Source organism: Terriglobus sp. TAA 43, assembly GCF_000800015.1.
In the GTDB taxonomy this organism is placed as follows: Bacteria; Acidobacteriota; Terriglobia; order Terriglobales; family Acidobacteriaceae; genus Terriglobus.
Genome location: NZ_JUGR01000004.1, coordinates 115344 through 173014 on the forward strand (window position 1 = coordinate 115344; position 57671 = coordinate 173014).

The 57671-nt window shown below is 57.9% G+C and carries 55 protein-coding genes (2 of these 55 cut by a window edge); 22 read left to right on the forward strand and 33 right to left on the reverse strand.

Annotated elements, in window-relative coordinates:
* Together M504_RS19810 and M504_RS19815 are read left to right on the forward strand one after the other, a co-directional pair.
* On the forward strand, positions 1 to 323 hold the 3' portion of the coding sequence (locus tag M504_RS19810) for a hypothetical protein (protein ID WP_232296381.1). Its footprint begins 523 nt before the window's first position; the window shows 323 of its 846 coding nt (coding positions 524-846); the start codon falls outside the window, past its left edge; the stop codon is at positions 321 to 323.
* A gap of 66 nt (positions 324 to 389) precedes the next feature.
* On the forward strand, positions 390 to 1115 hold the full coding sequence (locus M504_RS19815) for an energy transducer TonB (RefSeq protein ID WP_047497686.1): 726 nt from the start codon (positions 390 to 392) through the stop codon (positions 1113 to 1115).
* A gap of 72 nt (positions 1116 to 1187) precedes the next feature.
* Here the strand turns inward: M504_RS19815 and M504_RS19820 are convergent, their stop codons facing one another.
* The 4 genes from M504_RS19820 to M504_RS19835 form a co-directional block, all read right to left on the reverse strand.
* On the reverse strand, positions 1188 to 1766 hold the full coding sequence (locus M504_RS19820; RefSeq protein ID WP_047497690.1) for a hypothetical protein: 579 nt from the start codon (positions 1764 to 1766) through the stop codon (positions 1188 to 1190).
* 5 nt (positions 1767 to 1771) lie between these two features.
* Entirely contained in the window at positions 1772 to 3541 is a 1770-nt protein-coding gene (gene polX / locus M504_RS19825; RefSeq protein WP_047497693.1) for a DNA polymerase/3'-5' exonuclease PolX, read from the reverse strand.
* A gap of 108 nt (positions 3542 to 3649) precedes the next feature.
* Positions 3650 to 3865 carry a cold shock domain-containing protein gene (locus tag M504_RS19830; protein ID WP_047497695.1) on the reverse strand — a complete coding sequence of 72 codons (216 nt, stop codon included), beginning with the start codon at positions 3863 to 3865 and terminating at the stop codon, positions 3650 to 3652.
* A 172-nt stretch (positions 3866 to 4037) separates the two neighbouring features.
* Positions 4038 to 4763 carry an NUDIX hydrolase gene (locus M504_RS19835; RefSeq protein ID WP_369792924.1) on the reverse strand — a complete coding sequence of 242 codons (726 nt, stop codon included), beginning with the start codon at positions 4761 to 4763 and terminating at the stop codon, positions 4038 to 4040.
* 57 nt (positions 4764 to 4820) lie between these two features.
* On the opposite strand from M504_RS19835, the gene bshC reads away from it, so the two are divergent.
* Genes bshC through M504_RS19850 form a run of 3 tightly spaced genes read left to right on the forward strand, consistent with a single transcriptional unit; the run spans position 4821 to position 8225 of the window.
* A complete protein-coding gene (gene bshC, locus M504_RS19840) occupies positions 4821 to 6437 on the forward strand; it encodes a bacillithiol biosynthesis cysteine-adding enzyme BshC (protein ID WP_047497698.1) in 1617 nt (538 codons plus the stop codon).
* Positions 6438 to 6474: 37 nt separating this feature from the next.
* Positions 6475 to 6792 carry a hypothetical protein gene (locus M504_RS19845; protein WP_047497702.1) on the forward strand — a complete coding sequence of 106 codons (318 nt, stop codon included), beginning with the start codon at positions 6475 to 6477 and terminating at the stop codon, positions 6790 to 6792.
* Positions 6793 to 6818: 26 nt separating this feature from the next.
* Entirely contained in the window at positions 6819 to 8225 is a 1407-nt protein-coding gene (locus M504_RS19850; protein WP_052201103.1) for a glycoside hydrolase family 28 protein, read from the forward strand.
* Between the two features lie 4 nt (positions 8226 to 8229).
* Here the strand turns inward: M504_RS19850 and M504_RS19855 are convergent, their stop codons facing one another.
* From M504_RS19855 to M504_RS19865, 3 genes are read right to left on the reverse strand one after another with little or no spacing between them, the layout of a single operon-like run.
* Positions 8230 to 8595 carry a metal-sulfur cluster assembly factor gene (locus M504_RS19855; protein WP_047498044.1) on the reverse strand — a complete coding sequence of 122 codons (366 nt, stop codon included), beginning with the start codon at positions 8593 to 8595 and terminating at the stop codon, positions 8230 to 8232.
* 4 nt (positions 8596 to 8599) lie between these two features.
* Positions 8600 to 9511, reverse strand: a complete 912-nt coding sequence (locus M504_RS19860; protein WP_047498047.1) for a polyprenyl synthetase family protein — start codon at positions 9509 to 9511, stop codon at positions 8600 to 8602.
* Positions 9512 to 9536: 25 nt separating this feature from the next.
* Positions 9537 to 11357, reverse strand: a complete 1821-nt coding sequence (locus M504_RS19865) for a hypothetical protein (protein ID WP_156994068.1) — start codon at positions 11355 to 11357, stop codon at positions 9537 to 9539.
* Between the two features lie 152 nt (positions 11358 to 11509).
* Between M504_RS19865 and M504_RS19870 the strand changes: the two genes are divergently transcribed.
* A complete protein-coding gene (locus M504_RS19870; RefSeq protein WP_047497707.1) occupies positions 11510 to 13108 on the forward strand; it encodes a Na+/H+ antiporter in 1599 nt (532 codons plus the stop codon).
* Positions 13109 to 13117: 9 nt separating this feature from the next.
* On the opposite strand, the gene M504_RS19875 is transcribed toward M504_RS19870, so the two are convergent.
* The 4 genes from M504_RS19875 to M504_RS19890 form a co-directional block, all read right to left on the reverse strand.
* Positions 13118 to 14107 (reverse strand): DHH family phosphoesterase, encoded by a 990-nt coding sequence (locus tag M504_RS19875; protein ID WP_047497710.1) that lies wholly within the window; start codon positions 14105 to 14107, stop codon positions 13118 to 13120.
* A complete protein-coding gene (locus M504_RS19880; RefSeq protein ID WP_047497712.1) occupies positions 14104 to 15027 on the reverse strand; it encodes a ketopantoate reductase family protein in 924 nt (307 codons plus the stop codon). Before M504_RS19880 ends, M504_RS19875 begins: the two co-directional genes overlap by 4 nt.
* Before the next feature lie 5 nt (positions 15028 to 15032).
* A complete protein-coding gene (gene rseP / locus M504_RS19885) occupies positions 15033 to 16475 on the reverse strand; it encodes an RIP metalloprotease RseP (protein WP_232296382.1) in 1443 nt (480 codons plus the stop codon).
* Between the two features lie 90 nt (positions 16476 to 16565).
* Positions 16566 to 17738, reverse strand: a complete 1173-nt coding sequence (locus M504_RS19890; protein ID WP_047497714.1) for a 1-deoxy-D-xylulose-5-phosphate reductoisomerase — start codon at positions 17736 to 17738, stop codon at positions 16566 to 16568.
* Positions 17739 to 17800: 62 nt separating this feature from the next.
* Here M504_RS19890 and M504_RS19895 point away from each other — a divergent pair, with 62 nt between their 5' ends.
* A complete protein-coding gene (locus M504_RS19895) occupies positions 17801 to 18265 on the forward strand; it encodes a hypothetical protein (RefSeq protein ID WP_047497717.1) in 465 nt (154 codons plus the stop codon).
* Between the two features lie 162 nt (positions 18266 to 18427).
* Positions 18428 to 18718 carry an HU family DNA-binding protein gene (locus M504_RS19900; RefSeq protein ID WP_047497720.1) on the forward strand — a complete coding sequence of 97 codons (291 nt, stop codon included), beginning with the start codon at positions 18428 to 18430 and terminating at the stop codon, positions 18716 to 18718.
* On the opposite strand, the gene M504_RS19905 is transcribed toward M504_RS19900, so the two are convergent.
* Both M504_RS19905 and pncA read right to left on the reverse strand, forming a co-directional pair.
* Positions 18715 to 19146, reverse strand: coding sequence for a thioesterase family protein (locus M504_RS19905; protein WP_047497722.1), 432 nt, complete (start codon positions 19144 to 19146; stop codon positions 18715 to 18717). The genes M504_RS19900 and M504_RS19905 overlap by 4 nt on opposite strands.
* Positions 19147 to 19155: 9 nt before the next feature.
* A complete protein-coding gene (pncA, locus tag M504_RS19910) occupies positions 19156 to 19797 on the reverse strand; it encodes a bifunctional nicotinamidase/pyrazinamidase (protein ID WP_198137723.1) in 642 nt (213 codons plus the stop codon).
* Positions 19798 to 20053: 256 nt separating this feature from the next.
* On the opposite strand from pncA, the gene M504_RS19915 reads away from it, so the two are divergent.
* From M504_RS19915 to M504_RS19940, 6 genes are all read left to right on the forward strand, one after another.
* The gene (locus tag M504_RS19915) at positions 20054 to 20596 is read left to right on the forward strand and encodes a helix-turn-helix domain-containing protein (protein ID WP_047497728.1); all 543 of its coding nucleotides are present in this window, start codon (positions 20054 to 20056) and stop codon (positions 20594 to 20596) included.
* A gap of 120 nt (positions 20597 to 20716) precedes the next feature.
* Complete coding sequence (locus tag M504_RS19920; RefSeq protein ID WP_047497730.1) at positions 20717 to 21610, forward strand: isoprenyl transferase; 894 nt, start codon at positions 20717 to 20719, stop codon at positions 21608 to 21610.
* A gap of 3 nt (positions 21611 to 21613) precedes the next feature.
* Positions 21614 to 21955 carry a hypothetical protein gene (locus M504_RS19925; protein WP_047497733.1) on the forward strand — a complete coding sequence of 114 codons (342 nt, stop codon included), beginning with the start codon at positions 21614 to 21616 and terminating at the stop codon, positions 21953 to 21955.
* A 24-nt stretch (positions 21956 to 21979) separates the two neighbouring features.
* On the forward strand, positions 21980 to 22834 hold the full coding sequence (locus tag M504_RS19930; protein WP_047497736.1) for a phosphatidate cytidylyltransferase: 855 nt from the start codon (positions 21980 to 21982) through the stop codon (positions 22832 to 22834).
* 81 nt (positions 22835 to 22915) lie between these two features.
* Entirely contained in the window at positions 22916 to 23830 is a 915-nt protein-coding gene (locus M504_RS19935) for a proline dehydrogenase family protein (RefSeq protein WP_047497740.1), read from the forward strand.
* A gap of 78 nt (positions 23831 to 23908) precedes the next feature.
* Positions 23909 to 24754, forward strand: coding sequence for a hypothetical protein (locus tag M504_RS19940; RefSeq protein ID WP_084214574.1), 846 nt, complete (start codon positions 23909 to 23911; stop codon positions 24752 to 24754).
* A 75-nt stretch (positions 24755 to 24829) separates the two neighbouring features.
* On the opposite strand, the gene M504_RS19945 is transcribed toward M504_RS19940, so the two are convergent.
* The 14 genes from M504_RS19945 to rimO all read right to left on the reverse strand — a co-directional run bounded on the left by M504_RS19945 (position 24830) and on the right by rimO (position 39596).
* A complete protein-coding gene (locus tag M504_RS19945; RefSeq protein WP_052201106.1) occupies positions 24830 to 25627 on the reverse strand; it encodes a glycosyltransferase family 2 protein in 798 nt (265 codons plus the stop codon).
* 27 nt (positions 25628 to 25654) lie between these two features.
* Positions 25655 to 28834 carry a TonB-dependent receptor gene (locus tag M504_RS19950; protein ID WP_084214575.1) on the reverse strand — a complete coding sequence of 1060 codons (3180 nt, stop codon included), beginning with the start codon at positions 28832 to 28834 and terminating at the stop codon, positions 25655 to 25657.
* 50 nt (positions 28835 to 28884) lie between these two features.
* Positions 28885 to 29694 (reverse strand): SDR family NAD(P)-dependent oxidoreductase, encoded by an 810-nt coding sequence (locus M504_RS19955; protein WP_232296383.1) that lies wholly within the window; start codon positions 29692 to 29694, stop codon positions 28885 to 28887.
* Between the two features lie 71 nt (positions 29695 to 29765).
* Complete coding sequence (locus M504_RS19960; protein ID WP_052201107.1) at positions 29766 to 31367, reverse strand: OmpA family protein; 1602 nt, start codon at positions 31365 to 31367, stop codon at positions 29766 to 29768.
* A gap of 210 nt (positions 31368 to 31577) precedes the next feature.
* On the reverse strand, positions 31578 to 32570 hold the full coding sequence (locus M504_RS19965; protein ID WP_047497747.1) for an NAD(P)H-dependent glycerol-3-phosphate dehydrogenase: 993 nt from the start codon (positions 32568 to 32570) through the stop codon (positions 31578 to 31580).
* Positions 32567 to 33202 (reverse strand): glycerol-3-phosphate 1-O-acyltransferase PlsY, encoded by a 636-nt coding sequence (plsY, locus tag M504_RS19970; protein ID WP_047497750.1) that lies wholly within the window; start codon positions 33200 to 33202, stop codon positions 32567 to 32569. Before plsY ends, M504_RS19965 begins: the two co-directional genes overlap by 4 nt.
* A 339-nt stretch (positions 33203 to 33541) precedes the next feature.
* Positions 33542 to 34813: a competence/damage-inducible protein A gene (locus tag M504_RS19975; protein ID WP_369792925.1), complete on the reverse strand. Its 1272-nt coding sequence runs from the start codon at positions 34811 to 34813 to the stop codon at positions 33542 to 33544.
* A gap of 1 nt (position 34814) precedes the next feature.
* The gene (locus tag M504_RS19980; RefSeq protein WP_047497753.1) at positions 34815 to 35858 is read right to left on the reverse strand and encodes an IPT/TIG domain-containing protein; all 1044 of its coding nucleotides are present in this window, start codon (positions 35856 to 35858) and stop codon (positions 34815 to 34817) included.
* Between the two features lie 42 nt (positions 35859 to 35900).
* A complete protein-coding gene (locus M504_RS19985; protein WP_232296393.1) occupies positions 35901 to 36470 on the reverse strand; it encodes a phosphatidylglycerophosphatase A in 570 nt (189 codons plus the stop codon).
* A gap of 11 nt (positions 36471 to 36481) precedes the next feature.
* Positions 36482 to 36697, reverse strand: coding sequence for a DNA gyrase inhibitor YacG (locus M504_RS19990; protein ID WP_047497755.1), 216 nt, complete (start codon positions 36695 to 36697; stop codon positions 36482 to 36484).
* A 22-nt stretch (positions 36698 to 36719) separates the two neighbouring features.
* Entirely contained in the window at positions 36720 to 37148 is a 429-nt protein-coding gene (locus M504_RS19995) for a hypothetical protein (protein ID WP_047497758.1), read from the reverse strand.
* Positions 37149 to 37311: 163 nt separating this feature from the next.
* Positions 37312 to 37662, reverse strand: coding sequence for a GyrI-like domain-containing protein (locus M504_RS20000; RefSeq protein WP_156994072.1), 351 nt, complete (start codon positions 37660 to 37662; stop codon positions 37312 to 37314).
* Complete coding sequence (locus M504_RS20005) at positions 37652 to 37918, reverse strand: hypothetical protein (protein ID WP_047497762.1); 267 nt, start codon at positions 37916 to 37918, stop codon at positions 37652 to 37654. The genes M504_RS20000 and M504_RS20005 overlap by 11 nt, the downstream gene beginning before the upstream one ends.
* A gap of 10 nt (positions 37919 to 37928) precedes the next feature.
* Complete coding sequence (gene rimO, locus M504_RS20010; RefSeq protein ID WP_156994086.1) at positions 37929 to 39596, reverse strand: 30S ribosomal protein S12 methylthiotransferase RimO; 1668 nt, start codon at positions 39594 to 39596, stop codon at positions 37929 to 37931.
* Between the two features lie 510 nt (positions 39597 to 40106).
* Between rimO and M504_RS20015 the strand changes: the two genes are divergently transcribed.
* From M504_RS20015 to M504_RS20025, 3 genes are all read left to right on the forward strand, one after another.
* Complete coding sequence (locus tag M504_RS20015) at positions 40107 to 40526, forward strand: hypothetical protein (protein ID WP_047497764.1); 420 nt, start codon at positions 40107 to 40109, stop codon at positions 40524 to 40526.
* A gap of 118 nt (positions 40527 to 40644) precedes the next feature.
* Entirely contained in the window at positions 40645 to 42288 is a 1644-nt protein-coding gene (locus M504_RS20020) for a M28 family peptidase (protein WP_047497767.1), read from the forward strand.
* 128 nt (positions 42289 to 42416) lie between these two features.
* Entirely contained in the window at positions 42417 to 43139 is a 723-nt protein-coding gene (locus M504_RS20025; protein WP_232296384.1) for a Stp1/IreP family PP2C-type Ser/Thr phosphatase, read from the forward strand.
* Positions 43140 to 43283: 144 nt separating this feature from the next.
* On the opposite strand, the gene M504_RS20030 is transcribed toward M504_RS20025, so the two are convergent.
* From M504_RS20030 to M504_RS20040, 3 genes are all read right to left on the reverse strand, one after another.
* Positions 43284 to 44540, reverse strand: coding sequence for a NupC/NupG family nucleoside CNT transporter (locus tag M504_RS20030; protein WP_047497773.1), 1257 nt, complete (start codon positions 44538 to 44540; stop codon positions 43284 to 43286).
* Positions 44541 to 44631: 91 nt separating this feature from the next.
* Complete coding sequence (locus M504_RS20035) at positions 44632 to 45384, reverse strand: SDR family oxidoreductase (protein ID WP_047497776.1); 753 nt, start codon at positions 45382 to 45384, stop codon at positions 44632 to 44634.
* 210 nt (positions 45385 to 45594) lie between these two features.
* Positions 45595 to 46329: an SDR family NAD(P)-dependent oxidoreductase gene (locus M504_RS20040; protein WP_047497779.1), complete on the reverse strand. Its 735-nt coding sequence runs from the start codon at positions 46327 to 46329 to the stop codon at positions 45595 to 45597.
* Between the two features lie 121 nt (positions 46330 to 46450).
* On the opposite strand from M504_RS20040, the gene M504_RS20045 reads away from it, so the two are divergent.
* The 3 genes from M504_RS20045 to M504_RS20055 all read left to right on the forward strand — a co-directional run bounded on the left by M504_RS20045 (position 46451) and on the right by M504_RS20055 (position 49038).
* Entirely contained in the window at positions 46451 to 47446 is a 996-nt protein-coding gene (locus M504_RS20045; protein WP_198137727.1) for an AraC family transcriptional regulator, read from the forward strand.
* Positions 47447 to 47618: 172 nt separating this feature from the next.
* Positions 47619 to 48425, forward strand: a complete 807-nt coding sequence (locus M504_RS20050; protein ID WP_052201110.1) for a UDP-2,3-diacylglucosamine diphosphatase — start codon at positions 47619 to 47621, stop codon at positions 48423 to 48425.
* Positions 48322 to 49038: a glycosyltransferase gene (locus M504_RS20055; protein ID WP_232296385.1), complete on the forward strand. Its 717-nt coding sequence runs from the start codon at positions 48322 to 48324 to the stop codon at positions 49036 to 49038. Before M504_RS20050 ends, M504_RS20055 begins: the two co-directional genes overlap by 104 nt.
* Here the strand turns inward: M504_RS20055 and M504_RS20060 are convergent.
* Positions 49035 to 50369, reverse strand: a complete 1335-nt coding sequence (locus tag M504_RS20060; RefSeq protein ID WP_047497787.1) for a thymidine phosphorylase — start codon at positions 50367 to 50369, stop codon at positions 49035 to 49037. The genes M504_RS20055 and M504_RS20060 overlap by 4 nt on opposite strands.
* A gap of 2 nt (positions 50370 to 50371) precedes the next feature.
* Positions 50372 to 50827: a cytidine deaminase gene (locus M504_RS20065; RefSeq protein ID WP_047497790.1), complete on the reverse strand. Its 456-nt coding sequence runs from the start codon at positions 50825 to 50827 to the stop codon at positions 50372 to 50374.
* An 85-nt stretch (positions 50828 to 50912) separates the two neighbouring features.
* Between M504_RS20065 and M504_RS20070 the strand changes: the two genes are divergently transcribed.
* Positions 50913 to 55718 carry a DEAD/DEAH box helicase gene (locus M504_RS20070; RefSeq protein ID WP_052201131.1) on the forward strand — a complete coding sequence of 1602 codons (4806 nt, stop codon included), beginning with the start codon at positions 50913 to 50915 and terminating at the stop codon, positions 55716 to 55718.
* Between the two features lie 522 nt (positions 55719 to 56240).
* On the forward strand, positions 56241 to 57146 hold the full coding sequence (locus tag M504_RS20075; protein WP_047497793.1) for an Fpg/Nei family DNA glycosylase: 906 nt from the start codon (positions 56241 to 56243) through the stop codon (positions 57144 to 57146).
* 1 nt (position 57147) lies between these two features.
* On the opposite strand, the gene M504_RS20080 is transcribed toward M504_RS20075, so the two are convergent.
* Positions 57148 to 57671: the 3' portion of an HAD family phosphatase gene (locus M504_RS20080; RefSeq protein ID WP_052201112.1), read on the reverse strand. Its footprint extends 94 nt past the window's final position; the window shows 524 of its 618 coding nt (coding positions 95-618); its start codon lies beyond the right edge, outside the window; it ends in the stop codon at positions 57148 to 57150.

The window sequence follows — 57671 nt, forward strand, 5'->3', positions numbered from 1 at the left end:
GCCTGATCGCGAAAAACCACGATGAGCTGGAAGACCTGAAGCACAAGGGCGACCGCACTTACTACGAGTTCACGCTGCAGAAGGGCGCACAGCCCACGCTGCTTTCGTCTGTGAAATTGCAGGTGAAGAAGGTGGATCAGAAGAAGGGCAAGTTCACGCTGAACGTCAGCTCTGACGATCGCAACATTGAAAAGAAAGACAAGACGATCTACGAGCCGGTGCAGTTCTACAGCGGCAAGAATCCGGCGCTGTTTGAGATCGTGGTGAACAACGTAGGGAAGAACCAGGTGACAGGATATTTATCTGTCCCGAAGGGGCAATAGCTGTAACAAAACGATTCGCGGCGGTGTCTACAGTCCCAGCATTCTCTCTCGCAGATGGGACTGCTTATGTTCGAGATGTCGATCGTCGAATCGTCGGGCGCGCTGAAGTCAAAGTCCAGCCGCTTTGTGTGGATCACCGCCACGTTCAACGCAATGGTTGTCGGTGCCATGATCCTGGTTCCACTTCTGTATCCGGAGGCGTTGCCACGGACATCGCTGATGTCCGCTGTGACAGCGCCTCCGCCACCTCCCCACCCTGCACCTGTTCAGCAAGCCACGCAACAACGCGCAGTGAAGCCCGTGGCTGCAATGAACATATTCACCGCTCCAAGAACGATCCCGAGCACGATTGATCGCACGCATGATGATGCGCCGCCTGCGACAGGGATCAATGATGGAATGTTGATCGCCGGAGCTACTGGTATCGGTCCTGGCACCGTTGACGGGTTGGGAGTTGCTCCTCCTCCACCAGTTGTCACTGTGGTGAAGCCGAAGGCGACTGCTCCTGTGCCCATCTCCAGTGGAGTGGTTGCTGGCAACAGGCTTTCGGGAAATCAACCTGTCTATCCAGCGATTGCGAAGGCCGCAGGTGTATTGGGGGCAGTGGTGTTGCGTGCCATCATCTCGAAGACCGGAGAGATTCAACGACTCACCGTACTCTCGGGCCACGAGATGCTTCGCAACAGTGCAGTGGCTGCGGTGCAGACGTGGCGGTATCGGCCTTACCTGTTGAATGGCGAACCAACCGACGTGGAGACGACCATCACAGTGAATTTCTCGCTCGGCGGATAACGAGTCTCATTCAGGATTCGCAGATGTTGCGGAGGGATCAAACAGTCCTTCCGCAACATACCGCTGTGCCACTTACTTAGGCAGTTTCACCTTTACTGTTTCCTGGTGATAGAAGGCGATGCTGACATCGGCGCCCTTGCGCTTGTCCCATACGGCCTGCGGCACGTTGTACGCGAAGATGACGTAGCCATGGCCGGTGGCGCCGGGAGCAATGCTGCTTTCGCGCAGTAACGGCGAGGGTGCAACAGCATCCACCTTTGGCTGCATGTCCGGGAACATGGCGGCGAGGCGTGGCAGGTCTGTCTTCTCCAGCGCGTTTGCGGTCATGATCGTGCCGTCTTCCATGGTGAGTGTGCCGTCAATGCTCTTCAGGAAGAGTGGGACTTCGGTGTTGTCCTTCAATGCGATGTCAGCGATGACGTAGGTGACCACGTCGGTCTGGTTCTCACCGACAAGCATGCCGCCACCGCGCGCATATTTCGCCGTGTACTCAAACGTCTGCAGCGGCCCTGCGGTGGCTGTGACCTCAGGATGCAGGTACACCTTTGCAAACCATGCCCCCGCTGCTGCAAGGATTGCCAGCGCAATCAGAATGGGTACCAGCATGCCACGCTGTTGCTTATCGCCGCCGTCCAGCTTCATCTCTGCCATGTTTTCTATGCTCTCACCTGCGTTGGACGGGGACGAAGCGCTTTAAGAAACGCGTCGGCGTCAAGTGTATTCAAAACGTCGTCTTTCGTAAGCCATGCACGACGAAGTTGTGTGATGCCGAAGCGCATCTTGTCTAGGTCTTCCAGTGAATGCGCGTCAGTGTTCACGCTGATCTTGCAGCCCAGCGATTTCGTTTTACGCAGGTTGAGATCGCTGAGGTCAGCACGCGCGGGAGCCGCGTTGTGTTCCACCGCAACGCCCAGTTCTGCACATCGACGAAGCACCTTGTCCATGTCGAATGGATACGGATCACGCTTCAACACTTTGCGTCCGGTGGGATGACCCAGGATGTGCAGATATGGATTCTCAATGGCGCTCAGCAGACGCTCGGTCTGTTCCTCTGCAGGCAGATTGAACGCGGAGTGAATGCTGCCAATGACCACATCCATCTGCGCGAGCGTTTCGTCTTCCAGGTCCAGCGAGCCGTCCTGCAGGATGTCCACCTCAATGCCTGCGAAGACGCGGATGCGGCCTTCCATCTCTGCATCCACGGCATGGATAGCGCGGATGTGATCGCGTGCGCGAGCATCGTCCAGGCCGTTCGTCATGGCCAGGTTCTTCGAGTGGTCCGTGATCGCGATGTACTTCAACCCGCGCAGCAGTGCACCTTCTGCCATCTCGCGGATGGTGAATGTGCCATCGGTGGCGACGGTGTGCATGTGGACGTCGCCGCGAATGTCATCCAGCGTGATGAGTTGCGGCAATGTGTTGGCTTCTGCCATCTCCAGTTCGCCGCAGTTTTCGCGCAGTTCTGGTGGTATCCACTGCATGCCCATTGCTGCGTAGATCTCTTCCTCGGTGGCGGCAGCAACGATGGCGCTCTCACCCTCCTGAGGATTCATGCGTGCCAACGCATATTCGCTCAACGTGTAGCCGCGCTTCAGTGCTTTCTGGCGCAGCAACACGTTGTGCATCTTGGAGCCGGTGAAGTACTGCAACGCCGCGCCGTAGCTTGCGCGTGGCAGCAACCGCACATCCACCTGCAGTTGATTGCGCAGCGTGAAGCTAACCTTGTTCTGACCGCGTGCAAGCAGCGTATCAATCAACGGCAGTGATGCAACATGCTCTACAGCAGCACTGACAACATCCGGTTCACACGCAGGGCCGGTGACAAGAAGATCAAGGTCGCCAACAGATTCCTTACCGCGTCGTAAAGAGCCTGCGGGTGTGATGGTTTCAATGCCGGGAAATTCGCGAATGAGTTTGCTGATGGTCTCAGCGATCTCTGCTGCATTGTCGATCCGATAGCGACCGCTGTTCTTCTTAGCGTCTTCAATGCCTTTGAGCAGCTTGTCCACCTGCTTCTGTCCGAAGCGGGGAAGCTTTGCCAGTTGGCCTGCTTTGGCGGCTGTCTCAAGCTCATCGATGTTGGAGATCTCAAGTGCGCTCCACATCAGCGCAACGGTCTTTGGCCCCATGCCGGGCAGGCGAAGAAGCTCCAGCATGGATGGCTTGTATTTCTTCAGCAGTTCGTCGCGCATGGGCATGGAACCAGTGCGAACCAGGTCCACAATGTTCGCGGCCATGCCTTTGCCGATGCCGCCAATGGCAAGCAACTGTTTGGGATCGTCAACAAGCGTGACAAGTGGGGTGGTTTGCTGTTCGACAGCTTCGGCTGCGCGACGATAGCTGCGCACGCGAAAAGCATCGGCTGCGTCAATCTCCAGCAGCGCCGCGGTTTCTTCCAGCAGGCGCGCCATGGTGATGTTGTCCATACGGACATGAGACTACATCGACGCAAGCTAAGTTGTGAGTCTTCGTTACGCGGAGAGGAGTTTGGGCGGGTTGAGGCCCGCCCTTTTCGATTCGCCGTGAACGAAGCGTTAGGCTGCCGTCAGAATGACTGCGTCGGCCTGCGGTCCTTTGGAGCCTTGAATCACGTCGAACTCCACCGGGTCGCCTTCCTTCAGGCTCTTATAGCCATCCAACTGGATCGCGCTGTAGTGCACGAAAACATCCGCGCCACCGTCATCGCGTCCCAGAAAGCCATAGCCCTTTGCATTGTTGAACCACTTTACTGTGCCCTTGTACTGTGCCACTCGTGCTCACCACTTGCGCAACCATCACGGCCTACGTGCTCGCTGGATTATCCTTCGCGAGGATGGTGCTTGATAGACGCGCTGAAGAAGATTTCGGAGCACGGTGAGGTGATTTTTTCCGAAAAATTACACTCTTCGATGCCATGTCATTTCATGACATCGAAGACTGCGTTTACTTACCGGAAAGATCGCGCAACCGCTGCGCATAGCTCAGTGCACCAACGATGGTTTTGCCATCGTGAATCTCACCTGCGGCACACATCCTTACCAGCTCCGAAAGCGGCAGAAGGCGAACCTCAATCTTTTCATCGTCCTCAGGCTGAGCCGTGCCAGCGACGATTCCAGTGGCCAGATAGATCTCCATCCACTCCGCAACGAAGCCGGGGCTGGCGTAATAGCGGACCAGCTTTGTCCACTTCTTCGCGCGGTAGCCGGTCTCTTCAATTAGTTCGCGCTTGGCGGCTGCCAGGGTCTTTTCGCCGGGTTCCACGCGTCCGGCAGGAAGCTCAAGCAGGTACTGGTCAGCCGCGTGGCGGAACTGGCGCTCGATCACCACGAGGGGATCGGCGGGGTTGGTGCTTTCATCAACCGCTAACACAACCACCGAACCGGAGTGCCGAACGACATCGCGGATGGCTTCCACGCCATTCGGTTCGCGCACTTTTTCGGTGAATACGCTGAAGACTTTGCCCTGATATGCCTTTTTTGAGGACAGGATTTGTGCCTTGCCCTTTGGCACTCGGGGTGCCTTGATGGGCAGCTTCGGCATCTCTGCAGAGGCCACGACACCCTTCTTCGCTTTTGGGCTGGAAAGCTTGGTGAGTTTTTTCTTTGCGGGGGCGGTGGGTGCGATACGCTTGGCCATAGCAATCAACGTATCAAAACCTGCATCCAACACGTGGTACGTGCCATCCTATAGCGGACCCCGTTCAATCGCGGAAGCAGTGACCTGTTTATGAGTCTTGAGTGTTACCCGATCACCGTTCTTCCGCATCTGTCGCGGCTCTTCGTGGATTACACGGAGCTGCGCACGGCTGCGCCGGATGCCCCAGTGCGCCGTTTTTATGCGGCCAGCCCGTTTGATGACCGCTGGATGCAGGGGCGGTCAGGACGTCTGCAACCGGAACGTAATGTTCTGGTGGATGCGCTGACGGAACAGGCCAAGGGGTTTGGTTGTAGTGACACTACGTTTGAAAATCTGGAAAAACTTCGTAACGGCGCAAGGGTGGTTGTCACCGGTCAGCAGGTAGGCCTGCTTGGCGGCCCGCTGCTCACGTTGATGAAGGCCGCCACGGCGATTCGCAAGGCTCAGGTGGCCAGCGAGCGCGGTGTGCCGCATGTGCCCATCTTCTGGATGGCCACCGAAGATCATGACCTGGATGAAGTGAACCAGGTTGCGCTGCTGGCAAGGCACAGTGTAGAGACATTGCATTCCACGTTCCCGCAGCATCGCCAGCAGCCAGTGGGTGACCTGGTGCTGGGGCCTCAGATTGAGGCTGTAGTGGAGAAGGCGGAAGAACTACTCGCCTATGCGCCCATCACGGAGCTTTTGCGCAGCAGCTATACGCCGCAGGACACGCTCGCTTCCGCGTTCGCCAAATTCATCGCGGGCGTTTTTGCCGAGTTTGGATTGATTGTCATTGACGCCAGTACGCGCGCGTTCCATCAGATGGGTGCGCCGGTAATGCGTGCCGCCATTGAAGATGCAGATACACTTCAGGCTGCCGTGGTGCAGCGCAATCACGATCTGGCCGCTGCGGGCTATGGCGCGCAGGTGCTGGTGCATGACGACAGCACGCTGTTATTTGTCGTTGGTGAGGATGGCAACCGCGTTGCCCTGAAGCTCGCTGCGGGAAGCAACGAGTGGAAGGCCGGATCGCGTGTTTATACCGCGGAAGAACTGCTGGCAATCCTCGATACCGAGCCGGAACGCATCAGCCCGAATGCTCTGCTGCGGCCAGTGTTTCAGGATGCAATTCTGCCCACATCGGCCTACATCGGTGGCCCCGCGGAGATTGCATATTTTGCACAGCTGCAGCCGCTGTATGACGCGATTCTGGGAGTGCCAACGCCGATCCTGCCGCGTCTTTCCGGAACACTCGTCACCGCGCCGATTCGAACAGTGATGGATCAGCATGAGGTTGCATTCCGGGATGCGTTGACGACGGCCGATGCGCTTTCGCAGCGGCTGGCGGCACGGGCCATGCCCATTGAAGGCAAGCGCAAGATCGCTGGCGCAGGCAATGCTCTGGACGCCGAGTTGAAGGAAGTGGAGCAGTGGATGAGCGCGATGGACAGCAACCTGGGCCACAGCGCTTCCATTGCGGCGAACAAGATGCGTTACCAGATGAACCGTTTGCGGCGATTGGCTGCGAACTGGCAACTGGAGCGCGAAACCTTCCTGCGCAAACATGCTGAGGCGATGACGCTGAATCTGCATCCGAACGGGCATGTGCAGGAACGTCTGCTGGCGGGCGTGCAGTTCCTTGCTTTGAGTTCGGTGGATCTAGCTCGGATGCTCGTGGAGAACGCCGAGCAGGATTGTCCGGGCCACCGCGTCTTCGACATCTAAGCCGCTGTCCGCGCAGAGGGCGTAGAATCCTCTGCGTATGGCGAAGAAGCAGACGAAGGAAATCGGATTTGAAGTGATGTGCCCGGACTGTGGCGCGATGCTGCGCATTGATCCCGTGACGCAGACCATCATTGCTCACACACCCGCCCCGCGAAAGCGCACGTTTGAAGATCTGGGCTCGGCCGCAAAGGCTGCTCGCGAGAACGATGCGCGTCGCGACAACATCTTTGCGCAGTCCGTGGAAGCGCAGAAGAATCGCGACAGCATCCTGAATGCAAAGTTTGAAGAGGCTTTCCGCAAGGCGAAAGAGACGCCGGATACGGGCAAGCCCTTCCGTGAGTTTGATCTGGACTAGTTCAGCAAAACAGGGAACAGGTTGCGATGGTTAGGAAAGTAAACTTCTTGCTTCGCGGTCTGTTGCCGCTGGCGCTTCTTGTACCCGCTTCACTGCATGCGGCCACGCTTCGCGTGAACGATTTCGGTGCAAAGGGCGACGGCACTGCGGATGATACGAAGGCCATTCAAAGCGCGCTGGATAAGGCTGCGGGACATAACGATACGGTGACGTTTGCGCCGGGCACGTATCGCATGGGCTCCATCTTTGTGAAGAACAACACGCACCTTGAGATTCCGAAGGGCGTTACGCTGATCGGCATTCAATCACTGAGTGCGTATCCGCAGATGCCGACGCGCGTTGCGGGCATTGAGATGACATGGCCTGCTGCGCTGGTGAATGTCTACAAGCAACAACATGTACAGATCAGCGGCGAAGGCACGATTGACGGCGACGGAAGCTATTGGTGGAAGAGCTACTGGGACCTGCGCGCCACGTATGAGCCGAAGGGCCTGCGCTGGGCCAGCGATTACGATGCGAAACGGCCTCGCCTGATCCAGGTGTTTGATTCGTCAGACGTGAAACTGGGCGGCGGCTTGCAACTGCATCGCTCCGGCTTCTGGACAGTCCACATCTGTTACTCACACGATGTCACGGTGGACGGTGTGACAATCCGCAACAACATCGGTGACAAGGGGCCTTCTACCGACGGCATCGATATCGACAGCTCGCACGACATTCTGGTGCAGCACGCAGACATTGATGTGAATGACGATGCGCTGTGCCTAAAAGCGGGGCGCGACAGCGATGGTCTGCGTGTGAATCGACCCACATATAACGTGGTGATTCGCGATTCAGTGATTCGTTCTGGTGCTGCTGCGGTGACATTTGGTAGTGAGACGTCTGGTGGCTTTCGCAACGTGGAAGCCTACAACCTGACCGCAGAGAAGAATGTAAGCAACGGCGTGCTGATTAAGAGCGCACGCGTGCGCGGTGGCTTCGGCGAAAACCTGCGTGTGCATGATCTGCATCTGGACGGTGTGAAGACGCCAATCAAGGTAACGCTGAACTGGAACCCCGCATACAGCTACGCCACGTTGCCGAAGGACGCCGACCCAAAGACCGTGCCGCCGTACTGGATTCCGTTAACAACGCTCGTGCCACCAGAGAAAGGCTTACCGCACTTCCACGATGTCCACATCTGGAACATCGACGCGAAGAATGCCATCACAGCAATCGATATGTCCGCATATCCCAATGCGACACTGGATAACTTTGTGATCGATCATGTGACGATTGCCGCGAAATCAGCGGGGAGTATTGCGAACACACGCAATCTAAAACTGAACGATATCCAATTGAAGATTGAGGACGGCAGTGTGTTGAAGTTCGCGGATAACGCAGAGCTTCAAGGGCAGGACAAGGTGCAATACGGCGTCGCGCCGAAGCACTAGATCGCTACAGCGTGATGCGAACGAGACCTTGTTTTGCAGGACGATCAAGACCAAGCTGCTGGCGTGCCGCAGTCGTCATGCGCTCAGCAGACCATGCAGGTTCCCAAACAACTTCAACCGTTGAGCGACTGACTTCGCGCATACCGGCAAGGCGGTTGTGGATCTGACCCAGCATCAAGGCTTCACGTTCATCATTCGGAGCACGCATCGTTAAGTCGATGTGCACAAGGTAGCGCGGCTCATAGCCCGGTGCATCTTCATCGCGCGTGATCTGGATGCTGTAGACGAGCCCGAGATCGACGATGTTCACCTGCAACTCGGTGTCAAAACATACACGGAGCGCCTCGCGGACATCGTCTTCGGTAAGCATGGGATTAGTGTGTGCGCTCAACCAGAGCGCGGGCCACGGCCTTCAAGCGTTCTGCATGGGCACCAAAGCGATCGAGTTCCGCGAGCGCATCGCGCAGCAGTTCTGCAGCGGTGGCGCGGCTGCTCTCAATGCCGAACACAGCGGGCCACGTGGCCTTGTCGGTCGCCGTGTCCTTGCCTGCGGTCTTGCCCAGCTCTTCGCTACTCTGCGTCATGTCGAGTACGTCATCGACGATCTGAAATGCGAGTCCCGCCTTCTGCCCAAAGCGACGGAGGCTGGCGACTTCATCCGCAGAAGCTCCGCCGATCAGTCCACCGGCAACGATGGAGACGGTGATCAGCGCGCCGGTTTTGGAGCGATGAATCGCTTCCACTCGCTCGGCAGTGGGCTTGGTGCCTTCGCCTTCAATGTCCCACACCTGGCCGCCGATCATGCCGGGAGCCAACCCGTCGTAGCCAACGCCGGTACCAGTGGCGATGGCGATTTCCTTCACGATCTCAATCTTTGCGAGCGCGTCTCCGGGCAGCTTGGCAAGTGTCTCGTACGCCAGCGTCTGCAGCGCATCGCCTGCAAGGATGGCCATCGCTTCGCCATAGACCACGTGGCACGTGGGCTTGCCGCGGCGCAGGTCATCGTTGTCCAGCGCGGGCAGATCATCGTGGATCAGCGAGTACGTATGCAGCATTTCAACGGCTGCACCTACGTCGGCCGCGCCGTCCGGCAGCGTGCCTTTAATCATGCGTGCGGATTCCAGCGCCAGCAACGGGCGCAGGCGCTTGCCACCCGCAAAAACGCTGTGGCGCATGGCGCGATGGATGTTGTGCGGCTGCACATCCGGGCCGGGCAGCAGGCGTTCCAACGCTGCGTCGGTCTGGGCCAGGCCTTCCTGAACGAGTTGCGAAAAATCTACAGACATGTGTGGATGAGCGATCTCTTTGATTCTACCGGAGAAGGTCGCTGTGCGAAGATTCATCGCGCTTTGCCGCGATGATTAGGAAACCTAACCCCATCAAAGACAGCGCGCCTCCCGCCCACTGATCCCACGGCTTGCGATAGCGCGCTTCCACACGATGGAGCCCAACGCTGTGCAGAGGTACAGCAAGAAGCCCGTCCGGGCGCTGCGGTAAGGCGTTTTGCTCCACACCGTCCAGCAACACATGCCAGCCGTAAAAGGGACGCAGGCGAACGATCAATACATCGTTGGCGTGAGTCGCGTTCGGTGTGAAGATGAGATCGTCAGAATGCGGAATCTGCTCCGCTGGCAGCGGCGTCCCTTTCGGAAACGAACCGTTGCCGCTCGCCGGTTGATTGCGCACATCCTGAGCGATCCACGCAGCAGGAAGCTTGATCTTCAGTACATCATTGTCATCGTGCACGGGAGTGTATTCGTCCGTCTGCTCAAAGCCATCGCCACGGTGAAAGAACATCCATTGCGGTGCAAGCCCTTCTTCGTCATCGCAACCCTGACGGAAGATGGGATTGGCAAGACCGTAGGCGGCGGCGAGGGTCAGCACTAAACCTGCCACCACCCATATCGTATTGGTCTTCCGTGTGACTGCGTGAGATGCAGTGATCCGCTTCACCATCAACGTCACCACGACCACGGAAACCGCGCCCTGCATGGCAAGAAAACGCCAAGGGAATTGCAGAAAGTTCAGTTGCGGGGCGTGATGCCAAACGGGGCCAGAGAGTGGCGTCTGCAGCACAAGAACAATCACGCTGTAGATCATCAGCACAGGCACAACGATGCGCCACGCATCGTGTTGCTTCAGGGATGCGTCGCGGTCGTGCATGCCAGCGAAGGCCCGCACATGTTTGCGCTGCAGCATCCAAGTTACGCCGCCACACACTAGCGCTGCTGCCACCAGCACAACTGCAATGGTGGAGGAGTGAAGCAGGACGCCGTTGTGAAACTCATCCTTCGAGTATGCGAAAAGATAGTTCGCCTCAGGGCTGGCGGCAGGCGTTAGCGCTGCGTTCAGCGTGATGAATTTGCGTTCCATGGCGAAAGGGAAAAGGTAAAACGCATCAAGCAGAACGCCCAGCAGAAACCCTACGGTCACTCGACCGAAGTAGGGCCATGCTGAGTGGCGGTCTTTGCGCAGCAGGTAAAGCCAGCGGATGCCGCCAATGAGCAGCATCGTGTAACAACCCACAACGGCGGCGGGCGCATTGCTAATCCATAGCAGAGCAATTGCCACGGCTATGCGCCATGCCGTTACACGCTCGCGGAGAAGCCCGATCAACAGCAGCGGCATCCATGCGGCAGCCATCAATTCTGCATAAGCGGTGCGCTCGTAAGCGCAGAACAGCATGTAAGGGTTTACCAGATAAAGGCAGCCTCCCAGGACGGCCAGGCCCGGTGACACCCATCGCCGCAACAGGCGATGCATGGTGACGCCGCAGAGGAAGAAAATGAGCGCGGTAAAGCTGAAGACGATTCCGCTCCACGGCAAAATCAATGTGAGTAGCGCGCCGGTCATCCATGACAGTGGCGGATAGAAGAGTAGGCGTGGTTCACCAGCATCCCATGCCGCGTGGAAGGCCCACACGGGCTTCACGATGCCGCCTTTCCACTGTGTGCTTGCTTCCATCCAACTGCGCAGGTGGAAGTCGAAGTCGTGGCCGCAGGAGTAGCCGCGCGTCAGCAGAGGAAGAGCAGCCAATACTGCCGCAAACGCAAGGACGACCCACGCAAGCACGTCCGCTCGCGTGACGAAGTGCTTGTGGCCTCTCGCCTGCGTTTTCGCTCTATCCAACATGGTGATCTTTACGAGTCTAGCTTTGTAGAAAGAGTTTGTTCCGGCCAATCGGGATTTTCGTGTGGCTTCCAGGTTCCGTGTTCATGGAACAACCCGGATATCTCTACCTGCCCCCATTCATAAAGTGGCGTTGCGGATGGCACACTAGAAGGGTGAATCTTCATGTCCTGCAATCGCTCCTGTTGGGGCTGCTGATTGCGATTGCACTGATCGCAGGAGTGGCACGGCGGCTTTCTGTCTCTTATCCCATCGTGCTGGTGATGGCGGGGCTGCTTGCGTCGTTCCTGCCGGTGGTGCCGGACATCCCACTATCGCCGAGCCTGGTGTTTCTGGTGTTCCTGCCGCCGTTGCTGTTTGCGGCCGCGTGGCAGACGTCGTGGACCGAGTTCAAATACAACATCATCTCCATCAGTTCGCTGGCTGTGGGGCTGGTCTTCTTCACGGCTACCGGCGTAGCGATAGCGGCCCATTATTTTCTGCCGGAGTTCGACTGGCGGATCGGGTTCCTGCTGGGCGCAGTGGTATCGCCAACAGACGCGGTGGCGGCAACATCGATTGCACGCAAGATCGGCATGCCCAAGCGCATTGTGGACATTCTGGAGGGCGAGAGCCTGCTGAACGACGCCACGGGCCTGTTGGCGTTGGAGTTCGGCGTGGACATGCTCCTGCGCGGCACCGCGCCCACGCTTTCAGAAGGGCTGCTTCGTCTGCTGTGGTTGTTTGCGGGCGGTGTAGGCGCGGGCCTGCTGTGCGGCAAAGTGGTGGTGTGGTTTGAGAGTTACATCGATGACGGCCCGGTAGAGATTGCCGTGTCATTTATCGTGGCCTATGGCTCGTATCTGACGGGTGAGGCCGTGCACGCATCCGGTGTGATTGCCGTGGTCGTATGCGGCCTTTTCATGAGCCGCAAAAGCGCGACATTTTTTTCACCCGGTGTACGGCTGCAGATCACAGCAGTTTGGGACGCTGCTGAGTTCCTGCTGAATGGCATGGTCTTCCTGCTGCTCGGCATGCAGATACAGCCAGTGCTGAATGGCATCCGCGGTCTCACCCGCACACAGGCTGTTCTCTACGGATTGAGCTTTGCAGCGGTACTGATCGCATTGCGATTGCTGTGGTGCTTCCCCATGGCGCACCTGACATATAGGCTCCGTCACCGTTTCCAACATCAGCCTGATCCCAAGCCCTCGGCACGAAGCATCTTTGTGATTGGTTGGACCGGTATGCGCGGCGTAGTGGCTTTGGCCGCTGCAAACTCGCTGCCCTATCAACTGGCAGATGGGCGTCCCTTTCACCAGCGCAACATGATCATCTTTCTCACGTTCTGCGTGATCCTGGTGACGCTGGTTCTGCAAGGGCTTTCGTTGCCGGCGCTCTTGCGTGTCTTACGACTGAAGAATCTCCCCACCAGCGAATGCGATGAGGGAGAGGCACGGCGCATCCTGATCCGCAGCGCGGTAAGCTACCTGACTTCAGCACGCGAGGGTGATGATGCTTCGCTGCACCATGCCTACGATGACCTGTTGCATCAGTATGAACATCGGCTGGAATCCATTCAGGACTGCGGGCCCGGTGTGCCAGCGCAGGATCTCCATGCACGTTCCATGCAGACAATTCTTGCCGAGACGTATCGCACAGAGCGGCAGGAGCTGATCGCCCTCCGCGATCAGGGCCGTGTGGATGAGAGTGTCTATCGCACCCTGGAACGTGAGCTGGATCTGGATGAAAGTCGGCTGCAGAGTTCTACGTAGAACTCTGCGTTAATCCGTAGGCAAAATATTGCTCTGGTTTAGTGCCTTCAATTCTTCCGTGACCTCCGCAGCAATGCGGCGTGCTTCATCCACGCGATCCACGGGAACGCTTATCGCACCCACGCGTGGATGTCCGCCACCACCGTAGCATTCGCAGATGGCCGCAATGTTCGCGAGTTTGTCTGCGGACACTGTCGTCCACGGATTGGTGCCAACAGAAATCTTGGTGCGGAAGCTGGACTTCGATAGTCCCACCACGTACACACCCCGGGGTAGCAGGTAGTACGGGATGAATTTGTTGTAGCCCTCGGTGGGCTGATCCGTAATGTCGAAGGTGATCACGCCCTTGTCGCTGGCCGCGCGTGAACGCAACAGCGTGATGTCGCGATGGTGCTTCTCCAGCCGCGGTTGGACTTCTTCCTGTACGAAGTTTTCCTGCAGCGTATCCACCAGAGGCTGCGATGTAAGCAGCGGGATCAGCCGCGGAATGAACGTGGGATCGCTGGTGCCTTCAATCGCCATCATCAACTTCATCGCAGGTGCGGCCAGGCCCACAGCGGCATCGGCCGACTCAAACTTGGCACCGTCGATGATGTCCGCCCACAGCAGTAGGTCTTCCAGACCCTTCGTACTGAAGCCAAACTTCTCGCGCGCAATATCTGCAATAAAACCCGTGCAGGAGATACGCGTGGGATCGAAGAACTTCTTGCCAGACTTGTCGTGCAGGAAATCTTCGCGATCGGTTTCCGTCAGGAAGGCGCTCTGGTGATGATCGAACCACCATGTGAGCTTGGGCGAATCGTAGTACTTGAAGTCGACGATAGCGTTTTCATCGCCGCTGAAGTCTGCGGGATCGAACTGTGCGCCGGCTTTGTGGGCAAGACCTTTGTAGCTGTATTCCGTGGCCGTACCAATGCATTCGCGATGGAACTTGGTGAACAGCGAAGCAGAGCATGCGCCGTCGAAACAGTTGTTGTGATACAGAACGCGCAGGTTCATCCACGTCTTCCTTCGTACACTTTCAAGTGCGTGTAAGCCGCGCCCAGCAGAGGCGCTTTCACGCCGTTAGCGCGGGCCAGCAGATCACCGAGGATGTGGTCGGCTTCCACGGGCAATCCCTTGGTCATATCGCGATACATGGATGACGTCAGCGTCGAACCCGCCTCGGTCATACGCTGGCCGTGGCCTTTGACGAACTCTGCATCAGCGGGATGACCATTTGCCGTTGCAATCGCAATAGCCTCATCCTGCACCGCAAGCGCCATCGCAACGCCATGTTCACCCGTAGCAACAATCTCGCCAACATTGCCGCCGCCGAGCACGCAGACCGCACCCATGGTCGAAAGAATCCACCACTTCTGCCACATGGTGTCGATGATGTCTTTTGACAGCACAAGCGTAATACCGGGAACAGAGAAGGCATCGTATAGCGCCTGCGCACGCGTGGTTACAGTGCCGTCGATCTCGCCAAAGTTCATGTGATCCAGCTTCGTCATCTGCCGGATAAGGCCGTCCGGTTCCACATCGCAGACGATGCGTACAGAGCCGCCCATGACCTTCTCTTTGCCGAAGCGATGCGCAAGCGTATCGAGATGCCGCATGCCATTCAGAATCGGCACGATCACAGTGTTGTCACCGACGGCAGCAGCGAAGTCATTCATCGCGCTCTCCAGCGAATATGCCTTCACGCTGATGATGACCACATCGAATGCGCCAGCGGACTTCAGCTCTTCCGCGGTGATCAGCTTAGGTTGGGAGAGCGTAGCATCGCCGGAAGGCCCGGCGATGCGAATGCCGTCACGTTGCAACTGTTCCTTGCGCTGACCACGCACAAGGAACGTAACGTCGCGACCGGCGAGCGCCATGCGTCCACCAAAATATCCGCCGGTGGCGCCGGCACCCACCATCAGAATGCGCATGTGCGTTATCCCTTGTGGCTGAAGATTGACAGCTTGGTGATGTCGTTAAAGATGACGAACATCGCGAACAGGATAATGCAGACAAACGCCGCCTGGTAGATGCGCTCCTTCAACTGCGCATTCACATCGCGGCGGATAATGCTTTCAATGATCAGGAAAAGGATCATGCCGCCATCAAGAATCGGCATTGGCAGCAGGTTGAAGATGCCAAGGTTCAGGCTGATCGCAGCGGCCAGGCTTAGTACAGTCCATGTGCCCATTTCGCGCGCCATGCCTACCTGCTGCGCAATGCCGACAGGGCCGCTCAGGTTGCGTACGGAGACCTGGCGCTTGAACATGCCGCCCAGTACGTCAAACACCAGCGTGGAGTTCTTGGTGAAGTCCTTCCAACCGGTTTTGATGGCCACATTCATCGGCTGCTTCGTCGTGACAACAGGCGGCGGTATGACGGCAAAGCCCAGCTTATAGGCCTGTGTGCCTTTGGCTCCGGGCGTTAGGCGCGGCGTGATCGGAACTTGCAGAGTTTCGCCTCTGCGATCGATCGTGAGCGTGACGGCTCGACCACCCACATCGTTCAGATAGGCGCTGGTAGCTTCTGTGCCGTGGAAGTTGTGACCATCAATGGCCACGATCTCGTCACCCTTTTGCAGGCCAGCCTGCGCCGCAGGCGTCGTGCTATCGGGCAGATCGTTGATCACCACGGGACCTGCCTGCGGACGAGGCACCAGGCCCAGCACCGTGGAAACATCATCCGGGCCAAAGTCTTCCGGCTTGCCGTTGTAGTTCACGGGCAGTTCGGTGTCTACGCGGTTGCCGTTATGGATGTAGGAGAAGGGAAGTGTCTGGCCTGCTTTCAGGCCACTGAACATCATCACGTCCTGCCACGTAGGGTTCGTGATGCCGTCAAAGCGAACAATCTGATCGCCCACCTGGATACCGGTTTTTGCAGCGGGCGAGTTGGCCACGACGTAGTCCAGTTCGCCGCGATCCTGCAGAAACTCGATGGTTTCGTGGTGGAAATGCGCGACGAGCGTGAAGACAAAGATTGCAAGAATAAAGTTGGCAATCGGACCAGCCAGGGCAATCACCATGCGCTGCCAGCGCGGCTTCGCGTTGAAGTTGCCGGTGTCTTCGCCGGAACGCGCGGAGTGCAGAGCACCGTCGGGTGAATTGGGATCGAGGCTTTCGCTGGGCGAGGTCTGGATCATCTCCATCTCGGTTTCGCCCGTCATCTTCACGTATCCGCCAATGGGCAGCGCGCACACCTTGTAGTCGGTGCCGTTATGCACATAACCAAACAGCCGCTTGCCCATGCCGATGGAGAATGCCTCCACGCGTACGCCGAATAGCTTCGCCGCGGCAAAGTGACCGAACTCGTGAACCAGGACCATGACGCCCAGGATGACGAGGAAATAGACAATGGTGATGAGCATTTCGCCGATGTGCAACAGACCCTCTCGTACTACGCCCGACCGGTACTTAGCCAGATGGGCAATGATGTTTAGACGTATAGCGGAACGCGTTTGTTCCCTGTGTAGCTAGGCGCGCGCCAGAGTCTCCGATGCAATCTGACGCGCCGTGGCGCGAGCAGTTGTATCGGCTTCCAGAACTTCGGCAATTGTCGCCGGATTGGCTGTTGGCGTCTGTTCCAGTACACGTTCAATGGTTCGTGGGATGCCCATGAAGGGTAGATCACCCTTAAGGAATGCGGCAACCGCAATTTCATCCGCAGCGTTAAGAGCAATGCAATGTGATGCGCCATTTTCTGCCGCCTCATAAGACAACCGCAGGCATGGAAAGCGCTCGAAATCAGGCTGCTGGAAATCCAACTGCGCCAGTGTCGCCATATCAAAGGTCAGCTCGCTCGGCACGCGTTCGGGATAAGCCATCGCGTACAGGATAGGCAGACGCATGTCGGTAACGGAGAGCTGCGCAAGGATGCTGCCGTCCACATACTCCACCAACGAGTGAATGGTGGACTGCGGATGGATCGTAACCTTCACCTTGCTCGGCGGCAGATCAAACAGGCGGCAGGCCTCAATAATCTCAAGTCCCTTGTTCAACATGGTGGCGCTGTCGATCGTGATGCGCTGTCCCATCACCCATGTCGGGTGCTTCAATGCCTGCGCCGGTGTGATGTGTTCAAAGTCCTTCAACGGCGTGTTGCGGAAGGGGCCACCGCTTGCGGTCAGCCATATCTGCTTCACTTCATCGGCGGTGCCTGCACGCATGGCTTGATGAATCGCGTTGTGCTCACTGTCGATGGGAAGAATGGTGACATTGTTCTTCTTTGCTGCAGCAATGATCAGTTCACCCGCAGCCACCATCGCTTCTTTATTCGCCAGGCCGATCGTCTTGCCTGCGTTCACCGCGGCGTAGGTGGCTTCCAGACCGGCAACACCCACAATGGCGCTCACCACGAAGTTCACTTCCGGCAGCGTCGCCACGCGAACCGTACCGGCGGCTCCATAGACAACTTCCGTGCCGGTAACGCCTGCGGCCTTCAGCTTCTGCGTCAGCTGCGTGGCCAGTTCTTCTGTGGCAACGGAGATCACCTGCGGACGCCAGCGCACACACTGCTGGAAAGCCAGATCCAGGTTCGTTCCGGCGGCGAGTGAGACCACGCGATAACGCTCCGGGTAGCGTTCGCAAATGTCCAGGGTGCTGGTTCCAATGGAGCCGGTGGAACCGAGAATAGCGATGTTTTTCATCGCTTTTCATTTTCTCAGATAGCCAATGCCTACGGGTGCTATCGTTCGTTGGCGAGGTGCAAATGGCTGCACGCGGTTGCTGGAGTCCAGGCAGAGTCATCCTTGTGGCCACACTCGTCTGCGGCACGCTGGATATCGCTGATGCAGCTATCTTTACCCTCGCCCACGGGCACGATCCGCTGGCGATGCTTCGTTCCATCGCCGCCTGCCTGCTTGGCCCTGCCGCAATGCGCGGCGGTAACCTCATGTCTTTGCTCGGGTTAGGGCTCCATTTTCTGATTGCAGCTTTCTGGGCCAGCTTTTTCGTTTTGTTGGTCGGTCGGGCGTCCGCTTCGCGTCGCTACCCGCTCGCCGTTGGTGTTATCTACGGTCTGTTTATCTACCTTGTCATGAACTACGTCGTACTGCCGCACACGGCACTCCATATCCCGCTCCCGCGGCCCGGCCCCGGCATGGTGAACGGGGTGCTGGCACTCGTGGTGCTGTTCGGTGTTCCCGTCAGTCTGCTCAACCGCAAACGTTGTTGATCCGACCCGGGTTTTCCTCATGCGGGGCGGCTGATCCCCCTTCTTTTCTTCATGATCGTTTAAGTTGGCGTGGTTCCATTGCGCGCCGTCCGGTGTACACTCCATGCATCCCCGCCTGATATCGCGGGTCGGCAGACAGGGTTTCGTAAGGAGGCATCCCGTATGACCAAGGCAGATCTCGTAGATGGCGTGACCGCCTCCGGCGACCTTACCCGCCGTGATGGTGAAGTCATTGTGGACACGTTCTTCGAGGGCATCATTGATGCCATCCGCAGCGATGAGAAGGTGGAGATCCGCGGCTTCGGATCGTTCCGCATTCGCCAGCGGAATGCGCGCATCGGACGCAATCCCAAGACAGGCGACAAGGTAGAAGTGCCCGCGAAGCGCGTGCCCTACTTCAAGCCGTCCAAGGAACTCCGCGATCTGGTCAACGCCCCGGAACCTTCCGCTTAAGCTTCCTTTTCCAGCAGCTTGCGAAATGCCTGGGCATACGGCTCGGGCAACTCGCGTTTCGTCATCTCGCGGCTTACCACCACATGGCTCGTTGAGCCTTCGCAGAGCAGTTTGCCGTCTTCCACGCGAACAACCTCATACGCCATCTTCAACACTGGTCCGCGCATGGCAGTAATGCGTGTGCGTACCGCGATTTCGTCGTCGTAGCGTGCCGATGCGCGATAGCGCGCTTCCACACTGACAACCGCGATCAGGCAGCCGTGTTCTCTCTCCAGGTCGGCATAGGCAAGTCCCAGCGAACGCATCAGTTCCACGCGCCCCACCTCAAACCAGATCAGATAATTCGCGTGATAAACCACGCCCATCTGATCGGTTTCGGCATAGCGGACACGGAGACGGGCTTCGGCGTGGAAAGGCTGTTGCGGCATAGCTTAAGTTTAACGGCCCAGCAGCACTTCGCTTGTGATGGTGCTCACACCGGCCGCCTGCCATTTCTTTGACATCTCCGCCATGGATTGCGGATCGATACCCCGCACTGCATCTGTGATGACGGTGATGTTGAATCCAAACTGCTTGCCATCCAGCGCCGAAAAACCCACGCAGTAATCCCAGGCAAGTCCACACAGATAAAGGTCAGTAACTCCCTTATCGCGGAAGTATCCAGCCAGACCGGTAGAGGTCGTGTGATCGTTTTCCAGGAAGGCAGAGTAGGAGTCGATGTCGCGACGAAATCCTTTGCGCAGAATCAGACCGGCGTGAGGAAGCTCCAGATCAGGCGATAGTTCTGCCCCCGCGCTGTCCTGGATCGTGTGGTCGGGCCAGAGTGCCTGCGTTCCGTAAGCGGCCTCTACAGTCTCCACAAAGGCCTGCTTGCCATGTGTCGACGCGAATGAGATGTGGTCAGCCGGGTGCCAGTCCTGCGTCAGCGCAATCTCGGCAAATTTCTTGCCCAAACGATTGATAACGGGAATCACTTCCTCACCCTTGGGAACCTCCAGCGAACCACCCGTAAGAAAGTCCCTCTGAACGTCAATGACAAGCAGTGCATTCTGCGACATATCCGGCACGATCCTTTGCATTCCTAAGCTTTGCTTTTGATTCTCTGCTGCCGCGCGTCGATGCGCCACCCGTGCGATTGCCTACACGTTCACAGCAGCGGGGCATAGTTACTTGTTTGGTTCCTTTCCGGTTTTCTTCTGGAATTCGGGGGTATTTCTCGCGGTTCCCCCTTGACTTACCAGTTACCCCGTATCAGAGTAGGAACATCACGGTCGTTCTTTATCGGACGTGCGTGATATGGGGCCTTGCTCTGGCACCCATCCGCTACAAGACAATATGGCAACCATGATGGCACCCGTCGAACAGCGGGAGGTACTTCGTTGCGATCACTGCAGCCTGGTTCAGTTCCGGTCTGCAAACTCGCTTTGCCGCAAGTGCCGCAAGCCCCTGGATGTGGAAGAGCCTGAGCCGGTTGCGGCTCCCGCGCTTTCGCTGGTTCCGCCGGCTGCACAGTCGTCGGACGACAGCGGCATACAGGTGGCTACCGCCGTGCGCGATCTGCGTCGCGTACGCAACCTGAGCCAGCGTCAGCTTGCTGGCCGCATGAACGTCCCCCGCACCTATATCAGCAAGATTGAGAACGGCAAAGCGATGCCGACCCTCAGCAGCCTCGAGCGTCTGGCTCGGGCTCTGCAGGTGGACATCTCCGCTCTTCTGCGCGACGCAAAGACGCGTCACAAGGACGAAGCCGCTGTTCTCATGGCAGATCCGTTCCTGGCAGAGATTGCTCAGTTCTGCTCGCAACTGGACGCGCTGCAGAAGTCGATCTTCCTCAACCATGTGCGCGAACTGGCCAGCGGCCGTCGCCGGATGGCGTAGGAAACTGACTTTTCGCGACTTCTCTCTCCTCGGCACCGCGCTCAGGTCGATTGCTTCATTGCAACGGCCTGAGCGGACGTGCTACGGTCGAGCGGTAGCAAATCTTACGGAGTCGATCCCTTGCCCCTGACCCAGCCCTTGCGAATCCACGAGCTTTCCCCGAAGGAACTCGAGGTGTATCGCACGCTGGATCCGGCCCGCATCCCCGAACACGTTGCCATCATTATGGATGGCAATGGACGCTGGGCAGGCAAGCGCGCCATGAAGCGCTTCCTCGGTCACCAACAGGGCGCGGAGAGCGTTCAGTTCGTTGTCGAGACGGCATCGCGTATCAATCTTCCGTTCCTCACGCTGTATGCGTTTTCGCTTGAAAACAATCTGCGTCGCCCTAAGGCGGAAGTCAGCTTCCTCATGAAGCTGCTGAAAAATTACCTCGTCGGCAATGTGAAGCGCATGCAGGACAACAACGTCCGCATGAACTACATTGGCCGCACCCACGAACTGCCGGAAGAAGTGCAGGAAACCATGAAGTGGGCGCAGGCAGAGACGGCAAAGAACACCGGCACAACTCTGACGCTGGCGCTCAACTACGGTTCGCGTGCTGAGATTGTGGACGCAACGCGTTCCATCCTGCGCGACCTCATGGAAGAAGCGCATCGCCGCGGCTGTTCGGTAGAAGATCTGTTGAGTGTGCAGGGCGGCGTCGAGTCCATCGACGACGAAACCATGTCGCACCACATGTACACGCGCAACATGCCCGATCCGGATCTGCTGATCCGCACCAGCGGCGAGATGCGCATCTCCAACTATCTGCTGTGGCAGATCGCGTACTCCGAGCTGTTCGTTACAGACCGTCTGTGGCCGGACTTCCGTGGAGAGCATCTGCTGGAAGGCATTGCAGCGTTCCAACAGCGCAGCCGCCGCTTCGGTGGTCTCGATACCGAATTTACCGACGAATCGCTACCTGATCCGCAGATGCCGCAGGCCGCAACGCCGGAGATGGTTAGCCGCTAGCCGATGCGGACGCTGGACCGCATTGTCGGATGGGTGTTTCTCGGCTGCAACGGCCTGCTGTTCCTCCTCTTACATCGTTTCTACGCAGCAGACGCGCAAGTCCTCGTTCTGTGCACGGTGCTCTGCGGACTTTTGCTTGCCGGCATGAACCTGATGCGGGCCGAGCGTCCACACGACCGCACATTGGCAAAGGTCTGCGTCGCAGGCAATGCGTTTTTCGCGATTTTGCTCGGTGAGCTTAGCCGTGCCGTCGAGAGTTTCCCATTGCCGCTTACGATGGCCGCTCTTTGTATCGCCCTCTTATTGCTCAGCATGAGGACGCGCCGCCGCAGCCGACCGATGTAAAAGCTGTATCCTCAACATTGGCCTATGAAGAGAATCCTTACTGCCACGGTCCTGATCGCCCTTGTGTTTGGGTTGATCTTCTGGGGAAACCAGCTTGCTCTGATTATTGTGTCGGCGTTGGCCGCCCTGCTGGCCGCGTACGAGTACGTAGCCCTGACGCGAGCGGGCGATGAAGTGGTTCCCGCATGGTGGCTCCTCCCCGCCGTGGCTCTGCTGTTCGTGGTGACCTACTGGCGTCCGCTGGATTCGCCGCTGCCAGTATTGAGCGCGCTTGGTCTCAGTTTGCTAACCATCGTCGCCTTTCGCGAAGCAAAGAGCGGTCATTTGGACCGCGTGCTGCCCATCGCCGCGGCAGGCTTCTTCGGCCTCATCTACATCGCGTATCCGTTGACGCTACTGCCGCAGATTGAAGCAAAGGAAAACGGCCCCACGCTTCTCATCTTCCTGATGCTCGTGGTTTGGACCGGCGATATTGCAGCGCTGTACATCGGCAAGGCCTTCGGCAAACACAAACTGGCCCCGGCCCTGAGCCCCAACAAAACGCAGGAAGGCGCACTGGCATCCATCGCAGGTTCGGTCGTCATCGCTGCTGTGTTGGCGGGGGTATGCGAACTCTTCGGTCACCGTGGCAGCACCTTGTTGCACATCTCCGAACCGCTCTGGCAGACGCTGCTGTTAGCAGCGTTGGTCAATGTGGCGGCCCAGGTGGGCGATCTGCTGGAAAGCGCATTGAAGCGTGGCGTCGGCGTGAAGGATTCCGGCGCAATGCTCCCAGGGCACGGCGGCATTCTCGACCGCATCGACGCGTTGCTCGTAGCTGCGCCCGTGCTCTGGTACCTGCTCCTGCTCAAGGAAGCCGCAGGATTCGGCGGATTCTAAGAGCTTCTCAATTCAGTTTTCGCCGCAGGGGCAGGCAGTGCGATTGGACATGCCCGCCCCTGCGATAAACTTTTTATAGCGATGCTTCGTTCTCTCCTGATCTCTCTTTCCCAGAACCACACTTTGCGCGGCATCATGGAGCAGTCGGCTCCCGGTCGTAAGCTGTCCAGTCGTTTTGTCGCCGGTCTCACCGTAGACGACGCGCTTCGCGTCACGCGCGATCTGAATGCGCAGGGATTCGCCGTCACCGCGGATGCGTTGGGTGAAAGCGTGCGGTCAGAAGCGGAAGCACTCGCCGCTGCGGACGTCTACCATCGGCTGCTCGACGGCATCACAGCGGGCAAGCTGAACGCGAATGTAAGCGTGAAGCTCACTGGCGTGGGCATGGATGTTTCGCCGGAACTGGCGGAACGCACCACCGGCGACATCGTGGCACACGCCGCGCATGAGGGGAACTTCGTTCGCATCGACATGGAGGGCACGCCTTACACTGAGGCGACCATCGCTCTCACAGAGCGGCTGGCCCAGCAATATCCCGGCGCGGTCGGAACCGTGCTGCAGGCATACCTGTTTCGCACTGCCGATGACACAGCACGCCTCCTGAAACAAGGCATTCGCATTCGGCTGTGCAAAGGCGCTTACAAAGAAGCTGGCGACGTTGCCTTTCCTGCCAAGTCGGACGTGGACGCGAACTATGTGAAGTTGATGCAGACAATGCTCCCTTCAGGAGTCTTCTGCGGCATCGCCACACATGACCCCGCAATGGTGGATGCCACCGAACGTTTCGCCGCAGAAAACAACATTCCGCGGTCCGCGTTTGAGTTTCAAATGCTCTACGGTGTGAAACGAGACTTGCAGCGCGAACTGCTGCGCCGCGGTTATGGCGTGCGCATCTATCTCCCCTTCGGCACAGACTGGTATCCGTACTTCATGCGCCGACTGGCGGAGCGTCCTGCCAACGTTCTTTTCCTCTTGCGCAACCTCGTGTCCAATTAACGCCACTGCTGGCTTTTTAACGACGTTTTCTGCATCTTAGTGAGAGATTTCCCGTCTCTAACCTTTGTGACCCAAGTTATGACCCCTAGTCGTTTTGCGCCTGTACTTCTCGCATTGGCGTGTACCACCCCTGTCCTGAATGCACAGCAGGCCAGCGTCCCCGTGCAAATTGCCGCAAACGACGATGCTGTCGTCGCGATAGCCCAACCCGTGAACTTGGCAGCCGAATCATCCAGCCTGCCCGATGCTCCGGGAAGAAACACTGATCAGCAGTCTCAAACTCAGGATCCGCACGCCGCCAACGCAGGGCAGGCTGGCCACACGGCAACCGGAGAACCACAGCAGACGCAGCGCATCCTTGGCATCATGCCGAACTTCAGTGCGGTATCTGCCGACACTAAGCTGCCTCCCATGACGCCGAAGCAAAAGTTTGTGCTTGCCGCGCGGAACTCCTTCGACTACTCCAGCTTCGTACTTGCCGCATTCACTGCAGGTTTTGCCATGAACGGCAATTCGTATCCTGAGTTTCACCAGGGTGTGAAGGGCTACGCGCGGTATTACTGGCACGGCCTGGCCGACACAGCCAGCGAAAACTTTATGGTGTCAGGCGCCATGCCAGTCGTCTTCCATCAGGACCCGCGTTATTACACACTCGGCCATGGCGGGTTCAAGCGCCGTGCTTGGTATGGTGCCACCCGAATCTTCGTCTCACGTACGGATGACGGCAGCGCCATGCCGAATTATTCAGAGATCATCGGCGCAGGTGCGGCAGCGGGCATCTCTTCGCTGTACTACCCCACCCGTTATCGCACATGGACGAAAGTAGGGCAGAAGTGGCTGACCAGCGTCCTGATTGACGGAGCAGGTTACACGTTTAAAGAGTTCTGGCCAGACATCAATCACAAAATTTTCCACACGCATTAATTCTTTGCATGCGAAAGGGCGGACTAAGGTCCGCCCTTTTTTAGTTAAATATGTCGATACACCCAAAGCGCAGCGCTATTCCTGCACTGCCTTCTTCCGCGCTTCCCACACCTTCACGTATTTCCAGTGGGCATAGACGGCGTGGTTCAGGTGGAAGATCAAGCCTTCCGCGCCGTCCAGAAAGCCCAGCCGGAAGATGTAGTTCTTCACCCATCCAAAGAACGGGTTGATGAATGACTGTGTCAGCAGCGCCCAGTTCGGCGTTCCTGCTTTGCGCCGTGACAACGCCACCACCGTGCCGGTGGAGTACTCGTTCATGTGGTCCAGATAGTTCGCGAAATCCGGATAGCCGTAGTGCTGTAAATGATGTTTCAGGTAGGCCTTGTCGGCATCGTATTGCGGCGTGCCATGCGGCCCAATGCTTTCGTCGACTGTGGCCATGCCGCGTCGGAAGAGGCGCAGCTTTTCATCAGGAAACAGGCCGCCGTGGCGCATCCATCGCGTCATGAAGATGTTCAGTCGCGGTATCCAGAAGGCGTTTACCGTGGCATTGCGCAACGCATTCTGAATCTCAACTGCCAGTTCCGGTGTCACCACTTCGTCCGCGTCCAGCAAAATGATCCAGTCGCCGGTGCACTTCGCAATGGCAACGTTCTTCTGCTCTGCGTGGCCTTTGAAGTCACGGTTGTAGCTGTGCTTCGCGCCGTACTGCACGGCAATCTCCGGCGACCGATCTTTCGATCCGGAGTCGACGATGACAATCTCATCCACCCACCCCTGCAACGCAGCCAGCGTGCGGGGCAGGTTCTTCTCTTCGTTGGTGGCGATCATCGCCACAGAAATAGTGGGTCTTGTGGTCTCGTTCGTGTTCACAGCAGTTGAGTCTAGAGCATTTCTTGTTTAGAAATCGAAGCGCGCACCCAATTGAATCTGTCGACTCGGTGTGAGCGTTGTCGTAATGGTACCGGCGCTGGCCATAGGAATCTCGCACGGAGCACCCATGATCTTTGCTGTTGTCGGCGTCGCATTGAGGCAGGTACTCATGTTTGTTGCTGCTGAAGTAGGCGTACTGGTAAAGACATTGCGCTGGCTTGGAATACCGAAGTTAGGCCGATTGGGCAGATTGAAGACTTCAGCGCGAAGCTGTAGTCGAGCGCGACTACCGAACGAGAAATTCTTCGCAAGAGCCGCGTCAAACGAAACCAGTCCCGGGCCGATCAGCGTATTTCTTCCCAGGTTTCCATAGGACCCTGAGGGCTTCAATCCATAGTTTGTGGGCGCTATAGCGAACGCACTCGGGTCGAAATATTGGACTGGGCCACCCTTTACCGGGTTGGAACTGCGACCGGGAACCAGGTCTGGCCGCAGTGGCGAAGGGCCAGTTCCAAAGTTTGCGCCTGCGCTGTCATAGCTGATCAATGCAGAGAACGGTGCACCCGAGGCAAGAATACCAATGGCGTTGAACTGCCAACCCTCTGCAATCGCACGTGGCCCACGGAAGAAGCGCGGCAGGTTTGCAGTCAGGAACGTCGAAGAGTAGTTGCGAAGATCGTAGTTGCTAAGGCCCTTCTCCGCAGCCAGCGAATCCGGATCCTGCGGCACATCGTTCTCAGAACCTTGTGCCGTTACTAGCGAACTGGTGTCGAGGCTCTTGCCCCAGATGTAGGTCGAGCGTAGCTGCAGAATGTCGCGCCACTGCCATGCCAACACTGCCTGCAACGCGTTGTAGCTTGAGAGACCGTTGGTTGCCTTATAGCGAATGGCGGTGAAGTTCGGATTGCGTACCGGAGTGCCAACCGGGAAAAACTTGCGCCCGTTCACGTAGGTCGGCAGCGACTGGTTCTCGTCCACAGCGCGTTGATCGTGTACGCCGCGATTGGCGTCGTAAGCCAGTGTGAACGACAGCCCGCGGTGCAGTTGTTGTTGCACGCTCAGGTTCCACTGCATCACGTAAGGCGCTGCAGGGTTGTACTGCACCACGTCAATGCGACCCAGCTTGTAGTTGTTTGCGGTGACGTTAATTTTGGGGAAGGTGGGCGGAGAGACCGTGGCCACCGTAAAGAACGGAGGCTGACGGCTGCCTGCATTCAGGTAGAAGTCCGTCCACAACGGATCAAAGTACACGCCAAACGCGCCGCGAATGCTGGTGTTTTTCTCGCCCGGTACATAAGCGAAACCAACGCGCGGCGCGAAGTTCAGCTTCGACGGATCGGTGTACATGGGGCCAAGCGTGTCGGCCGTATCGTGCAGTACATCGCGCACGGTCGCCTGCAATCCGTTCACTTCGTTGGGAACGCTAGTGTGTTCGTAACGAATGCCGCCGGTCAGCGTAAGTGCGTCGTTCGCACGCCATGTATCGCTTACGTAAGCCGCATCCATGTGTTGCCGCCACTCGCGCTGCGGATTCGATCCTGGCAAAGCAACCTCAACGCTCGACGCTGTCCCCGCCATGAAATTTGCAACAGACGTGAACTGGTAGAACCCATTCTGGCTCTGCGCAGCTTCCTGCGGGAAGATGATCTGCTGCTCGTCGACACCAAACGACAGCGTATGGCGGCCAATCGTCCACGTCAGATCATCCGCACCCTGGAACAGGTTCAGTTGGTTCACATTCGGACCAAAGCGCATGGGCCCAATCATCGCCAAACCAGTCACGCTGATGGAACCAAACGGCCGTCCCGCGACGAAAGACAGCGAATCCGGAATGTCCTTAATCAGCGTGTATTCCAGCGTGTAATACGAACGGTTGTAAGCAACACGTGCTTCGTTCACCAGATGGTCATTGAAGCTATGCGTCGTCTGGGCCGTCAGGTACTGCGTGCGCGACCGATTGTGCGCCTGCGAAATCTGCAGCGAATCCGGCGTGTAAGCATTCGCATTATCGAACTGGAAGCGTGCAAACCAGCTCGTCCGTTCGGAGTGCTGATGATCGTAACGCAACACGAAAAAATCTTCCGTGGTGCTATTCGTATTCGTGGTCTTGAAATACCCCGTGCCATCGTTGAAGAGCGTGCTGTTTGGCGAAGGGATAATACTAAGGAATGGCTGGACACTGGCCACGGCGGTCGCACGCGCCGTTGCATTCGGCACCAGTGCGCTGGTGGTCACACCCAGGCTCTGCCGCAAACCCTCATAGTTGCCAAAATAAAAATCGCGCTTCGAGATAGGACCACCCAGCGCGCCACCAAACTGATTGCGGCTGAAAGCCGGGATAGGCAACGAAGCGGAGTCGAAATAATTCTTCGCATCCATCGCGGAGTTGCGAACAAACTCAAATGCGCTGCCATGAAGCTGCGATGTTCCACTACGCGTAATCTCGTCAATCACGCCGCCGCCGGTGCGACCAAACTCCGCACCATAGCCGCTCACCAACACACGGAACTGCCCCACCGAATCCACACCCAGGATGGTGCCGCTCGCCCCGCCCGGCGTGTTGTTATAGGCATCGTTCACATCGGTGCCATCCAGCAGGAACGCCACCTGGTTCGTACGACGTCCAGAAATGCTGATCTGCTTGCCCAACCCCTGTGAATCCGGATTCAAACGCCGAGACATCACCACGCCGGGTGACAAGTAAGCAAGCTGCGTAACATCGCGCCCATTCAGCGGCAATTCACGAATCGCACGCGGCCCAGTCACCGTCGAAAGCGACGCATCTTCGCGTTCAATCTCCGTCTCCGGCGCCGTCTGCACCTGCACACTCGTGGAGGCCTCCACGCGCAACGCAGCATCCAGCGCAGCGTGTTGTCCCACAGTCAGCGTCAGCTTCTGCTCCGTGGGCGCAAAACCCGCAGACGTAATCTGCACCACATAGTCGCCCGGCGCAATCTGCGGAATCACATAAACGCCGGTGCTATTGCTGTCCACCGTACGCACCGTGCCGCGGTTGGCATCGGTCAGCGTCACATGCGCTCCGGGAACAACGGCACCCGTCTGGTCATGAACAATGCCGGACAGCGAAGCATTCGCGCCCTGTGCCATGGCAGCGCCGGGCAGCAGAACGTACGCAAGCGCCATCGCAGGCGCGCTCAAGCCACGCGCACGGGCGGGCAGAAATCTCTCATTGCTAAACAAGCGCATGGTATGCCGATTGGACGGTATTGGAGCCCGAAAGGACTCGCGCAATTATGCTACGGATTCCGACGGTGAATTGTCACGGCATTCGCTTGGTCAATGGACGTCAGCAGCAAAGAAGAGACATTCACATGCGCAGGCCGCGTAACAGCCCACACAATCGCATCCGCCACGTCGTCGGGCGACAGCGGCGTGGTGTTCGCATACACCTTGGCTGCGCGCTCTTTATCGCCGCCAAACCGCACTTCGCTGAATCGTGTCTCCACCATGCCGGGGTCAACGCTGGTCACACGCACCGCCGTCCCCATCAGGTCGATGCGGATGCCCTCTGACAAAATCTTCTCCGCCGCCTTGGTCGCGCAATACACGCTGCCACCCGCATAGGCCGTCCATCCAGCCGTCGACCCAAGATTCACCACGTGCCCGCGATTGCGCTCCACCATGCCCGGCAGAATCGCGCGCGTCACATACAGCAAGCCCTTGGTGTTCGTGTCGATCATCTCTTCCCAGTTGTCGATGTCGTCCAGATAAAACTTGTCCATGCCACGAGCCAATCCAGCGTTATTCACCAGGATGTCAACCGCGCGCCATGCTTCAGGAAGATTCGCAATCGCATCGGCAACGGCAGCGCGATCGCGCACGTCCAGAGCTAACGTATGCACCGCAGACGCTCCAGCCTGCAAGAACTCATCACGCGTCGCATTCAACGCATCGGTGCTGCGTGCACACAGCAACAGCTTTGCGCCTTCTTTTGCCAATGCCAGTGCTGTTGATTTCCCAATGCCCGCGCTGGCGCCCGTAACAAATGCAATGCGATCACGAATGCTGATTCCCATAAACATCAGTAGACCAGACCGTTCACGCATATGTCATCGCAGACAAAAGAAAAAGGCAGCGCTTTCACGCAGCCCTTTCCTTCCTCCAACAACCTTGTTACTTACTGGCCGACGGTCGGTTCCGCCTGCGTCTTCACGCCAATCGAAGGCCCTGAAACCACCATCTCCACACGGCGATTCTGTGCTCGACCTGAAGCACTCGCATTGTCCGCAACAGGATTTGACTTACCAAATCCAAGCGACGAGACATTGGTCGGGCTCACGCCATTGTTCACCAGGAACGCCTGCGTGGAGTTCGCACGATCCTCACTCAACTTCAGGTTGTAGGCATCGCCACCAATCGCGTCGGTGTAGCCCTCAATCTGCAGTTTCAGGTCAGGATACTGCTGCAGAATTGCAGACACCTTCGCCAACGAAATCTGCGCGTTCTGCTTCAGCGAACTCTTGCCGGTATCGAACAGCACATCACCCAGAGTTACAACCAAGCCACGCGCCGTTTCCTGCGTTGCCAGCACTGCGTTCAGCTGCGCGCGCAGCTTCTCACGCATTGCCACTACGTCTTGCCGAGCAGCATCTGCCTGAGCCTTTGCGGCTGCAGCGGCTGCATCTGCATTAGCTGCATTGGCTTCAGCACGAGCGCGTTCCGCAGCTTCGCGATCAGCCGCTGCACGCGCACGTTCTGCATCCAGTGCCTGTTGCTGTGCTGCCAGTTGTGACGCGGCTGCCTGTGCCTGCGCATCCTTGCGCGCATTCACTTCAGCAATCTGGCGTTCGGTTTCCTTCTTGCGCAACGTTGAGATACGGGCGTCCTCCGAACGCTGCACCGCCTCTCGCGCCATGGTGATTTCCATCTTTTCATCGCGATGCTTATTCATATCCATGGCATCCGCGTTGTCCAGATTCGTCTTCACCTGCGCCATGATGTCTGACGCATACTTATCCGCTCCCGCCAGCATCGCGATCTGATAAGCGTTGTGTGCTTCGTACAGTTCCAGCGGGCTGTGCTCATCACGCGTAATCGGACGGAACACAGTCTTCGCACCATCCGTCTGTGCATACAGGCCCTTCGGCAGCAGCGTGTAGTGCGCATCCACATGCTCAATCACACCGTTGGTCTTACCTTCCACCACGTGGTTCTCCATCACAACCACATCGCTCGGAACCTTTACAGCAAAGTAAGGTTCAGCGGTAATGATCAAACCAAACGATTGCAGCGGAACAGTAACATTCATCTTCACGCGCTGGTTGCCGCCTGCGGGAAGAACTTCACCTAAGTTCGTCGGGGCGCCATCAGGAGTAATTGCCCACAGAACATAGGTCAGGTATTCCTGGCCGAAGCCATTGGCCGGCGGCAGATGGTCAACATCCAGGTCAACAGTGATACGACCCTTGTCGCTGTTCACCTTTGCATTGCCCTTGGCGCCTGCCAACAGGGCAGTGCCGTTCATGTCCAGTTTGGTATCGCCGCTGCGGTGCTTATAGTTCACCGCGTCCAGATTGCGCTTCACCACGTTCACGCGATACAGCGGTTGTCCGTTCAATTCGCCAACAGGACGTCCACCATTTTGAATGCCCGTGCGTGCCGTTTGCGGGTCCGCCGTGGGATTCAACTCTTGCGCGTGTGCGAACACACCGCACGCCAGAACACTGGAAAGAATAGCAACTGCACCAACCCGCACCGATTTGTATCCGTCGCGTTTCATGATTCTCCTCTGGGAACGTCGTCGCCGTCGCGTATGTTCAGCAACAGGCATTCGTCCCGCTCATGGCATGAAGAGATGCGGTGGATAACTTCTAAGTGGTCTAAAAAATACGGAAAAGTATAAGTTGGCCGCGACGATAATTTTCAAGCCATGGTTGCCCATGACTTAGAAAGTCGTTATGTGGCGCTGATATTTTGATAGCTCGAAAATTTATTCGCTCTTACCGGGACGCGTCATCAGAATGCGAATCGCTTCCTGCGGCGAACGGTCTTCATGCAGAATCGCATGCATCTCGCGGGTAATCGGCATCTCAATCCCAAGGCGTGCAGCCAGGCCCAGCGTTGCGCCTGTGCAACGCACACCTTCTGCAACCTTGCCGTTCAATCCCGCAATAATCTCAGGCAGTTTCTTGCCCTTGCCAAGCTCCACACCTACGGTGCGGTTTCTGGAAAGAGAACCAGTGCAGGTAAGAACAAGGTCGCCATAGCCTGCAAGACCAGCCATGGTTTCAGGCTTTGCCCCGGATGCAACCGCAAGCCGAGTCATCTCTGCCATGCCGCGCGTGATCAGTGCTGCTGCTGCGTTGCTGCCAAGCTCAAGTCCTGCCACCACACCTGCTGCAAGTGCGATCACGTTCTTTAACGCGCCGCCAAGCTCAACACCCGTTACATCATCGTTCACGTAAACGCGAAGAGAGTCAGAAGAAAAATCACGTTGCAGTTGCTGCGCGGCTTCGGTGTCCGTCGACGCAAGTACGATCGCAGTCGGCAACGCTGCTGCAACTTCCTTTGCAAACGAAGGTCCGCCAAGCGTGGCAAAACGCACAGGCGACATTGCCGCCACAACTTCACTCATACGGAGAAACGTCGCGTTCTCCAATCCCTTTGAAGCAGAGACGAAAATGTGATTCTCACGCAGCACTGGTGCAATGGCGCGCACCGTATCGCCCAAAAATTCTGAAGGAGTAACGCAGAGCAGAATGTCATGCTCTCGAGCCGTCTGCAGCAGGTCCTTGGAGATGCGAAGATCTTCTGGCAGAGCATAGCCTGGAAGGAACTGCTTGTTCTCGCGCGTTGCAATCATCGCATCCACATGCGCGGGCGTATGCGCCCACAGTGTCAGCTCATGCTTCTTTTGGCGCGCCAACGACAGGGCCAGCGCAGTACCCCACGCACCCGCTCCCAGAATTGCAATCCTGCTCATGCTTCCTTTTTCTTTGCTCCGAATTTGGGTTCGGTGCGGTTCAGCAGACGCGAGATATTCGCGTGATGTTTCACAATGACCAGCAACGGAATCGCGATGTAGACAAGGTCCACAACGATCTGGTGTCGCCAGTCGAAGACGATGCAAAGCACAGCAAGTCCCACAGCGGAGATGACGGATGCGAGCGACACGTACTTCGTCAGTGCGAAGACAATGGCGAAGATCACCACGGCAGCCAGCGTCTCGGAAGGCATCAGGTAAAGGAATACGCCCAGCGCCGTGGCAACACCTTTGCCGCCCTTGAAGCCAAGCCACACCGTGTACATGTGGCCAAGCACGGCGAACAGCCCAGCCATCGCTTCCAGGTCATAGCCGCTCGGGAATCCGATGCGTTGCGCCATGTGCCACGCGAACGCAACGGCAACAAAACCCTTCAGTGCATCCAGCACCAGCGTTGCAATGCCCAGTCCCTTGCCGCCGGACCGCGCCACGTTGGTCGCACCAATGTTGCCGGACCCGGTAGCGCGAACATCTTCATTCTTGAAGAAGCGGACAAGCAGGTAGCCCGTGGGAATCGACCCCAACAAATAGGCAACCAGCAACGTAATAATCCAGATCAGGGTCGGTGTCATGACTCGGTAGAGTGTAGCAAGTCAGACCCAGGAACAGACGGTTCCACAGGGAAGCGGCATCCCGCGTTAATCCCCTTCATGCGGAAAACCTGTCAAGCCCCCAACTCTCTCAAACCCAACAAACCAAAAGAAATAGAGCTGGCAGGTTATTTCCTTCAACTCACTACAATTGAAGTAAGGGGCTGTCCTCGCTTGCCTCTTGCCTCAAGCGCGTCAAGTTAAGTCCTTTAGAAAGACGATTTTGGCTCTAACCCCAATGGGCTGACGATTTTAGAGACACCCCGGCCATAACCCCAATAGAAAGACGATTTTAGAGAAACGGGGGAGGGGGGTACCCCCTTACGAGAGCAATTTCTGCCGCAGCATCACCAGTGCATATTGCGAGGCAAACCAGCGAACGCGCTCACGGTCGCCGCTCAGGTTCAACTCGCGCACTTGCGTACCTTCCGCATCGGCCAGTGCAATGTAGACACGGCCAACAGGCTTGTTCAACGTAGCTCCGCCAGGCCCGGCAATACCGGTCACACCAATCGCCAGATCAGACCCAATGCGGGCGCGAATGCCTTCCGCCATCGCCCTCGCAACTGGATCGCTCACTGCACCATGCTTCTGGATCAGTTCCTTCGGCACATCCGCAAACAGTGTCTTCAACTCATCGGAGTACACAACGGCGCCACCAAGGAACGACCGTGACGATCCGGAAACAGCAGTGAGCCGTTCCGCAATCAGTCCACCAGTGCAGCTCTCTGCCGTGGACAGCGTCAGGTGCCGCATACCCAGCATGAGCAGAACCACCTGCTCCAACGACTCACCGTCGGCAGAGAAGACGTAGTCCATCATCTCGTGCTCGCACTTGGACAGCACCTCGTCCACGCGCTCCTGCGCCTCTTCCAGAGTGGGCTTGGCGCACAGGAAGTGCAGTTGGATCTCGCCGCCTGTGCTCAGGATGGTGGTACTTACATCGGGATAGGAAAGGTAGATGGGCGAAGTGCGTGCATCCACCTCACTCTCCGGCACCACCGCCATACGCAGCCAGCGATACGCAATGTGCAACCGCGGAATAACCTGCTGCAACCGCGGACGCACCTGCTCCACAAACATGGGCAGCAGCTCCTTCGGAGGCCCCGGCAACAAGGCAATGTACCGTGGCTTCCCCTCATACTCTGTGGCCACCCACTGACCCGGTGCCGTACCGTTGGGGTTAGGCAACAACTTAGCCCCATCGATCACATCAGCCTGTTTGAAGTTGATCTCCTGAATCACAAGACCGCGCTTGGCGAATCGCTGCTTCAGTCCTTCCACAACGGTCTCGTTGCGCGTCATGCCAACACCAAGCGCAGACGCTACAGCTTCACGGGTGAGATCGTCCTCAGTTGGGCCAAGACCACCTGAGAACAACACAATGTCCGCGCGCGTAAGGGCGATCTTGGCCGCATCCACCAGATGCTGGAATGTATCGCCAAGGATGGTCTTGAAGGCAACCGTGACACCAAGCTTGTTCAGCTCCGCAGTCATCGCGAGCGAGTTGGTGTCCTGTCGGTAAGGCGTGAGCATCTCGCTGCCCACAGCGATAATCTCCGCAATCATGCTGGGTGTTGGGTCGGTGGCCATGTTAGCGGTTCAACCGTCCTTCCACTCGAAGGTCTACGGTGTACAGCGAGGCGTTGGTGGCCAGCACCGCTTCGCCTGCCTCAGTGAACGCCAATCCAACCAGTCCTGCACCGCTGAGCACAAGCGATGCTTCCTTCTCCGGCGTTATGCGGATGACACCACGTTCGCCATGCAGCGATGCCGCAACGTATACGTTGTCCTGTGTGTCCACAGCCATACCCTGCGGGCGCCCCAGGCCGCGATACCACACACTCACCTCACCTTCTGGCGAGATGGCATGGATCGCCTCGTTGCTACTCGTGGTCGGTCCCGTGACCAGCAACGTCCCATTGCCGAGGAACGCCAGATGGTAGGCCGACACGGAAGGTTCCAGCGTGGCGAACACGAACACGTTGCCCTGCGTATCCAGCTTGAAGATGGTGCCGCTGCGGTCGCCAACGTAGAGGCTGCCGCTGTCGTCGAAGGCCAGTCCGGTGGCAATGCCCATTCCCTCGGCAAACTGCACCGACGCACCATCAGGGTTGATGCGATAGACCGTACCTTCGGAGCGTGAGGAGCAGTACAGATGCCCGTTGGGGCCGAAGGCAAGTGCGCTGGCATTCTGCAGGCCGCGCACGAAGGGCCGCATCTGGTAGTCGCGGTCGATACGGAAGATGGAGACCGGCACATCCTGCCCACGTGTGCCCGAGAAGGTGGCGAAGATGTTGCCTTCGCTGTCTACGGCGGGATTGGCAATGGGATGCAGGTTATCCGCGATCGGCACGGCGACATTCAGTGGCAACGGATTGCTGTGGTGATCGTGGATACGCACGACGACGTCGCCTGAGATAGAGCCGTCCGGAACACGAAAGCTTACGCGCGATGGGGAGGTATAGGTAAGCGGAGCAGCGCTATCGCCTATGGTGATGTTCGGGCGAGTCGCGTCGGCGAGGTGTGCACCGTATAGGTCCACAACGCCGTCGGGCATGGCTGCGGCGGGAGTGATCCGGTCAAGGTGCGGTGCGTTGGGGTCGGCGTGGCCGCGGAGATGGGAGAGCAGCGTCATCACTCTTCAGGGTATGCCGCGATGGTGGCACTTGCAACGTGGCTAGTGTTTGGGTGTGCTCTGGATGAGGTGGTAGATGATGAGGCCCTGCTGCAGCAGCGTCTGCACGATGAGGCCGTAGACGCCAGCAGCCAGGTCGTCCACCACGATGCCCGTGCCTTCGGGGAGTCGCTCCAGACGGCGTACTGGCGGTGGCTTGAGGATGTCGAAGACCCGGAAGCAGAGCAGACCCAGCAGCGCGAACGGCATGGTCGGCAGGCAGAAGACCAGTGTCAGCCACTGTCCTGCTACCTCGTCGATGACCACGATCTGCGGGTCTTTGCGGCCGCTCTCGCGGGCTACGCGGGTGGCTGCGGGAATGCCGACAGCGGTGGCTGTTGCAGCCATGATCAGCGTGATGAGTGGCAACCAGTGATATGGCACATGCGTTGCCACCACAAACCATACGATAAGGGCGGCGACGGAACCATACGTTCCAGGGCCGGGCTTGAGGAAGCCTGCGCCGAAGAAGGTGCCTACGATCCATGCCCAACGGGTTCGCTTCACGCCAGGTAGATGTTCGGCGGAAAGCACCTCGTCGCGCGTGATGGTGTCGTGTTGTGCGTCGGGAATCTCAGCCACGCCTAGTTCTCGTACTTATTGCGCTGCGGGAGGAGTTGCTCGCGTTCGAGGTCTTCCAGCAGATCGGGGTCAAGGATGGGCGAGGTGATCTTGTAGTCTCCGCTGGCCCACTTACCGAGGTCGATGCGGCGGCAGCGATCACTGCAGAAGGGGAAGTCATCGCCCTTCTCGGTGATCAGTGTTCGACATGTGGGACAGCGGAGTACTTTGGTAGCCATAACAGTGATTGGATGCTTCGGGCTATGCCTTGGCTGCGACGACCTGCGCGCGGCGTGCGGCCAGCTGCTTCTTCACGGCCTCAAACTGCGCCTGTGCCTTCTCGCTACCGTCGACCAGCTTCTTGGTGTTGGGCATGAAGGTGTTTCCGGTAGCTTCCTCGGAGATGTCGGCGAACTTGGCGCGGATGAAGAGTGCTTCACCCTGCGTGGCGAGGAAGAGGTCCGAGTCGACTGCACCGTGCAGCGGGAGCTGAGCGGCCATCTCCCAGAAGGTGATTACCTGACGCCAGTAGACGTTATTGGGGTTCGTGGGCTTATGGATCTCACGGAACTCATCCACGTTCGCAGGCCAGAACTCCATGCCAACGTAGTTGCGTGCCTTGCGCATGACTTCTTCGCGGCGGAGCTCGTAGAGCTTGAGGACGATATCTGCATCTGCGGGTGTTGCCATTGTCTGTATGATCCTTCTTCCAGTGCTATTCACCGGGCTCTAACGGGATGCCGATCTGGATCGGTCCGCTGGCCCTGAGTGGATTGTACGGTGCCGTGAACCGCTCGAACTCTGGTACGTTGCGTTCGCGGCGCCCAGATTGAGGCAGCCACTCGCGCAGAACTCAGACCCATGTGTCGCGGAGTGTGGTGATGTCATGCACCGTGAAGATGGCGTATTCGTCAGCCTCAATGCTGATGCGGGCAGGCGAGTTCACGCCTTCGTAGCTAGGGACTTCAATGCCCGTGAAGTAGTGGAGCTTGCCATCAGCGGTGCAGGGCGATGCGCCGTAGACGTGCGTTGCCGAGTGGAGTTCCGGGACAGGCAGCGCCATGAGATCAGCCCATTGCGCTGGGATGCGTTCGGTTGCGTCCTGCTGGCCTTCGTAGATCACCATTGTGCCTGCGAGGAGAATGATGTCGATGTGGCGGAACTCCGGTTGTAGCATCGCGTGGGCTCCGAGATTAGTCTTCACCGCTGAGACGTTTGCTGTCCAAAATACGCAACGTCAACTCGTAGGGAAGGAGAATAGCTGCTGTGAATCCGATGGCGACGATCAGCACGCCTACCACATTACCGGCTGAGTTCACCTCATAGGCGTGGGCATCACGATCTAGGAATCTCTGCTTCCCAAGAGAGGCGTCGCTCCTGAAGGTAAGCGTTGTCGTGAACGTGAGAATAGCCACGGAAACGGCAGCGGCAAGTAGATGTTTCTTCCAGCTGTATCTCATGCGAGCAAGCTTACTCGATGATGGTCGCTACCACGTCGTAATCGTGTGCTTCGGTGATCTCAGCCTGGTAGAAGGTGCCGGGTATGAGGGCTTCGTGGGGGCCGAAGTCGTTGAGTAGGACGTGGCCGTCGATCTCCGGGGCTTGCTGGAGGGTGCGGGCCTGCCACAGGAGTTCGGTCTCCTCGCTGGGGCCTTCCACGAGTACTTCCACTACCTTGCCTACCTGCGCGGCGCGGGCCTTGGCGCTCAGCTTGAGCTGGGTGCGCATCAGCTTGCGGCGGCGTGACTCGATGGTGCGTTTCGGCACCTTGTCGCCGAGGTCGAAGGCGGGTGAGCCTTCCTCGTCCGAGTAGGAGAAGACACCGAGCCAGTCGATCTTAGCGGCCTTGATGAAGGCCTCCAGTTCGGCGAACTCCTCATCCGTTTCGCCGGGGAAGCCGACGATGAAGCTGGTGCGGATGGCGATGTCCGGCACGATGCTGCGGGCCTTGTCGAGCATGCGGAGGAAGATGTCGCCGCTGCCGCCACGCTTCATACGCTTGAGGACGGTTGGCGAGGCGTGCTGCAACGGTACATCGAGGTACTTGGCGATGTTGTCGTGCGCCGCGATGGTCTCCAGCAGTTTGGTGGTGACCTTGTTCGGATAGGCGTAGAGGAAGCGCAGCCAGTGGATCTTGCCGATGCCTTCTACTTCCAGCGTGGCGAGGGCTTCCAGCAGCATGGCGAGGCCGTCCTTCATGCCGAGGTCTTCGCCGTAGCAGGTGGTGTCCTGACCGATGAGGGTGATCTCGCGGACGCCCTGCTTCACCAGGTTCTCCGCCTCGTTGAGGATGGAGGAGATGCGGCGTGAGCGGAACTTGCCGCGGAGCTGCGGGATGATGCAGAAGCCGCAGGGATGATCGCAGCCTTCGGCGATCTTGATGTAGGCCGAGGCGCGCGGCGTGCTGAGGATGCGCGGAGTCTCGTCGGAGTAGAGATAGCTGGGCAGCTCGGCGGTCGCGCCGTCCCAATCGGTGCGGGCGAAGCGGCCCTGCTTCTCGCGGAGGTCGCCTTCGGGACGCGAGGTCTGCTCCGGGACTTCGAGCTGGCTGTGCTTGCGGACTGCGCTGGATGCGCGGTCGATGAGGCTGCTCTCCGCGATGGTTGCGGGAGAGAGATTGCCTTCGGCTACTTCCACCTCAAGCGCTGCTGCTCCACCGAGTTCAGTGTGGGCGTGCGTGTGAACCGGCGTGTTCGCAGAGGTGAGGATGTTGAACGGGCTATTGTTCGGGACTGGCTTTGGCTGCAGGCCTGCTGCGGCGAGGATGTCATCCAGTTCGCCTGTGCCGAGAACGGCGTCAACCTCAGGGATGTTCTTCTGGATCTCGTCGCGGTAGCGCTCGACGAGGCAGCCGGTGACGATGAGGCGCTTGGCTCGGCCTTCGGTCTTGTGCTGCACCATCTCGAGGATGGTGTTCACGCTCTCCTGCTTGGCCGAGTCGATGAAGGAGCAGGTATTGACGACGATGATGTCCGCGTCTTCCGCGGCTGGTGTGAGTTGCGCGCCTGCGTGGTGAACCATTCCCATCATGACCTCGGAGTCGACGAGGTTCTTGGGGCAGCCGAGCGAGACGAAGCCAATCTTTGGCCGTTCGATGCTGTCGGTGCTGAGGTTCGTTTTGATTTCTGCTTCGGTGATGGTTGGCACGCGAGTGTCCCTGCCGGGGTGAGTGGTGGGGTACCCCCTCCCCCCTCAAATTTCTAAAATCGTCATGCGGAAGGACTTAGCGCGCGAGTGTCCCTAAAATCGTCATACGATTGGGTTTACACGCAAAATCTTCATTCTGCTGGAGTTAGCAGCCGCCCGCCAAGGCTTATGCGTGCTCCTGTATGGTCACCCTCTATTGTAGCGGGTTTTGGGGAAATTATCGGCACCGGGAAGTGTTTTGGATTGTTGGGGTTATGAGGATGAAGGCTTGACAGGTTTTCAGGGAGGGAACTGCTCGTTCTAAAGCGGCCAATGATGCCTCTTTTAGCTGAGTTGAAAATACTGAATCGCGTGTGGCGATCCATTCCGTTCTTATTGACAGACGAGAACGCCAGGCGAAGGATGGCGGATTAACGGAAGCTTTCGGCGACAGGGAAAGTTCGGAGTGGTGTGGCGTCGCCGTGTTCTTACGACTCGTTCAACGGATGAGGAGACACTGCTATGAAGATTCAGCCGGTCATGATCGCACTGACGTTGGTAAACGCGGCGATGCTTACCTATTCGGTGACACGCCCTGCCGCAACTGTTGTCGCCGCGCCGGAGGTTATCTCGCCGGTGGTGCGCGCGCATGCTTTGGAGATTGTGGATGAGCAGGGACGCACTCGCGCCGAGTTGCGTGTGCTGCCTGCGCAGCCCGATTTCAAGATGCCGGATGGAACAAAGGGATATCCGGAGACGGTGCTGTTCCGGTTGCTGACTTCGCAGAATGGGCCGAACGTGAAACTGGCTACGACCGAGGATGGTGCGGGGCTGGTGCTGGGTGGGGATTCCGGTTATATACAGCTCATTAAGCGTGGACCGGCGAACCCGGTGATGAACCTGGTTGCGAAGGATGGGCGGCATCGGGCGATCCAGCCATAAGCCTTTGCGATGGACCAGCATTGCCAATAAAAAGAAAGGCCGTTCGCGGGCGGCGATTGGCATACACTGATTTCGTTTGTCGTCATTCCTTTTACTTTCCCTTGGAGTTTCTGTCCTGATGCGTTTTGCTTCTGCGGTAATTTTTGCGTCTTTGTTGGTGGTTCCTTCAGTAGTGGCGCAGGCGAATCTGACTTTGCCGGACGCAGCGCAGCAGGAAGAGAAGGGGATTGATCCGGAGCGGTTGCGGCAGCATGTGAAGACGCTGGCCAGCGACGAGTTTGAAGGTCGTGCGCCGGGGCAGCCGGGCGGTGAGAAGGCTGCGAAATATATTGCTGCTCAGTTCAAGGCGGCAGGGCTGGAACCTGCGGGCGATCATGGCACGTACTTTCAGCAGGTGCCGATGGTGGGTGTGAAGACCGATCCTTCGACCGCGTTTGCGCTGGTGCCGGAAAAGGGTGAGCCGCTGAAGCTGGCCTTTGGCACGGACTACGTTGCGAATAACCAGACGCACACACCGATTGCAGAGATTGATGCTCCGCTGGTGTTTGTGGGGCATGGCATTGTGGCGCCCGAGTACGGCTGGGACGACTACAAAGGCGTGGATGTGAAGGGCAAGGTTGCGGTGGTGATTGTGAACGAACCCACAAGCGACGATCCGAAGTTCTTCAACGGCAAGAGCATGACCTACTACGGTCGCTGGACGTACAAGTTTGAAGAGGCTGGCCGGCATGGTGCTGTGGCTTGCCTGATTGTTCATCGCACCGATCTTGCGAGCTATGGCTGGCAGGTGGTTCAGAACTCATGGAGCGGCGAACACAGCTATCTGCGTGATGATCCTGACACGAGGCTGAAGGCAGCAAGCTGGATTACGCATGATGTTGCAGACAAGCTGTTCGCCACGGTTGGCATGACGGCGGATGAGGCGATCACTGCGGCGGGCAAGCGTGGATTTGTGGCGAAGCCGCTGCCGGTGCGGTTGAAGGCGCATGTGATTACGCATGTTCACGAGTTCGAGGCGGCGAACGTTGTTGGCAAGATTACGGGAGCGAAGCCGGGACGTACGGTGCTGTATACAGCGCACTATGATCACTTCGGCATTGATCGCACGCGCAAGGGTGATCCTGTGTTTCATGGCGCAGCCGACAACGCGACGGGCACCGCGATTGTGATGGAGATGGCGCGGGCATTTGGGCAGAAGAAGATTCAGCCGCCATCGACGGTGATTTTTGCAGCGGTGACGGCGGAAGAGCAGGGGTTGCTGGGATCGCAGTATCTGGGGATGCATCCGCCGGTTCCAGCCAAGGATATTTCGCTGGACATTAACTATGACGAACTGTTGCCGCTGGGCGATGTGACGGGTGTGGGTGCGGGGGGAGCGCAGAGGACGACGGCTTATCCGATCCTGGAGGCGTTGGCTGCGCACGACAACCTGACGCTGCGCAAGGGCGGTGTGGACGCGGGCGGTGGGTACTATCGCAGCGATCACTTCTCGCTGGCGCGCGTGGGTATTCCGGCGTTTTCTCTGGGACAGGGCGGCATGTATGTGGGGCATGACGAGGCGTGGGGACGCGAGCAGTCGCGTGATTTTGGTCAGAACAAATATCACACGCCTGCGGATGTGTACTCGGACTCGATGGACTTCACGGGCAACGCGCACATGGCGCGCTTTGGGTTTGAATTGGGATGGATTGTGATGAGTCAGCCGGAGCGCATGGAGTGGTTGCCGGGTGATGAGTTTGAAGCAGCTCGGAAGGGTCAGTAAGCTTCCAGGTTTATTGGAATTGCAGTAAACCGCACGCAAAGAGTTTGCCGCGGATTCGCAGTAGTACGGAAGGTACCTCCAGCGGCATGCTCAGGGATTGGATTGCAGGATTGAGCCGGAGGCCACACGTGGAATACGCGATGTTGACGGACGTGGGCCGATGCCGCGTACACAACGAGGATGTTTGCGCCGCAGACGAGATGGCGGGGCTGTTCGTGGTGTGCGATGGCATGGGCGGAGCTGCGGGCGGCGAGGTGGCGTCGCACATGGCGGCGCGTGTGTTCCTGGAAAAAGCACGGCTTGGGCGCGATGCGCATCCTGCACGTTGGCGACTGGAGAGCGCGGCCATGGAGGCGAATAACGCCGTCTTCATGGAGTCGCACCGGGACATGGCGCTGCGCGGCATGGGAACGACGCTGGTGGGCCTGGAAGTGGAACGCGATCTGCAGCAAGCGTGGGTTGTGAATGTGGGAGACTCACGCTGCTATCGGTTGCGGCGCGGCGTTCTGGAACAGTTGACCAGCGACCATTCTTTTGTAGACGAACAGGTGCGCGCGGGTTTGATGACGGAGGATGAGGCTTCGATGTCGCATCTGAGGAACATCATTACGCGCGCCGTGGGGTCGCATGTGGAAGTGCTGCCGGATGTGATGCGTTGCGAATTGATGCAGGGCGATGTGTTTCTGCTGTGCTCGGATGGGCTGATTCGCGAAGTGGATGACGCAACCATTGCGCGAGTGTTGAACGAAGACTGCCACAACGGACTGCAGGTTTGTGCGGATACGTTGGTGGATCTAGCGAATCAACATGGCGGGTCGGACAATATCACCGTGGTGCTGGGGCGGGGTTAGGAATTCCCTCAGGGGCTAAAGCCCCTTTCTTTGTCATTCTTTAGGCAGGGCTGAAGGCCTGCCCCTTCCAACAGACGACGCGTTTCGCTTAAGTTAACGGTCTTCGACCGTATGAGATTCGCTGATTGGCGAGGCTTTTTCTGCTTAGCGGATGAGCATGCTTACGATGGAAGCGCTCATGAGGTTTGCGATGGTGCCCGCCAGGAGCGCTCGCATGCCGAGGCGGGCTAGTTCGTTGCGACGATTGGGGATCAGCGCGCCGATGCCACCGATCTGCATGCCTACCGAACCGAGGTTCGCGAAGCCGCAGAGCGCGAAGGTGGCGATGGCGAGGGTGCGCGTGCTGATCTGATGCGCGTTGGCTAGCTGGCCGAGCTGCGTGTAGGCGATGAATTCGTTCAGCACGGCGCGGGTTCCGATGAGGTTGCCGACGATGGGCGCGTCGTGCCACGGGATGCCGATGAGCCACGCGATGGGTGCGCAGAAGAAGCCGAGGATGCTGTTTAACGTCGATGGGAAGCTGACGTTGTGGCCGCCGACCTGGTGCACGCCGATGAGGTTGTGGATGCCGGTTAGGATGCCGTTCAGCAGGCCGACGAGCGCGAGGAAGCTGATGAGCATGATGGCGACGTTGAAGGCGAGTTGACCGCCGTCAATGGTGCCGCGCGCTATGGCGCCGATGAGGTTTTCGTTTTTGTGTTCGTCTTCGCTCTTGATGTGGACGGTGCCTAGTGTTTCCGGGACTTCGGTTTCAGGCACGAGCATTTTTGCGATGAGGATGGTGCCGGGCGCGGTCATGATGACGGCACTGAGCAGGTCCTGCGCGCGGATCCCGAAGGAGATGTACGCCGCCATGATGCCGCCGGAGACGTGCGCCATGCCGCTGGTCATGATGGTCATTAATTCAGAGCGGGTGGCGTTGTTGAGGAAGGGGCGGATGGTGAGCGGAGCTTCGGTCTGGCCCATGAAGATGGAGGCCGCTACGTTCGTTGATTCTGCGCCGGAGGTGCCCATGGTGCGCTGCATGACCCATGCCATGCCGCGGATGACGATCTGCATGATGCCGAGGTGATAGAGCACCGCGAACAATGCTGACACGAAGATGATGGTGGGCAGGACGGCGAAGGCGAAGACTTGCAGGGGGCTGGTAGGGTCGCCGAGTTTGCCGAAGACCATCGATGAGCCATCGACGGAATGAGCGAGGAGACCGGCTACTGCGCCTGCGCCCTTGGCGAGGATTTTCTGGCCGAAGCTCCACTTGATAACGAGGAATGCGAAGAAGACTTGCAGGGAGAGGCCCCAGGCGACGGTGCGCCAGCGGATGGCACGGCGGTCGGTGGAGAGGGCGTAGGCGACGCCAAGTAAAACGACTAGGCCAATGAGTCCGGTAAAGCGGGCCAAATCGGGCCCTCCTCTGCTGCAAATCAGGTGCGTTGCAGAAAGAGTGTACCGGAGGCGAAGGGGAAACCGCCTCCGGCTTTTCACCGATTGTTTATACGGCCACGAATCCGCCGTCGACGAAGAGTTCCACACCGGCGACGAAGCTGCTGTCATCCGAGGCGAGGAAGACGACTGCCTTGGCGAGTTCGTCGGGTTCACCCATGCGGCCGAGAGGAACGCCTGCTGCCAGACCTGCCTTCAGCGCCTTCTCCTGCTCGGAGTCGTTGCCGACTAGACCGCTGATGGCCGGGGTGTCGATGGGGCCGGGGCTAACGACGTTGACGCGGATCTTGCGCGCCTTCAGTTCGTTGGTCCAGGTGCGAGCGAAGGAGCGGACGGCAGCCTTGGTGGCGTTGTAGACGCCGAAGTTCTCAAAGCCCTTGATGGAGACGATGGAGCCATTCAGCACGATGGTTGCGCCATCGGGCAGGAGCGGAAGTGCCTTCTGCACGGTGAAGACGAGGCCCTTCACATTGATGTTGAAGGTCTTGTCGAAGTGCTCTTCGGTGTAGCTGCCGAGCGGAATGAATTCGCCACCGCCTGCGTTGGCGAAGACGACGTCGAGCTTGCCCTTTTCAGACTTGATCTGCGCGAAGAGGCGATCGAGGTCTTCGAGGTTGGAGACGTCGCCTTGTACGGCGGTGACATTCTTGCCTATAAACTTTACGGCTTCATCCAGGGAGCTCTGGCGGCGGCCGGTGATGAATACGTAGGCGCCTTCATCCACGAAGCGTTTTGCTGTTGCGAGGCCGATGCCGCTGTTGCCGCCGGTGACGAGTGCGATCTTTCCTTCGAGCTTACCCATGATGTTTCCGTCCTTTTGATATTTTGACAACCATCGAAATGATCCATCGGGATAGATTGCTGTGGCTTTGAAAAGGATTCATGAAGTTCTGGGGGAGCTGTTTAAAACCTGCTGTACCGAAGGATACGCTCGTCTACGTGCGCTGACTTTGGTTGTCTATGAATCTCGGTAAGTGCCTTGCGATCATGCACTCACCGAGATTCATAGATTTCAGATTGCCGAGAAGCCGCCGTCGACATTCAGCTCCACGCCATTCACGAAGCTGGAATCGTCTGAAGCAAGAAACAGAGCTACCGTCGCGATTTCTTCAGGTTGCCCCATTGTTCCTCGAGGGATCAGGGATTCGAACATCTGCTTCGCCTCTGGAGTGAGCACTTCTTCCTGCATCGGAGTGGCGATTGGCCCGGGGCCCAGCACGTTCACCCGGATATGCCTGGCCTTCAGTTCGTTAAGCCACGTGCGTGCGAAAGAGCGCAGCGCTGCCTTGCTTGCCGCATATACGCCGAAACCGGGAAAGCCCTTTACCGAAGCGACCGACCCGGTCATGATGATCGATCCGCCGTTGTTAAACAGTGGCAATGCCTTCTGAACTGTAAACAGCGTTCCGCGCGTGTTCAGGCCGAAGGCCGCATCGAAGTGCTGCTCGGTAATTTCGCCAAGTGGCAGGGCATCGCCCCGGCCTGCGCTCGCGAATAAGACGTCGATCTTTCCCTTCTCCCGCTTGACGGTATCGAACAGACGATCAAGGTCGTTGAGATTGGCTGCGTCACCACGTACGCCGGTCACGTTTCGACCAATCTGCTTGACTGCCTCGTCGAGCTGTTCCTGCCTTCGGCCTGTGATGAAAACGTAGGCACCCTCTTCCACGAAGCGTTTGGCGCTCGCCAGCGCCAGGCCACTCGATCCCCCCGTGACGACTGCGACCTTACCTTCCAGTTTTCCCATAATTGTTCCCTTCGGTAGATGTGTAGCATTCACTACAGCAGAGTAGATTTCCTTGGAAGTGGACGAGAACTGCCCAAAAATCCGAATATTTTGTCTATTCGTCCAAATTGTGGAGGTTATGTTGGACCCGATAACGGACATCTTCAAAACAATGCACGTGACCGCGTTTGGGCTGCACAGGCTGGAAGCCACAGTTCCGTGGGGCGTGAAACAGGAAAATCGGTCCGAAGAAGAAGTCACGCCCTCCGGCAAGAAAACGCCGCCCGCAGATTTGGCGCACTTCGCCATGCTTTCGCGCGGCAACTGCTGGCTGAGTGTGGAAGGTATTGCGGAGCCAATTCCCCTTAGTGGTGGTGATTGCTTCTTGGTGGCCAAGGGGACTTCGATCGTTTTACGCGACAGCCCACGAACACGCCCGAAGTGGACATTCCGCGAGATCGGGGCCTTGGCCAACGGCAATGTCGCTCAGTGTGGGGGTGGTGGCGCACCCACGACTATCGTCTGTGGGTCTTTGAGTTTCGATCGCGCGAGCCTGAAGCCGATCACCCAGTTATTGCCGAGCTTCATTCTGATGAAGGCCGATGAGGAACGCACGCTTGCGCTTCACAACACCGTGCAGGCGCTTGCATCAGAAATGGCTGTGCAGGCACCGGGATCGGAGGTCGTCGCGACGCGCCTGGCCGAGGTTCTATTTATCCAGGTGCTACGGGCGCATATCGCGTTGGGGCAGCAACGCAACAAAGGATGGCTTCGCGCGATCTTCGATCCTCAAATGGGAATCGCTTTGAGTGCCGTTCACGACAGTGTGAGTGCGGCCTGGACGGTCGAATCACTGGCCGCAGCGGCGGGCATGTCTCGCTCCGCATTCGCAGTGCGCTTTAAAGAACTGCTGAGACAAACACCAATGGAATACGTAACCGAGTGGCGGATGCAAAAGGCGATGCAGTTACTCCAGCAGCGTGACAAGAAGCTTATAGACGTTGCTCGGTTAGTCGGTTACGAGTCCGACGCTGCTTTCAGTAAGGCGTTCAAGAGAGTTGTTGGGGTCAATCCTGGTGAGTACCTGAAACGTGGTTTTGAAGACCACAGAAATGCCGGGATGGCGAAGGATTTTTGAAGCGAAGACTCTTACCTGGCGGAGACCAGATGTCACGGAAGTATTTTTCCGCTAAGCGCAATGCGGCTACAGTTGATGCGATGCAGAGGGTATTGGGAGAGTAACTCTTCGTAATGGATAGTTCACACTGCGGTCATGCTGCAGCAATGAGCCCGCGCGAAGCTGTTGGGGTATGGTGCGGACCTGCGATACGCTCATCCTCTCCGACGTCCACCTGGGCTCAGATGTTAGCCGGGCGGAAGAAGCCATCGACGTGCTGGAAGGTGTGGACTTCCGGCAATTGATTTTGTTGGGTGATATCTTCAGCGATCTTGATTTTGCGCGATTGAAGCGACAGCATTGGGATTTTCTGTCGTGCATCCGTAAGCTCTCCAACCCGAAGCAACGTCGCACGATTGTTTGGGTGGAAGGCAATCACGATCATGGGTTGTCGCAGTTGATGTCGCACATGGTGGGCGTGCCGGTATATCAGCGTTATGTGTGGGAGTACGCGGGCAAGCGACACCTGGCGGTGCATGGGCACCAGTTTGATCGTTTTATCAACCGCAACATTTTGTTGAGCCGCTTCTTTGAGGGCTTCTATGAGATGTCGCAGCGGTTGGATGGTAAGGAACAGCGGATGTCGCGCTGGTTTGATCGCTTCAGCACGCGCTGGTTGCGGTTGTCAGACAAGGTTGCAGAAGGTGCGCTGGCGTATGCGAAAGAAGGTCACGCAGACCGAGTGTTCTGCGGGCATACGCATGAAGCGATGCAACGTAATGAAGGCAGTATTGAGTATTTCAACTCCGGGTGCTGGACAGATACACGCGCCACGTTTTTGACCATCGACCGTAAGGGAGTCCAGATCCATGAGTATCAACCCGGAACTGTCTATCGTGATCCCGGCAAAGAACGAATCGAGACACCTGCCTTCGCTGCTGAGTTCGCTGGCGAAGCAGGACTATCCGGCTATGGCGGATACGGAAGTCTTCGTTGCTGATGCCGGTTCGACCGACGGAACGGCTGCCATTGCACGTAGCTATGACAACCTGCTGAATGTTCGCGTGATTGAAGGCGGATTGCCTTCTGTGGGGCGGAATCGCGGTGCGGCACAGAGCACATCGCGCTATGTACTGTTTCTGGATGCGGATGTTGAGTTGCGTGATCGTACGTTGCTGCGCCGCGCGATGACTGCGATGCAGAAGCAGCGCTTACACTGCCAGACGGTGGACATTGCTTGTGCGGAAGGAACGTGGGCGGATCGGCTGCTGTATTGGGGTAACAGCCGGATGCAGCGGTTGAGCGCGTGGGGCATGCCGTTTGGTACGGGCATGTTTCTGCTGTTTGAGCGCGGACGCTTTCATGAGCTTGGTGGCTTTGCTGAAGATGCGGTTTTTGCTGAAGACTTTCTGCTGACGAAACAGGTTTCCTCTCTGCGCTTTTCTGTGTTGGACGGATGCATCTACACGTCGAACAGGCGGTTCCACAGAACGGGACATGCGCGCATGGTGTTTCTGTTTTTCTGGACGCTGATGAACTGCAAAAACCGCAGCCACTTTGTACGTGACCACGGTTATTGGGATGGCGCTACGGAGACTGTCAGCAAGGCTTAGTGCTGTTGGTCTGCAACGATAACCTGGCGAATGAGTGGCTGCTTTACTGGAAGTTCTTGCTTGATCTGAATGGTCTCTCGCAACATCTGTTCCGGCGTGTCGAGTAATTCCTCGTTTTCTGTAAACAACGTGACGAGCGGTTGGCCCTTGATGATGCGGTCGCCGATCTTTGCGTGCATCTCAATGCCTGCGTGGGCCGAGACTGGGTCGCCGGGTTTTTCGCGGCCTGCACCGAGGCGTTGCACGGCCCATCCAACTTGCGTGCAATCCATGCTGGCGAGATAGCCGTCAGATTCTGCTTTGAGGATGCGCGTGGCCTTTGGTTGGTGGAAGGCCGCTGGATCGTCGAAGGGCTTGATGTCGCCGCCTTGCAGCTTTGTCATCTCAATCCATTTTTTGTATGCAGAGCCATCGTTGAGTAGTGCGAGGGATTTTGTCTTGCCTTCTTCCGGAGTGCTGCTGACGCCGCCGAGATAGAGCATCCATCCGGAGAGAGTGACGGAGAGTTCGATGAGGTCGGCATACATGGGGTGATGGACGCCCTTCATGATGTCGATGCATTCCCACACTTCAATCCAATTGCCGGAGAAGCGGCCGAGCGGCTCGTCCATGGTGGTGAGCAGGGCGACGGTGCGTGTGCCGTTGCCTTCGCCGGTGTTGACCATGAGGCGCGCGAGGTGTTCGCTGTCCTCGTACTTTTTCATGAATGCGCCGCTGCCTGTTTTCACGTCGAGCACGAGACCGTTGAGGCCTTCCGCGAGCTTTTTGCTCATGATGCTGGCGGTGATGAGATATGGCGATTCCACGGTGCCGGTGTGGTCGCGAAGTGCGTAGAGAATGCGGTCGGCGGGGACGAGGTTTTTGGTTTGTCCGATCATGCTGAAGCCGCATTGCTGGATGATTTCGCCGAACTGTTTGAGTGAGAGTTGTGTGTTGAAACCCGGGATGGTTTCGAGCTTGTCGAGTGTGCCGCCGGTGTGACCGAGGGAGCGGCCGCTGATCATGGGATCGGCGAGGCCCGCTGCGGCGACAATGGGTGCGATGAGCAAGGAACTCTTGTCGCCGACGCCGCCGGTGGAGTGCTTATCCACTGTGAACTTGTTGAGGAATGCGGAGTCAAAGACTTCGCCGCTGCGGCGCATTGCGTCAGTGAGTGTGGCGAGTTCGCGCGGGCTGAGGCCTCGCTGAAAGATGGCCATGAGCAACGATGCGATGCGCGCGGGTGTGATGGATTCGTCGACGACGCCTGCGATGAAGCCGCGGATTTCAGCGTCGGAAAGTTCGTGGCCGTCGCGTTTGTGCAGGATGACGTCGATGGGATGAATGCTCATGGTTACTTGGATGCTGCTTGCTGCAGGCTTTGTGCGTTGAAGGATGCGGGAAGAAGGTCAGCCAGGGTGCATTCGCCAGGCTTGCCGTGCTCTGCGGGGAAGAAGATGCGGCAGGTGGGATCGGCGAACTCTGCGATGGTTTGACGGCAGGCACCGCAGGGCTGGCATGCGATGGTGGCGTCTTCATTCGCGATGGCAACGGCGACGATGCGAATGTGGGGGCCGCGTTCGACGACGGCACGCGCGATGGCTGCCTGTTCCGCGCAGGTGGTGAGGCGGTAGCTGGCGTTTTCGACGTTGCAGCCGGTGATGATTTGGCCGTCTTCAAGCAGAAGGGCGGCGCCGACGTGGAAGTGGCTGTAGGGTGCGTAGGCGTTTTTTGCGGCGTGGACGGCCTGTTCGCGCAGGCTGCGGATGCGGCTTTCGTCGAGGGTTGCGGATTTGTTTTCCAGCGACATAGATTGCTGAGGCTAAACCCAAGCGCGAAAGGTTGCAAGCGATGCGGCGCGAAGGGGCACCTGCGCGTCTAACATGCTGCCAGATATGCCCGTTAAGAAAACAGCTACGAAACGAACGAAACCGAAGAAGCCGGAGAGTGTGGAGGCTTCTGTGCAGGCGGTTGATCCTGCCGAGACGAGCGCGGATGATTCGGTGTTGGAACTGTTTCATCCGGTGACGGCGGCCTGGTTTCGTGCGGTGTTTGAAGGGCCAACTCAACCACAGCGCGAGGGGTGGCCTGCGATTGCTCGTGGCGATTCGACGTTGATACTGGCGCCTACTGGCACGGGTAAAACGCTGACGGCGTTCTTGTGGTGTTTGGATCGGTTGATGTTGCAGCCGCGCGCGGCTGCTCCTGTCGAAACTTCAAAGCGTGGGCGGAAGGCTGCTGCGTCGCCTGTCTTGGACGGCGTGCGTGTTGTTTATATTTCGCCGCTGAAGGCGCTTGCTGTGGACGTGGAGCGCAATCTGCGTTCGCCTTTGCAGGGCATTGCGAATATGGCACAGCGTATGGGTGTTGACGTACATACGCCGGAGATCAGTGTGCGCACGGGTGATACGCCTGCGAATGAACGTGCTCGGTTCAGTAAGCATCCTGGCGAGATTTTGATCACTACGCCGGAGTCGCTGTATCTGTTGCTGACTTCAAATGCGGGCGAGGCATTGCGCAGCGTTGAGACAGTGATCATTGACGAGATTCATGCGCTGGTGCCGACGAAGCGTGGCGCGCATATGGCGCTGTCACTGGAGCGACTGGAGGCGTTGACTGGGCGTAAGGTGCAGAGGATTGGATTGTCTGCTACGCAGAGGCCGCTGGAAGAGGTGGCTCGGTTTCTTGGTGGTGCGGAGGGCACGCAGCAGGTTAGCTCATCCACGATTGAGCAAGTGAGCGATGGCGAGGCGGAGGTTGGTGGCATTCGCTATCGGCCTGTTGCGGTTGTGAATGCGGGTGCGCGGAAGCGGTTGGAGTTGACAGTGGAAGTGCCTGTGGAGGATATGGCGAAGCTTGGCGAGATGCAGGACACGCCGAGTGGGCCGGCTTCGCAGGGGCCGAAGCGAACGAGTATCTGGCAGAGTATTCATCCGCGTTTGCTGGAGTTGATTCGAGCGCATCAGTCGACGATTTTGTTTGTGAATGCTCGGCGTATTGCGGAGCGGCTGGCGGGTGCGATCAATGAGCTTGCGGGGGAGCCGATTGCGCGCGCGCATCATGGTTCGCTTGCTGCTTCGCAGCGCAGCGAGATTGAAGAGTTGTTGAAGGCTGGCGAGATCCGCGCGCTGGTGGCTACGTCTTCACTTGAGTTGGGCATTGATATGGGAGCGGTGGATCTGGTGATTCAGATTGAAGCGCCGCCTTCGGTTGCGAGCGGGATGCAGCGCATTGGGCGTGCGGGGCACCAGGTGGGTGCGCCTTCGAAGGGCATTATCTTTCCGAAGTATCGTGCGGATCTGATTGCGTGTGCTGCGGTGACGCGTGCGATGCATGAAGGGCATGTGGAGAGCACGCGCCATCAACGCAATGCGCTGGATGTGTTGGCGCAGCAGATGGTGGCGATCATTGCGCATCCGCCGTTGCCTGTTGCGGAAGCGGAACGCAGGATGAAGCGGTTCCGCAGCGATGAAGAAGATGCTCCGGGCATTGCGTATGACGAGCTGCTGCGCATTGTGCGTTCGTGCAGTGGCTATGCGGGTTTGAGCACGCAGGTGTTTGATGGTGTGTTGGACATGCTGGCAGGGCGTTATCCGTCGGATGAGTTTGGCGAACTGCGTCCGCGCATTACGTGGGACAGGACGAAGCAGTGGTTGACGCCGAGGCAGGGCGTGAAGCGGATTGCGATTTTGAATGGCGGCACGATTCCGGATCGTGGTTTGTATGGTGTGTTTCTTTCCGGTGAGCGATCGAAGCCGATTCGTGTGGGCGAGTTGGATGAAGAGATGGTGTTCGAGGCGCGCACGGGTGAGACGTTTGTTCTTGGTGCGAGTACGTGGCGTATTGATGAGATTACGCATGATCGTGTGCTGGTTTCGCCTGCGCCGGGTGAGCCGGGGAAGATGCCTTTCTGGCATGGCGATCAGGCGGGGCGGCCGTTGGAGTTTGGTCGGCGCATTGGTGCGTTGATTCGTGAGTTGCGCGATATGCCTCGTGCCGCTGCTGTTTCGCGATTGACGCGTGAGCATGATCTGGATCAGCTTGCTGCAGAGAATGTGATGCGCTATCTGGCCGACCAGGAGGTGGCGACGGAGCAGGTGCCGGATGATCGCACCATTGTTGTGGAACGCGTGCGTGATGAGCTTGGTGATTGGCGCGTGTGCGTGATGACGCCGTTTGGTTCGCGCGTGCATGCGCCATGGGCGATGGCGGTGCAGGGACGTATTCGTGCGGCGGGTGCAGTGGATGTGGAGACGATGTGGAGCGAGGATGGCTTCGTTGTTCGTTTTCCTGAGGCGGATAACGCGCCGGATGTGGAGCCGTTTTTTCCTGAGGCGCAGGAGGCGGTGGAGTCTGTGCAGCGGCAGTTGGGATCGACTGCTTTGTTTGCTGCGAAGTTTCGTGAGGCGAGTGCGCGTGCTTTGTTGTTGCCGCGTCGGCGTGCGGATGGACGTGCGCCTTTGTGGCAGCAACGCAAGCGTGCGTATGACTTGTTAGCTGTGGCGGCGCGGTATCCGGAGTTTCCGATGTTGCTGGAGGCGTATCGCGAGTGTTTGCGTGATGTCTTTGATATGCCCGCACTCGCCGAGATTCTGAGGAGTGTTGAGCAGCGGCAGATTCGTGTGCACACGGTGGATTCACGCACGCCTTCACCGTTTGCTTCAGCGTTGTTGTTTTCTTACGTTGCGAATTACATCTATGACGGCGATGCTCCGCTGGCGGAACGTCGTGCGCAGGCGTTGGCGATTGATCAGGATCAGTTGCGCGAGTTGATGGGCGATGCTGATCTGCGTGAACTGCTGGATCGCAACGCGATTGAAGAGACGGAAGAACAGTTGCAGATGCTGGCCGATGACTATCGTGCGCGCACGATGGATGGTGTGCATGACATGCTGCTGCGGCTGGGTGATCTGAATCGCGCGGAGTTGTTGCGGCGATGTGTTTCGCCTGAGGTGGCGATCACGCTGGATCGTTTGGCGAAGGCGCGTCGTGCGCTGGAGTTGCGCATCGGGGGTGAGAAGCGATGGATCGCTGTGGAGGATGCGGCGCGGTATCGCGATGCGTTGGGAGTTCCACTGCCGCCGGGTTTGCCTACGGCATTTCTGGAGTCTTCTGCCGATGCGATTACGGATTTGATTCGGCGTTATGGGCGCACGCATGGGCCATTCACCACCGCGAAGGTGGCTGCGCGATTTGAAGTGCCGATGCAGACCGTTGAGGCGGTGTTGCAGAAACTGGTGGGCATGGGGCGCGTTGTGGAAGGCGCTTTCTGTCCCGGTGGGCAGGAGCGCGAGTGGTGCGATGTGGAGGTGTTGCGCACCATTCGCAGGAGATCGTTAGCCAAGTTACGTAAAGAAGTGGAGCCGGTGGAGCAGCAGACGCTGGCGCGTTTGCTTACGCACTGGCAGGGTGTGTTGACTCCGAGGCGTGGGTTGGACGCGTTGCTGGATGCGATTGAAAATCTGCAGGGCGCGCCGCTGCCTGCGTCGTTGCTGGAGACGGAGATATTGCCTGCCCGCATTGCGAATTACCGACCTGCTGACTTAGATACTTTGATCGCCGCGGGTGAGGTAACGTGGGCTGGGTTTGAGCCGATTGGCGAACGTGATGGTCGTGTTGGTTTGTATCTTGCGGAGAAGTTGCCGCTGCTATGGCCGGTTGTGAACACGCAGCAGGCTGCGAGCGCGATTGAGAGTGGAAGCAATACGCGGGATCGTGAGGAAAGGATTGTCGAGTATCTACGTACGCATGGTGCTTCGTTCTTTCAGAATGTGCATGACGGCACGGGCGGCGGGTTTGCGAACGAGACGATTGAGGCGTTATGGAACCTGGTGTGGCGTGGTGCGATTACGAATGATTCGTTGCAGGCGCTGAGGGCTTATACGAATCGTGAGTCGACGAGCGCAAGGAAGCCTGCGCGGCGTGTGCACAATCAACAGGCTGCGTTTCGATCGCGCAGAACAACGCCGCCTACGGCACAAGGGCGTTGGGTGCTGCACCCTGCGTTTGGTGCGGTGAATCGCAATGCGACGGAGTGGTCGCATGCGGAGGCGCAACAGTTGTTGCAGCGATACGGTGTGGTGTTCCGCGAGACGGCGCATGCGGAGAATCTGCCGGGTGGTTTCTCTGCGGTGTATGACGTGTTGAAGGCGCTGGAAGAGAGTGGCAAGGTGCGTCGCGGATATTTTGCGGCGGAGCTTGGTGCTACGCAGTTTGCTTTGCCTTCTGCGTTGGATCTGTTGCGATCGTTGCGCAATAAGCGGCTGGATAGTGATCCGGAGATGGTGGTGCTGGCTGCGACCGATCCTGCCAATCCTTATGGTGCTTTGTTGCGTTGGCCTGCGGTGGGTGAGGGTGTTTCGTTGCAGCGGAGCGTTGGTGCGCGCATTATATTAGCGGATGGTGCGCTGGTGGCTTATCTGCGTCGTGGCAATCCGAATATCCAGGTATTTCTGCCGGAAGAGGAGCCGCAGCGTGGGCAGGTGATGCGTGCGTTAGCTCGTTACTTTGTGGTGATGGCGCAGATGCATGAGAGCGAACGCGCTGCCGCCGGGATGTTTGTGCAAACGATCAATGGTGTGAATGTTGCGGAGCATCCCATGGCTCGGGTTTTGTTGGATGCGGGGTTTCAGGCTGCGCCTATGGGGTTTAACTTGAGGCGGAATCTGCTCACGTTGTCAGGGGCTCCTGGTGTTCAGTAGGAATCAGGACTGATCTTCAAAGCGGGTCCTAATGTCAGCCAATTGTTTCTCGTCTTCCGCAAAGAAGTCGATGTACTCATCGTGGCTAAAAAACATATTTACAACATTTGAGTGTGGTAGGACGTAGCCGCCCCAACCATTCAATAGTGCGATTTGCAGGGTACTGGCCAACTCATTCATTTCGAAATTCAAGAAGAGGTGACCAGGAGCTTCATGGAGTAGCCGTTTGTCTCCTGAAAGTTGTCTCAAGACATAGTAGGCATGCCAGTTTTCGCTTGAAGGCCATATGCCCCATTCGGTAATCCATAGAAGAACTGGATCGTTGAATGTGGGATAGTTCGCAATCCAATTCGTCAATGCGAACGCGCGATGATCCTGTGTGGATAACCGAAGAGACGCAGACGTATTTTTTGCATCAGGTAACGTGCGATTTCGTTCCTGTAGCCATTGCTGACAATCGCTAGCTGAGTAAATTCGCATCCAAGTCTCTAGTTTGATTTGTAGAGAAAGAGTACAGCCAAAATGCCTGAAGGGGATACCATCTATCGGTCTGCGCGGGCGCTTGCGAAGGTGCTGGAGGGCAAGCATGTCACGCGGTTTGATACGGGGTATGCGCATCTGGCTGCGGTGCATGATGACCGGCCTTTGGTTGGGCGTTTGATTGAGAAGGTGGAGGCGCGGGGGAAGTGGCTGCTGATTTATCTCTCTGGCGATCTGATTCTTGTAACGCACATGTTGATGAGCGGTTCGTGGCACATTTATCGCACCGGTGAGAAGTGGTGGATGCCGAAGAAGGCGATGCGTGTGTTGCTTGAGGTGGATGGGTGGCAGGCGGTTGCTTTCAATGTGCCGGTTGCGGAGTTTCATACAGCGGCTTCGCTTGCTCGTAAGTCGAGTGTGCCAAAGCTTGGGCCGGATATTTTGTCTGACGGGTATAACGCGGATGTTGGTTATGCCGCGTTGAAGACGCGTGCGGCTTCGCATCCTGAGGATGAGATTGCGAATGTGTTGTTGAATCAGCGCGTGATTGCTGGGCTGGGGAATGTCTATAAGAGTGAGGTTTGTTTTGCTGCGCGGGTGCATCCGTTTCGTTTGATGAAGACGATCAGCGATGACGAGATGCGGCAGATGGCCGATGTTGCGCAGCGGTATATGAAGGCGAATGTGATGGATGGTACGGGTGAGGGGATTGTGACCTATACCGGGAAGCGTCGGACGACGCACCAGACTCGCAGGGAAGATCGGCTTTGGGTGTATGGGCGGCGCGGGTTGGAGTGTCGCCGTTGCGGTGGAGTAATTGAGTATCGCAAGCAGGGGAGTGCTGTGCGGTCTACTTACTGGTGTCCGGAGTGTCAGCCCTGGGTTGGGGATGGGACTGCTGTGAAGGGATTGGATACGCCTGTGCGGCGAGTGAAGATGAGTTGTTAACTTACTTACGCTTCCAGCGCGGGGTCCAGTGGTCGCGGATGTCGATGTGTTGCATGCCTGCGCGTTTGGCTGCTGTTAGGCCTTCGTTTGAGTCTTCGAGGACGAGGCAGCGGGCCGGTGCGATGTTAAGGAGCTCCGCGGCTTTGAGGTAGATGTCCGGTTCGGGCTTGCCGTATCTCACGTCTTCAATGCTGACGATGGTGTTGAAGTATTTGATGAGGCCGGTGGCGGTGAGTGCGCCGTTGACGGCTACTCGTTGTGCATTGGTGACAACGGCCATGGGGACTTTGCCCTGCCATGCGCGTGCCACGTCTGCAACGATGGTGACTTCTTCCAGCGCGTGTGCGGCTTCGCCGTAGCCGGTGGTGCAGCGGTTGAAGAACTCCTGGCGCGTGATGTTGAGTGCGCCGATGGCGGCTTCGTAGTCGTCCATGAGATCGGCGGGAGAGAGGCCGAGACGTGCGAAATACCAGTCGCGCGGCATGGGTGCGGAGTGTGGATGCAGCGCGTTGGTGATGGCGAGAT

What these genes read in the sequence shown, in the direction of transcription:
- M504_RS19955 (WP_232296383.1), bottom strand. Translation starts at nt 29,694, where the DNA reads ATGCGTGAACGGTCTGGTCTACTGATGTTTATGGGAATCAGCATTCGT.
- M504_RS19895 (WP_047497717.1), top strand. Translation starts at nt 17,801, where the DNA reads ATGGCTGCACGCGGTTGCTGGAGTCCAGGCAGAGTCATCCTTGTGGCC.
- M504_RS19860 (WP_047498047.1), bottom strand. Translation starts at nt 9,511, where the DNA reads ATGTCTGTAGATTTTTCGCAACTCGTTCAGGAAGGCCTGGCCCAGACC.
- M504_RS20075 (WP_047497793.1), top strand. Translation starts at nt 56,241, where the DNA reads ATGCCTGAAGGGGATACCATCTATCGGTCTGCGCGGGCGCTTGCGAAG.
- polX (WP_047497693.1), bottom strand. Translation starts at nt 3,541, where the DNA reads ATGGACAACATCACCATGGCGCGCCTGCTGGAAGAAACCGCGGCGCTG.
- M504_RS19850 (WP_052201103.1), top strand. Translation starts at nt 6,819, where the DNA reads ATGGTTAGGAAAGTAAACTTCTTGCTTCGCGGTCTGTTGCCGCTGGCG.
- M504_RS20065 (WP_047497790.1), bottom strand. Translation starts at nt 50,827, where the DNA reads ATGTCGCTGGAAAACAAATCCGCAACCCTCGACGAAAGCCGCATCCGC.
- M504_RS19995 (WP_047497758.1), bottom strand. Translation starts at nt 37,148, where the DNA reads ATGGCAACACCCGCAGATGCAGATATCGTCCTCAAGCTCTACGAGCTC.
- M504_RS19820 (WP_047497690.1), bottom strand. Translation starts at nt 1,766, where the DNA reads ATGGCAGAGATGAAGCTGGACGGCGGCGATAAGCAACAGCGTGGCATG.
- M504_RS19950 (WP_084214575.1), bottom strand. Translation starts at nt 28,834, where the DNA reads ATGCGCTTGTTTAGCAATGAGAGATTTCTGCCCGCCCGTGCGCGTGGC.
- M504_RS19940 (WP_084214574.1), top strand. Translation starts at nt 23,909, where the DNA reads ATGACCCCTAGTCGTTTTGCGCCTGTACTTCTCGCATTGGCGTGTACC.
- M504_RS19990 (WP_047497755.1), bottom strand. Translation starts at nt 36,697, where the DNA reads ATGGCTACCAAAGTACTCCGCTGTCCCACATGTCGAACACTGATCACC.
- M504_RS19875 (WP_047497710.1), bottom strand. Translation starts at nt 14,107, where the DNA reads ATGAACCTGCGCGTTCTGTATCACAACAACTGTTTCGACGGCGCATGC.
- M504_RS20060 (WP_047497787.1), bottom strand. Translation starts at nt 50,369, where the DNA reads ATGAGCATTCATCCCATCGACGTCATCCTGCACAAACGCGACGGCCAC.
- M504_RS20020 (WP_047497767.1), top strand. Translation starts at nt 40,645, where the DNA reads ATGCGTTTTGCTTCTGCGGTAATTTTTGCGTCTTTGTTGGTGGTTCCT.
- M504_RS19965 (WP_047497747.1), bottom strand. Translation starts at nt 32,570, where the DNA reads ATGAGCAGGATTGCAATTCTGGGAGCGGGTGCGTGGGGTACTGCGCTG.
- M504_RS20035 (WP_047497776.1), bottom strand. Translation starts at nt 45,384, where the DNA reads ATGGGTAAGCTCGAAGGAAAGATCGCACTCGTCACCGGCGGCAACAGC.
- bshC (WP_047497698.1), top strand. Translation starts at nt 4,821, where the DNA reads ATGAGTCTTGAGTGTTACCCGATCACCGTTCTTCCGCATCTGTCGCGG.
- M504_RS19855 (WP_047498044.1), bottom strand. Translation starts at nt 8,595, where the DNA reads ATGCTTACCGAAGACGATGTCCGCGAGGCGCTCCGTGTATGTTTTGAC.
- M504_RS19935 (WP_047497740.1), top strand. Translation starts at nt 22,916, where the DNA reads ATGCTTCGTTCTCTCCTGATCTCTCTTTCCCAGAACCACACTTTGCGC.
- M504_RS19845 (WP_047497702.1), top strand. Translation starts at nt 6,475, where the DNA reads ATGGCGAAGAAGCAGACGAAGGAAATCGGATTTGAAGTGATGTGCCCG.
- M504_RS20050 (WP_052201110.1), top strand. Translation starts at nt 47,619, where the DNA reads ATGGTGCGGACCTGCGATACGCTCATCCTCTCCGACGTCCACCTGGGC.
- M504_RS19980 (WP_047497753.1), bottom strand. Translation starts at nt 35,858, where the DNA reads ATGACGCTGCTCTCCCATCTCCGCGGCCACGCCGACCCCAACGCACCG.
- M504_RS19960 (WP_052201107.1), bottom strand. Translation starts at nt 31,367, where the DNA reads ATGAAACGCGACGGATACAAATCGGTGCGGGTTGGTGCAGTTGCTATT.
- M504_RS19975 (WP_369792925.1), bottom strand. Translation starts at nt 34,813, where the DNA reads ATGGCCACCGACCCAACACCCAGCATGATTGCGGAGATTATCGCTGTG.
- M504_RS19900 (WP_047497720.1), top strand. Translation starts at nt 18,428, where the DNA reads ATGACCAAGGCAGATCTCGTAGATGGCGTGACCGCCTCCGGCGACCTT.
- M504_RS19915 (WP_047497728.1), top strand. Translation starts at nt 20,054, where the DNA reads ATGGCAACCATGATGGCACCCGTCGAACAGCGGGAGGTACTTCGTTGC.
- pncA (WP_198137723.1), bottom strand. Translation starts at nt 19,797, where the DNA reads ATGCAAAGGATCGTGCCGGATATGTCGCAGAATGCACTGCTTGTCATT.
- M504_RS19905 (WP_047497722.1), bottom strand. Translation starts at nt 19,146, where the DNA reads ATGCCGCAACAGCCTTTCCACGCCGAAGCCCGTCTCCGTGTCCGCTAT.
- M504_RS19890 (WP_047497714.1), bottom strand. Translation starts at nt 17,738, where the DNA reads ATGAAAAACATCGCTATTCTCGGTTCCACCGGCTCCATTGGAACCAGC.
- M504_RS19930 (WP_047497736.1), top strand. Translation starts at nt 21,980, where the DNA reads ATGAAGAGAATCCTTACTGCCACGGTCCTGATCGCCCTTGTGTTTGGG.
- M504_RS20015 (WP_047497764.1), top strand. Translation starts at nt 40,107, where the DNA reads ATGAAGATTCAGCCGGTCATGATCGCACTGACGTTGGTAAACGCGGCG.
- plsY (WP_047497750.1), bottom strand. Translation starts at nt 33,202, where the DNA reads ATGACACCGACCCTGATCTGGATTATTACGTTGCTGGTTGCCTATTTG.
- M504_RS19865 (WP_156994068.1), bottom strand. Translation starts at nt 11,357, where the DNA reads ATGTTGGATAGAGCGAAAACGCAGGCGAGAGGCCACAAGCACTTCGTC.
- M504_RS19925 (WP_047497733.1), top strand. Translation starts at nt 21,614, where the DNA reads ATGCGGACGCTGGACCGCATTGTCGGATGGGTGTTTCTCGGCTGCAAC.
- M504_RS20040 (WP_047497779.1), bottom strand. Translation starts at nt 46,329, where the DNA reads ATGGGAAAACTGGAAGGTAAGGTCGCAGTCGTCACGGGGGGATCGAGT.
- M504_RS20070 (WP_052201131.1), top strand. Translation starts at nt 50,913, where the DNA reads ATGCCCGTTAAGAAAACAGCTACGAAACGAACGAAACCGAAGAAGCCG.
- M504_RS19815 (WP_047497686.1), top strand. Translation starts at nt 390, where the DNA reads ATGTTCGAGATGTCGATCGTCGAATCGTCGGGCGCGCTGAAGTCAAAG.
- M504_RS20005 (WP_047497762.1), bottom strand. Translation starts at nt 37,918, where the DNA reads ATGAGATACAGCTGGAAGAAACATCTACTTGCCGCTGCCGTTTCCGTG.
- M504_RS19880 (WP_047497712.1), bottom strand. Translation starts at nt 15,027, where the DNA reads ATGCGCATTCTGATGGTGGGTGCCGGCGCCACCGGCGGATATTTTGGT.